The sequence below is a fragment of the Streptomyces sp. DSM 106670 genome, assembly GCF_055792845.1.
On the sequence record NZ_CM147704.1, the window covers coordinates 3,525,304 to 3,582,974 of the forward strand.

A 57,671-nucleotide genomic window follows, 5' to 3' on the forward strand; every position below is an offset into this window, starting at 1 on the left:
CGGACGCCGACGGGCTGCCCGACCCCGAGGACACCGCGGGCGTACGCCAGTTCCTCGCCCGCGTCGAAGCGCCCCGCAGCCGGAAGACCCGCGAGCGGGAGTACGACCCGCTGACCGCCGCCGAGGAACGCTGGCTCCACGAGCGACTGGCGGGCCCCGTGGACCTGGCCGCCGCCGACCGCTTCGCCGCCCCGCTGGAACACCGGCGGGCACTGACCCCGGACGAGGCGGCACGGCTGCTGTCCGCCTGGCGGGAGACGTACGCCGGACGGCTCACGGCCTGGCGCGGCTGGCGTTCCGTGCTCCCCGCGCTGCTGCGCCAGGAGCACCCGGAGGCCTGGGAGGTGGCCGCCGAGCTGGGCCCGGACGCGGCGTACGACCTGGCCGCGCACCCGTCCCCGCGCTCACTGGAGCTGCTCCGTGCGTGGGCGCTGACCGGTGACGAAGGTGCCGTACGCGGCTGGTTCCGCGCCCACCACGCCCTGCGCGAACCGGACCCGGTGCGCGCCGCCGCCGCGCTCTCCGAGGAGCTCACGGCCCACACCGCGCCCGAGACCGCGCAGACGAGCCTCCTCCACGCGCTGCGGGAAGCCGTCACGGACGAACACAGCACCCCCCGCCCGCCCACCTCCGACGCTTTCTTCCCGCTCCTCCTCGCCACCACCGTCCGGTTCGCCACGGACGACCGGCTGCCGCGCCCGCTGCGGGTCGCCGCCGCGAAGGCCGCCGCCGACACGACCGGCCGGGTGCGCGAGGCGGCCGGCCGCCTCACCGACGCCGCCGAGGCGGCCGATGCGCTGGCCGCCGTGGAGCGGTACGAGTCCGTCCGCGACGACCTCCTCGCCGGCACCGGCCCCGACCTCACCGGCTACGAGGGCGGCCTCGGCGACCTCTACCACCGCTACCGCACCCTCACCCCGTCCGACGTCCGGTGGCTCCGCGACCGGCTCGCCGACCCGTCCACCGAAGTCCAGGGCATCGCGTTCTGCCTGGAGTTGCTGTACACCCACGGCGAGGCGACCGAAACGGAACTGCTCGCCCTCCTCCCCCGCTGGAAGAAGGAGCTGACCAAGCAGTACCGCACCACGTACACCGAGTGGCGCCACCCGCTGGTCACCCTGACCTGCCTCGCCCAGGACCTGGGCCACCCGGCCGCCGAAGCGCTGGCGGCCTGGTGGGCGAAGCCCAAGCCGCTCTGGAAGGGCCCGGTCCGGCTGCTCACCCACCTCGGCGCGCCCGACGAGGCGAAGGCCGCCGAGCTGTGGGAGTTCATCGTCTCCGGCGGACACGACACCGGGCATCTGATGACCTGGGTGCTGCTCCGCGCCCGTCTCGACGGCGTCCACCCGCTGCATGTCGCGGAGCAGCTGATCGCCGAGCCGGGTGTCCGCGCGCGTGCCCTGGAGCGCGTTCTGATCGGCGTCGCCGACCCCGCCCAGCCGCTGTGGCACTACAAGATCGACCCGCGCAGCCACAGCTGGTGGCACCGCGCCCAGGAGGTGGCCGACCACCCCGCACTCTCCGCCGAGGCCCGCGCGATCGGGCTGAAGGCGGCCCGCGAGCACTACGTCACGCGCCACCCGGACCAGGTGCGCCCGGCTCTCACGGAAGGCGAGGTGAACGCGGCACGCGCCTGGCTGGCGGCCCGCGCCGACCGGACCGCCGCCGGCTGAGCCCTCGTACTCATGCGGGCGGCGGCCCCACGCGGTTCACTCGGGAACATGAGCGACGACAGGCCCGGGACCGCCCCCGCACCCTCCCCCGACGAGACGCCCGACCCCCACGCCTGGATCGCCCCGCTGATCTCCTCGGTGATCACCGTGCCGCTGGGGCTGCTCGCCCTGCTCTACGGGGCGCTCTCGCCCATGGAGTGCGACTCCTGCAACGGCGAGGTGGCCGAGCGCTTCCACGACAGCTGGATGGTCGGCTGGACCGTCCTGTGGATCGGCCTGCTCATCGCCCTGGCCGTGCTGATCGCGAGCTGGGCCGTACCGCACCAACTCCGCTTCGCCGCCCGCCGCGTGGGCCTGGCACTCGCCGCACCCGCCACCGTGGGGGTCACTTTCGTAGCATTCATGGCACTGGTCGACTGGCCCTGACAGAAAGTGTCCACCCCCATGAACGACACGAACGTCCCGACCACGACGGAAGCTGCCTCCGCGACGGAAGCGGCGGAAGTCGCCGAACGCCTGATAGCCGAGTTCCGCGCGCTGCCGCCGGGCAGCGACCGCAAGCGCGAGATCATCACCGAGCTGGACGCCAACGCCCAGGCGCTGCCGTTCCTCGTCTCGGTCGTCGCGGACCCGGGCGAATACGACCTCGCCCGCGTCGAGAGCGCCACCGTCCTGCGCCTGTGGCCCCCGGCCGACCCCGTCCTGCGCCACGAAGCGGGCCGCGCCCTGCTCACCGCCCTGCGCGACCCGGAGGAGGACCTGGTCCGCCAGTACGCGGCGATGTCGCTGGCGCCCTACACCGACGACCCGATCGTCGCCACGGTCCTCGACACCACCGCACGGGCCGACGAGGACCCGCTCGTCCGGGACAGCGCCCGCTTCTCCATCAAGGAGGCCCACCGGCTCCAGGAGACCGGAGCGGGTGGGCCGTGATCACGCGGGGTCTCAGCCCCTGTCGTGTCCGAACCACTGGGCGACCTCGGTCGCCCAGTAGGTGAGGATCATCTGCGCCCCGGCCCGCCGGATCCCGGTCAGGCTCTCCAGGATCGCCTTGTCGCGGTCGATCCAGCCCTTCTCGGCGGCGGCCTCGATCATCGCGTACTCACCGCTGATCTGGTACGCCGCGACCGGCACGTCCACGGACTCCGCGACCTTGGCGAGGATGTCCAGATACGGTCCGGCGGGCTTCACCATCACCATGTCCGCGCCCTCCGCCAGGTCCAGCGCCAGCTCCCGCAGCGACTCGCGGGCGTTGGCCGGGTCCTGCTGGTAGGTCTTGCGGTCGCCGGTGAGCGAGGAGCCGACGGCCTCGCGGAAGGGGCCGTAGAAGGCGGAGGAGTACTTCACGGTGTAGGCGAGGATCGACACGTCCTCGTGGCCGGTCTGGTCCAGGGCGTCCCGGATCACGCCGACCTGACCGTCCATCATCCCGCTGGGGCCCACCACATGGGCCCCGGCGTCCGCCTGGACCTGGGCCATCTCCGCGTACCGCTCCAGCGTCGCGTCGTTGTCCACCCGGCCGTCCGCCGTCAGGACACCGCAGTGGCCGTGGTCGGTGAACTCGTCCAGGCACAGGTCCGACATCACGACGAGGTCGTCGCCGACCTCCTCGCGGACCGCGCGCAGGGCGACCTGGAGGATGCCGTCCGGGTCGGTGCCCACCGTGCCCCGGGCGTCCTTCTTCGCGTCCTCCGGCACCCCGAACAGCATGATCCCCGAGACCCCGGCCGAGACCGCCTCGACGGCCGCCTTCCGCAGGGTGTCCAGGGTGTGCTGGTGCACGCCGGGCATGGCCGAGATGGCGACCGGGGCGTCGATGCCCTCGCGGACGAACGCGGGGAGGATCAGGTTCGCGGGGTCGAGCCGTGTCTCGGCGACCATCCGCCGCATCGCCGGGGTCGTCCGCAGCCGCCGGGGGCGGGAGCCGGGGAAGTTTCCGTACGCAGTCATCCTTCGACGATAGACCCGTACGCCGCAGGGTCTTACCGACACCTGCGCCGGGAAAGGCGGCGGGCCCGGCCGCCGAGGCGACCGGGCCCACTCACCCTCGTAACTGCTACGTCGTCGTCCGACGCCGGCGCGCGCCCGGGCGCCGCTCGCTCGGCCGGGTCACCGGGTCGCCGGCCTCCTTCGCCGCGTCCCGGCGCTGCGCGCCGAAGGCGGCGAGCGCCTCGGCGAGCTTGTGCACCGACGGCTCCGGAGACAGCACGTCCACCCGCAGACCGTGCTCCTCGGCGGTCTTCGCGGTGGCCGGGCCGATACACGCGATCACGGTCACGTTGTGCGGCTTGCCCGCGATGCCGACCAGGTTCCGGACGGTCGAGGACGAGGTGAACAGGACCGCGTCGAAGCCGCCGCCCTTGATCGCCTCGCGGGTGTCGGCCGGCGGCGGCGAGGCGCGGACCGTGCGGTACGCGGTGACGTCGTCGACCTCCCAGCCCAGCTCGATCAGCCCGGCCACCAGGGTCTCGGTGGCGATGTCGGCGCGCGGCAGGAACACCCGGTCGATCGGGTCGAAGACCGGGTCGTAGGGCGGCCAGTCCTCCAGCAGCCCGGCGGCGGACTGCTCGCCGGAGGGCACCAGATCCGGCTTGACGCCGAAGTCGATCAGCGCGGCGGCGGTCTGCTCGCCGACCGCGGCGACCTTGATCCCGGCGAAGGCCCGGGCGTCGAGCCCGTACTCCTCGAACTTCTCCCGGACCGCCTTGACGGCGTTCACGCTGGTGAAGGCGATCCACTCGTAGCGTCCGGTGACCAGGCCCTTGACCGCGCGCTCCATCTGCTGGGGCGTACGCGGCGGTTCGACGGCGATCGTCGGGACCTCGTGCGGCACCGCGCCGTAGGAACGCAGCTGGTCGGAGAGCGACGCGGCCTGCTCCTTCGTGCGCGGGACGAGCACCCTCCAGCCGAACAGCGGCTTGGACTCGAACCACGCGAGCTGGTCGCGCTGGGCGGCGGAGCTGCGCTCTCCGACCACGGCTATGACCGGCCGGTGGCCCTCGGGCGAGGGCAGCACCTTGGCCTGCTTGAGGGTCTGGGCGATCGTCCCGAGGGTCGCCGTCCAGGTGCGCTGGCGGGTGGTGGTGCCCGCGATCGTCACGGTGAGCGGGGTGTCGGGCTTGCGGCCCGCCGAGACCAGCTCACCGGCGGCGGCCGCGACCGCGTCCAGCGTGGTGGAGACGACGGCGGTCGCGTCGCTCGCGCCGACCTCGCCCCAGCACCGGTCGGAGGCCGTACGGGCGTCGACGAAGCGGACGTCCGCGCCCTGCGCGTCACGCAGCGGCACCCCGGCGTACGCGGGCACGCCGACGGCGTTCGCGATGCCCGGGACGACCTCGAAGGGCACCCCGGCGGCGGCGCAGGCGAGCATTTCCGCCCCCGCGTCCCCGTCCAGGCCCGGGTCGCCCGCGACAGCACGGACCACCCGCCTGCCGCCCTTCGCGGCCTCCATGACAAGATTGGCCGCATCCCTGAGAACGGGTACACCGGCGGCTGTTGACGAGACGTCAACAACCGTCAGCTCAGGCGTGCTCACGCCTGCTCGCGCATGGCTGCGAACGACGTCGAGCACCTCGGGCTCGGCGACAAGGACGTCCGCGCTCGCGAGCGCCTCGACGGCGCGCAGGGTCAGCAGTCCCGGGTCGCCGGGACCGGCGCCGAGGAAGGTGACCTGGCCTTGGGCGGACAGGGCAGGAAAGTCGGATGCGGCGGGGCCGGTGGGGCTCAAAGTGCTCGCTCCCCCATAAGACCGGCCGCACCCTTGGCGAGCATCTCGGCCGCGAGTTCGCGACCGAGGGCCGCCGCGTCGTCGTGCGACGTGGGGACGGGACCGGTGGTGGACAGCTGTACGAGCGAGGAACCGTCGGTGGTACCGACGACTCCGCGCAGGCGCAGTTCGTTGACAACCTGTCCGTCGACCAAGAGGTCGGCCAGCGCACCCACAGGTGCGGAGCAGCCGGCCTCCAGGGCGGCGAGCAGGGCACGCTCGGCGGTCACGGCGACCCGGGTGTACGGGTCGTCGAGCTCGGCGAGCGCGGCGGCGAGGTCCGCGCTGGACGCGGCGCACTCGATCGCCAGTGCTCCCTGGCCGGGAGCGGGCAGGACGGTGTCGACCGGCAGGAAGTCGGTCACCTCACCGCTCCGGCCGAGACGGCTGAGCCCGGCGGCGGCGAGAACCACCGCGTCGAGCTCCCCGTCACGCACGAACCCGATCCGCGTGTCGACGTTGCCCCGGATGGGGACGGTCTCGATCCGCAGGCCGTGGGAACGGGCGTACGCGTTGAGCTGCGCCATGCGGCGCGGCGAACCGGTGCCGATGCGGGCGCCGTCGGGCAGCTGCTCGAAGGTCAGCCCGTCCCGGGCGACCAGCGCGTCGCGCGGGTCCTCGCGCTGCGGCACGGCCGCCAGCACGAGGTCGTCGGGCTGGCTGGTCGGCAGGTCCTTGAGCGAGTGGACGGCGAAGTCCACCTCGCCGCGTGCCAGCGCCTCGCGCAGGGCCGCGACGAACACGCCGGTGCCGCCGATCTGCGCCAGGTGTTCGCGGGAGGTGTCGCCGTACGTGGTGATCTCGACGAGCTCGACGGCGCGCCCGGTCACCTCGCGAACCGCCTCTGCGACGAGTCCGGACTGGGCCATGGCGAGCTTGGAGCGCCGGGTGCCCAGCCGGAGCGGCGCGGCGCCTCGCGCGTCCGGCGATGAGTTGTCGGTCATGACCGCCCTCTATTCGGGTCGTTCAGGTCGGCCCGGGAGACGGCGGCCACCGTCTGCGGGTCGAGGTCGAAGAGTTCGCGCAGCGCGTCCGCGTACCCGGCGCCGCCGGGCTCGCTGGCGAGCTGCTTGACCCGCACGGTGGGCGCGTGCAGGAGTTTGTCGACGACGCGGCGCACGGTCTGGGTGATCTCGGCGCGCTGTTTCTCGTCCAGGTCGGGAAGGCGGCCGTCCAGCCGGGCGATCTCGCCGGCGACCACGTCGGCGGCCATGGTGCGCAGGGCGACCACGGTCGGGGCGACGTGCGCGGCGCGCTGGGCGGCGCCGAAGGCGGCCACCTCGTCGGACACGATGGTGCGGACCCGGTCCACATCGGCGGCCATCGGGGCGTCGGCGGACGCCTCCGCGAGCGACTCGATGTCGACGAGGCGCACACCGTCGATGCGGTGGGCCGCGCCGTCGATGTCGCGCGGCATGGCGAGGTCGAGCAGGGCGAGCCGGACCGGTCCGGTGGACTGGGCGGGCACGGTGACCCGGCGCAGCGCGGTCGCCGGACCGGCGTGCGCGGCGGAGGTGGCGGAACCGTTCTCCACCCAGGCGGCGTGCTGGTCGACGTCGGCCGGGGCCGGGGTGACGGTGGCCGCGGGCTTCTCGGGCGCGGCGTCCAGGGTCACGCCCAGGGCGTCGGCGAGGGCGTCGGCGGTGAGCACGAGGCCGGTGGAACCGGTGCAGGAGACGACGATGTCGGCACGTGTCAGTTCGTCGCCGACCGCGGACATCTCGACCGCGTGCGCGCGCACCTCCGTGTCGTCGCCCTGCTGGAGGATCTCCACCAGGCGGTCCGCGCGGGAGCGGGTCCGGTTGGCGACGACGACCTCGGCGCAGCCGGTGCGGGCGAGGGTCGCGGCGGCCAGCGAGGACATCGATCCGGCGCCGATGACCAGGGCGCGCTTGCCGCGGGCCCAGCACTCGGGGTCGGCGCCGGCGGCGAGCTGCTGGAGCCCGAAGGTGACGAGCGACTGCCCGGCCCGGTCGATGCCGGTCTCGCTGTGGGCGCGCTTGCCGACCCGCAGGGCCTGCTGGAAGAGGTCGTTCAGCAGCCGTCCGGCGGTGTGCAGCTCCTGGCCGCGCGCGAGCGCGTCCTTGATCTGGCCGAGGATCTGGCCCTCGCCGACGACCATCGAGTCCAGCCCGCAGGCCACCGAGAAGAGGTGGTGGACGGCCCGGTCCTCGTAGTGCACATAGAGATACGGAGTGAGCTCCTCCAGACCGACGCCGCTGTGCTGGGCGAGCAGGGTGGAGAGCTCGGCGACGCCCGCGTGGAACTTGTCCACGTCGGCGTACAGCTCGATGCGGTTGCAGGTGGCCAGCACGGCGGCCTCGGTCGCGGGTTCCGCGGCGAGGGTGTCCTGGAGCAGCTTGGCCTGGGTCTCGGCAGCGAGCGAGGCCCGTTCCAGCACGGAGACGGGGGCGCTGCGGTGGCTCAGTCCGACGACGAGGAGGCTCATGCGGGCATCACGGCGGGCATGTCCCCGTCGGGTCCCTTCCGGCTGGCGGGCGTGGCACGCATCGGGGGCGCGCCCTCGTCCTCGGCGGCGGAGTCCTCGCCGGCCTTGCGCTGCTCGTGGAACGCGAGGATCTGGAGCTCGATGGAGAGGTCGACCTTGCGTACGTCGACGCCCTCGGGCACCGACAGCACGGTCGGCGCGAAGTTCAGGATGGAGGTCACACCGGCGGCGACGAGCCGGTCGCAGACCTGCTGGGCCGCGCCGGGCGGGGTGGTGATCACGCCGATGGACACACCGTTGTCGCTGATGATCCGGTCCAGGTCGTCCGTGTGCTGGACGGCGATCCCGGCCACCGGCGTACCGGCCATGGCGGGGTCCGCGTCGATCAGCGCCGCGACCCGGAAGCCGCGGGAGGCGAAGCCGCCGTAGTTGGCGAGGGCCGCGCCGAGGTTACCGATACCGACGATCGCGACCGGCCAGTCCTGGGTGAGCCCGAGCTCACGCGAGATCTGGTAGACGAGATACTCGACGTCGTATCCGACACCGCGGGTGCCGTAGGACCCCAGGTAGCTGAAGTCCTTGCGCAGCTTCGCCGAGTTGACGCCGGCCGCCGTGGCCAGCTCCTCGGAGGAGACCGTGGGGACCGATCGCTCGGAGAGCGCGGTCAGGGCGCGCAGATACAACGGAAGTCGGGCGACGGTGGCCTCGGGAATTCCTCGGCTACGGGTCGCCGGTCGGTGTGTTCGGCCAGTTGCCACGGTGCTCCTGCGGGATGAGCGGGGCTGCAGGCGGCCGTATGTCCCAAGACCGCCCCGTCGAATGCAGGCTATGTCTTTGTGAACGCGTGCACAAAGATGGTGTCCGTTTTGTCTGGTCAAAGTGACCGGGGTCACGCACATTTCCCGCGCGATCCCGGAACCGGGGACCGCATCGGCCCGTTGCAGCCTCGAAGGGGGCAAAGCGGTACACACTCCTCACAGCCAAGCCCCCGAGGCCACTCAAAACGCCCGCAATGTTAACCGGGTTTCGCGTCCGCACCCAGCGCCTTGCGCAGCCTCGCCGGGTCCACACGCCAGAACGTGTGCTGTTCGTCATCGATCAGCACCACCGGAATCTGCTCCCAGTACTCCTTGTACAGCTCCTCGTCCTCGGTGATGTCCTTCTCCACCCACGACGCACCGGTCTCCGCGCAGACCGCGCTCACCACCGCCCGCGCGTCCTCGCACAGATGACATCCGGGCTTCCCGACCAGCGTGACCACCCGCTCGGCGGGCTTCTTCTTCGTACGGCGCAGCAGAGGGCTCATGCCTTCATTCTGCGCCTGCCGACCACCGCCCCGGGCCGCCCGGAATCGCCCGATTCACCATTCCGACCCGAAGCGTTCACGCCCCCGCATCGCGGCAGGTCGGGCAGGTACGGACGGACTGGCTATGCTCACCGCATGGCCGCTCTTGGATGGCTCACACCCCGTAGGCGTTCCGCTACCGCACGGAGCGTCCTGGCAGGCGAGGCCGCCGCCGAGGCCGCACGCAAGACCTCGGCCGCCGACGACGACTCCGCCCTCCTGACCGGAACCTCCGAAGAAGCTCCCGAGGAGCCCGCGTTCCCCGTCGCCGGGGACGACCGCGCCGCCGCCTTCTTCGACCTCGACAACACCGTGATGCAGGGCGCCGCGATCTTCCACTTCGGCCGCGGCCTCTACAAGCGGAAGTTCTTCGAACGCCGCGAACTCACCCGGTTCGCCTGGCAGCAGGCCTGGTTCCGGCTGGCCGGCGTCGAGGACCCCGAACACATGCAGGACGCCCGCGACAGCGCCCTGTCCATCGTCAAGGGCCACCGCGTCTCCGAGCTGATGTCCATCGGCGAGGAGATCTACGACGAGTACATGGCCGACCGCATCTGGCCCGGCACCCGCGCCCTGGCCCAGGCCCACCTGGACGCCGGACAGAAGGTCTGGCTGGTCACCGCCGCACCCGTGGAGACCGCCACCATCATCGCCCGCCGCCTCGGCCTGACCGGCGCGCTCGGCACCGTCGCCGAATCGGTCGACGGCGTCTACACCGGCCGGCTGGTCGGCGAACCCCTGCACGGCCCCGCCAAGGCCGAGGCCGTCCGCGCCCTGGCCGCCGCAGAAGGGCTGGACCTGGACCGCTGCGCCGCCTACAGCGACTCGCACAACGACATCCCGATGCTCTCGCTGGTCGGCCACCCGTACGCGATCAACCCGGACACCAAGCTCCGCAAGTACGCCCGCGCCCGCGACTGGCGGCTGCGCGACTACCGCACCGGCCGCAAGGCGGCCAAGGTCGGCATCCCGGCCGCCGCCGGGGTCGGCGCGCTCGCGGGCGGCACGGCCGCCGCCGTCGCCCTGCACCGCCGCCGCCGCTGACCCGCCCCCGTCTTCCGTACGCCCCACACCCCGCGCACTCCGCGCCCCGTGCCCGCCCGTCCGGTCACGGGGCGCAGCCACGCCCGGGCCCGGGCGCCCGATCGTGAGCCGCTCCGGCACTCCGGCCGACGCCCGCTCCGGCCTGCCGGATCGCCGTCGCGCGGCCACAACCCGTCGCCCCCGCAGACAGATCACGAAGTAATCCGATCAATAAACGGTCACCAAGTGCTACTTGATACGTCACTTAGCGATAACAGAAGCGACGGAACCGGTGATTTAGACAACTGGGTGTAGCGCTGCCTGCACGAAGCGTTATTCTCCTCAGACGCATCACGGAGACCGTCACTCGCTACCACGGGTGATGTTTTTCGAACTGCTCGTGATGGAAGCTCTGCCTCTGGGAGTCCCGTGTACCCACACGTCGGGGTTGACGCCTCGGGCCTGGCTACGCTGCGTGCATCGGTCATTGACCGCTTGCGCGGCTTCGTCCCCACCGCGTACGCCGTCCCCGCTTTTGCCACCCCTGCACCTGCCGGCCCTTGCTACGCCCTGGCCGAACGCAGTGCGGCGGTCGGAAGACGCGGCACCCGCGCCGCCTCGACCACCTCGACCGTCCGCCGTCCCACCGCCGACAGCGACAGCGCGCGCATGATGGATCTCGTCGAGCGCGCACAGGCCGGTGAGGCGGACGCCTTCGGCCGCCTGTACGACCAGTACAGCGACACCGTGTACCGGTACATCTACTACCGCGTGGGCGGCAAGGCGACCGCGGAGGACCTCACCAGTGAGACCTTCCTCCGCGCGCTGCGCCGTATCTCCACGTTCACCTGGCAGGGCCGCGACTTCGGCGCCTGGCTGGTCACCATCGCTCGCAATCTGGTCGCAGACCACTTCAAATCCAGTCGCTTCCGACTGGAAGTGACCACCGGCGAAATGCTCGACGCCAACGAGGTGGCGCGCAGCCCCGAGGACTCCGTCCTGGAGTCCCTCTCCAACGCCGCCCTGCTCCAGGCCGTGCGGCGGCTCAACCCCCAGCAGCAGGAGTGCGTCACCCTGCGGTTCCTCCAAGGCCTCTCGGTCGCCGAGACCGCCCGGGTGATGGGCAAGAACGAGGGCGCGATCAAGACCCTCCAGTACCGAGCCGTACGGACGCTCGCCCGGCTCCTGCCGGACGACGCCCGCTGACCGGACCGCTGCGTGACCGTCCCGTCACGCACTGGTCCGATCATCTTTCGTGCGTAACCCAAGTGCCGCGCGCCTCGTTGTGCCGGTTGCAGGCCCCCTGTCGTCACCCCCTGTCCGTCTCCGCTCACTCCATCGAGTGGAAACGCTCAAGGTGTGCAACTTCCGGACCGCCAGGGGAGTCGACCGTCATGACGAGAGGAGGTGCCGCCAGTGATCGCAAACGTTTCGGCACACCGGCGGGCGAACGCCTTCGCCCAGGCCCTGGAGGAGCAGACCCCCCAGGGTGCGGCGGCCGTACAGCCCGCGGAGCCGGCCGACCAGGCCGACCGCGGACCGCTGTTGGCCCTGGCGAACGGCCTCGGTGAGCTACCGAAGCCGCAGTTGGACCCCGAGGTCAAAGTGGTGCAGCGAGCGCAGCTCGTCGCGGCCATGGAGGCCATGTTCGCCGAGGGCGGCGCGTCCACGGGCCCTACGGTGCCCGTGCAACGGGGCAAGGGGGCCCACCGGGCCTCACCACTGCGGAAATTGCGCCCCCGCTCCCGCTGGGCGAAGGGTCTCACTGCCGGCGGGCTCACCGTCGGCGTGGCCGCGGGAGCCTTCGGCGGAGTGGCCGCCGCCAGCTCCGACGCCCTCCCCGGTGATTCGCTGTACGGGCTGAAGCGCGGGATGGAGGACATCAGCCTCGGCATGGCCAAGGGCGACGCCGACCGCGGCGAGGTCTATCTCGACCAGGCCTCCACCCGGCTCAGCGAGGCCCGCAGACTCATGGAGCGCGGCCGCTCCGGCGCACTCGACCACGAATCCCTCGGCGCCGTCAGACGCGCGCTCAACGGCATGTCCCACGACGCCTCCGAGGGCCACCGCCTGCTCCGCGCCGCCTATCAGCGCGACGGAGCGATCGGCCCCATCCAGACCCTGGACACCTTCTCCCGCTCGCACCGCGACACCTGGAGCAGCCTCCGCGACCGGCTGCCCGTCCAGCTCACCGACGTCCGCGACGAGGTCAGCTCGGTCTTCGACGCCATAGAGGAAGAGGTCGCACCGCTCCAGTCGCTCCTGCCCCGCCCCCCGGGCGAGGACAAGAACACCGGACGCGCCGACACCACCACCCCGGACACCGGTTCGCCCCGGACCGACGCCCCCGCATCCCCGGCCGCCCCCGAGCAGCCCGGAGACCGCACCGACGACAACAGCACCACCCCCAAGCCCTCCGGCTCCCCGGGCTCCGCCGACACCACCCCGGACGACGGGCTGCTCGGCGGCGGCACGGACGGTCTGCTGGACGACCTCCCGACGGACGGCCTCACCAAGCCCTCCCCCGAGAGCAAGCCCAGCGCACCGGCCGCCCCGGACGTCACCCTGCCCCCGCTCCTCCCCGGGCTCCTCCCGGGCCTCGGCATCGACGGCGAGAACCTCAGGCCGTAGCTCGGCAGCACACGGGTAAGGGGCCGGTACGCGATGGTGTACCGGCCCCTTACCCGTGCAACTGATCGAAGCGGGCCGGGCGAACGGTCGGATCAGAAGAAGACCGACCGCCGCTGCACCAGCAGCTTGTACAGCGTGTGCTGGATCTGCTCGCGCACCTGGTCCGTCAGGTTGAACATCAGCATCGGGTCCTCCGCCGCCTCCGGCGGATACCCGTCCGTCGGAATCGGCTCACCGAACTGGATCGTCCACTTCGTCGGCAGCGGCAGCGCGCCCAGCGGACCCAGCCACGGGAACGTCGGCGTGATCGGGAAGTACGGGAAGCCCAGCAGCCGGGCCAGCGTCTTCGCGTTGCCGATCATCGGGTAGATCTCCTCCGCGCCCACGATCGAGCACGGCACGATCGGCGCACCCGCGCGCAGCGCCGTCGACACGAACCCGCCCCGGCCGAAGCGCTGAAGCTTGTAGCGCTCGCCGAACGGCTTGCCGATGCCCTTGAAGCCCTCCGGCATCACCCCGACGATCTCGCCCATCTCCAGCAGCCGCTGTGCGTCCTCCGCACAGGCCAGCGTGTGACCGGCCTTGCGCGCCAGCTCGTTGACGACCGGGAGATGGAAGACCAGATCGGCGGCGAGCAGCCGCAGATGCCGCTCGGCCGGATGGTTGTCGTGCACCGCGACCTGGAGCATCAGCCCGTCCAGCGGCAGCGTCCCGGAGTGGTTGGCCACGATGAGCGCCCCGCCGTCCGACGGGATGTTCTCGATGCCCTTCACCTCGACCCGGAAATACTTGTCGGCCAGCGGGCGCAGCGCCGACATCAGGACCTGGTCGGTGAGCTCCTTGTCGTACCCGAACTCGTCGACGTCGTAGTCACCGGTGACCCGCCGCCGCAGGAACGCGAGCCCGCCCGCGATCCGCCGCTCCCAGCCGCCGCCCGCGGAACCCTCCGCGTCCACCGCATCGCCGCTGGGCTCCCGCACCACCTGCTCCGCCGCCACGGGCGGCTCGGGCATCTGCGCCCCCGGCAGGGCGCTCACCGGAGCCGCCGAGCCGTCACCGCGACCGCCGCCGGGGCCGCCCGCCCCGGTCCGGCGCCGCGCCGGACGCGATGTGCCACCGGACCGCGAACGGTCGTCGTCGAACGGAATGACCTTGGCGTCCGCCATCGTCGGTGCGCTCCTCTACCTGGCGCCGTGAGTCGTCTGTACCGCACCGGACCCGCGCTCCCGCGGCCCGGCGCCTCCCGGAAGCGGCAGCGCCGCCAGCCGGTCCACCACCCCGCCCACCGTCGCCGGCGGCAGCAGCCCCGGCCCCCGGCTCCGCGCGAACTCCGCGAACGTCTCCGCCGTGGTGAACTTCGGCCGGAAACCGAGGGTCTCGCGCATCTGCACGGTCGAGACCACCCTGCCATGGGTGAGCAGCCGGATCTGTTCCGGCGAGAAGTCGGTCATGCCGATCGTACGGAGCGCCGAGCCGACCCAGGTGACGGCGGGCAGCAGCACCGGCACGGTCGGCCTGCCCAGCCGCCGCGAGCACTGCGACAGCAGCAGCACCCCGTCACCGGCGATGTTGAACGTGCCGCTGTTCAGCGTCCCGCGCCGGGGCTCGTTCGCCGCGATCCCCAGGACGTCGATCACATCGTCCTCGTGCACGAACTGGAGCCGGGGGTCGTAGCCGAAGACGGTCGGCAGGACGGGCAGCGACAGATAGTCGGCGAGCGGCGAGTCCGGGTGCGGCCCCAGGATGTTGGCGAACCGCAGCACGCACACCGCCACGTCCGGCCGGCGGCGGGCGAAGCCCCGTACGTACCCCTCGACCTCCACCGCGTCCTTCGCGAAGCCGCCGCTGGGCAGCGACTTGGGCGGGGTGGTCTCGGTGAACACGGCGGGGTCGCGGGGCGCCGACCCGTACACGCTCGTACTGGACTTCACCACGAGCCGTCGTACCGTCGGCGACTTCTGGCAGGCGCCGAGCAGCTGCATGGTGCCGATGACGTTGGTCTCCTTGATCGCCGTCCGGCCGCCGGCGCCGAGCGCCTTGCCGGAGACGTCCAGATGGACCACCGTGTCGACGGCGTACTCGGCCAGGATCCGCGCTATGGCCGACTGCCGGATGTCGGCGCGGACGAACTCCGCGTCGCCCAGCTGATGCGCGGGCGCGACCGCGTCGACGGCGATCACCCGGTCCACCCCGGGCTCGCGCTGCACGCGCCGGACGAAGCGGCCTCCCAGCTGCCGGGCCACTCCGGTGACGAGCACGACCTTTCCCAAGACCCGGCTCCCCTGCTTCCCGCGGTAACTTCCCTGGCCGTCACCGTAGCGGGTGGACGCCGCCCTGTGATGACCCCAGGCCCCGAAACGCACCGCAGCCCTCCCGCCGGTAGGGCGGAAGGGCTGCGGATCTCACGAACTGCGTTCGCTTACTTCTTGTTGCGACGCTGAACGCGCGTGCGCTTGAGCAGCTTGCGGTGCTTCTTCTTGGCCATCCGCTTGCGCCGCTTCTTGATAACAGAGCCCACGACTACCCTCGCTTACTTCATCTTCACTGGTGCGGGGCGTCTGGGCCCACACGACCTACGTCGGCCTAGCCTACCCGCCACCGTCCGAGGGACGTAATCCGCAGGCAACCCCAGGCTGATCCCAGGCTGACGTCAGGCTGATTCCACCCCCACGAAGGACTCGCGGAGATACGCGTGAACCGCTTGCTCCGGCACCCGGAAGGACCTGCCCACCCGGATCGCCGGCAGATGACCGCTGTGCACCAAGCGGTACACGGTCATCTTCGACACTCGCATGACCGAGGCGACTTCCGCCACGGTCAGAAACTTGACCTCGTTGAGAGGCCTCTCGCTGCCAGCAGCCATGACCCACCTGTACCTTCCGCACCGGACGCGCACCGGCTTCCCCTCCGGTGACTCTTCGTCGTTGTGCGCTCACTCACCAGATTAGGGGCGGGTGGTGCGAGTGGGGAAGAGGAGGGGCGGCCGGCGGCCTACTGTGACAGACGGGCCCGATTGAGCACATAGCGCGTCAACGGCCGGTAAAACGGGGCCCGTACGCCGTCGTCGAGCGGAACCACGACGGACACCCGGCCCTCCGCCTCCCCCACGAACAGCGCCGGATCGTCCGTGTCCGCCGGCCCGATCGCCTCGATCCCCAGCTGACCTGCGCCGCAGACCCAGCCGTGATCCCCGATCACCAGCTCGGGCAGCACCCCGAGCCGCTCCGCCGCGTCCTGGAGCGCGAGCCGCACCGGAAGCGGCGAATGCGTGTGCGCGCCGGTCTCACCACCCGTGGGCCGCCCCCCTGGTTCGCGCACCAGCGCGACACCCCGTACGTAGTCGAGGTTGTACGTACGTACGCCAAACCGGGTCGTTATGTCGACACATCTCCCCTGCGCGGGGGTGAGAACAGGACAGCCCGCCGCCGACAGAGCGTCTGCCAGCCCGGCGTAGAAACCGAGCAGCCGGTGCGGATGACCGGTCCCCAGCAGCACCGGAGCCCGCCGCTCGGCCACCAGCGCCAACCGCTCGGCGAACGCGTCCAGCGCGGCCACCGTCCGGTCCGGGTCGATCGCGTCGGGCCCGCTCACATGCGCGGGATCCGCCGAGACCCCGCACCGGTCCGCCATCAGCCGCAGCAGCTCGCCCTCACCCCAGGCCCGCTCGGGCGCGAGCCCCAGCATCACCCGCGGATCCCGGGCGGCGAACAGCCGGTAGCTGCGCAGACTGTTCTCGCGCGGCGTGGCCACGGGCCCGGCCAGCCGGGCCGCCAGCAGATGGGCGCGTAACGCCCCGGTGCTCAACACCCCTGGGATGCTGCCGTATCGCGGAGCCCCGGCGGACCGGATTCCCGTTACGCCCCACCGTTGGCGTAACGCACGGCACAATGCCCGCGCACGCCCCGGCCGCACCTCAGGTCAGCAGCCCCCGCAGCGGGAACGCCGCCCGCCGGGACGCCAGCACCGCCTGGTCCAGCCGGTCGGCCGGATCGTAACCGTCCTCCCACGCCTTCCAGGACGGCGTACGCCCGTCGGTCATCCGGCCCGGCCCCAACTGCCGCGTACGGGCGTAGACGAGATCCCGCCAGGACGGCGGCACCACCGACTCCGGGTCGACGGGCGCGTGCGCCGCGATCCCGACGAGATGCGTCCACGACCGGGGCACCACGTCCACCACCGCGTATCCGCCGCCGCCGAGCGCCACCCAGCGCCCGTCGGCGTGGTCGTGCGCCAGCCGGTGACAGGACTCCATGACCGCCCGCTGCGCGTCCAGCGACACCGCGAGATGGGCGAGCGGGTCCTCGAAGTGGGTGTCGGCCCCGTGCTGGGTGACGAGCACCTGGGGCCGGAAGTCGGCCAGCAGCTCGGGCACCACCGCGTGGAACGCCCGCAGCCACCCCTCGTCCCCGGTCCCGGCCGGCAGCGCCACGTTCACCGCGGCCCCTTCGCCCGCCCCGGCCCCGGTCTCCTCCGGCCACCCGGTCTGCGGGAACAGCGTCCGCGGATGCTCGTGCAACGAGATCGTCAGCACGCGCGGGTCCTCCCAGAACGCGGCCTGCACCCCGTCGCCGTGGTGCACGTCCACATCGACGTACGCGACCCGCTCCGCGCCCAGCTCCAGCAGCCGGGCGATGGCGAGCGCCGGATCGTTGTAGACGCAGAACCCGGCGGCCGAACCGGGCATGGCGTGATGCAGCCCCCCGGTGAAGTTCACCGCGTGCTCGCTCTCGCCCCGCCACACGGCTTCGGCGGCGCCCACCGACAGCCCGGCGATCAGCGCGGACGCCTCGTGCATCCCGGCGAACGCCGGATCGTCCACGGTCCCGAGCCCGTAGTTCTGGTCGGCGGCCCGCGGATTCAGCGAGGCGGCCCGCACCGCCGCCACATAGTCCTCGCGGTGCACGAGCCGCAGGGTGGAGTCCCCGGCGGACTTCGCCGACCGCAGATCCACCGCCCCGTCGAGCCCGAACGCCCGCACGAGCCCCATCGTCAGGTCCAGCCGGACCGGATCCATGGGGTGGGTGTCCCCGAAGTCGTATCCCGTAACTGCGTCATCCCACATCAGCTGTGCGCGCCCGCTCATGCCCGCCACCGTATCGGGCGGGGTCCGGCCCGAACGCGCGGGCATACACGAGCGTCACCAGCACCAGACCCATCGGTACGAGCATGGCTCCCCGATAGCTCCACGCATCGCCCAGAGCGCCCACGAGCGGCGAACCGATCAGGAACCCCACATAGTTGAAGATATTCAGCCGGGCCACGGCCGCGTCGCTGTTCTCCGGGAACATCCGCCCGGCCGCCGCGAAGGTCTGCGGCACGATCACGCACAGCCCGAACCCGAGCATCGTGAACCCGAGCATCCCCACCCAGGCCCCCGGCGCCAGCGCCACCACCGCGAACCCGCCGGCCGCCAGCAGACTCCCGCCCCGCACCACGGCGACCGCCCCGAACCGCCGCACCCCGAGGTCCCCGACGGCCCGCCCCAGCAGGGTCGTCACCATGTAGACGTTGTACGGAACGGTCGCGAGCTGCTCGGAGCTGCCCAGCACGTCCTGGAGGTACTTGGCACTCCAGTTGGAGACGGTCGAGTCCCCGATGTACGCGAAGGTCATGACGAGGCACAACGGCAACAGCAGCTTGAACGACAGCCCCCCGCCAGCACCTCCACCACCGGAGCGCGCTTCCTCCTCCGGCGCCTTCCCCTCCGTGTACCACCGGCTCCCGGCCAGCGCGGCAGGCAACAGCACCACCACGACGGGCAGATAGGACACGAACAACGAGAGGTCCCACCGCGCCCCGACCCACGCCAGCGACGCCCCCGCGATCCCGCCGAGGCTGTACGCGGCGTGGAACCCGAGCATGATGCTGCGCCCGTACGCCCGTTGGAGGCTGACGCCCAGCATGTTCATGGAGGCGTCCAGCGCCCCGACGGCCAGCCCGAAAACGCCGAGCGCGACGGCGACGTGCCACATCTCCCGCCCGGCGCCCACCCCGAGCAGGGCGAGCAGGACGAGGGGCTGGGCCCACCGCAGGACGACACCGGGCCGCACCCGCGCAACCACCTTCTCGGTGGCCACACTGCCGGCCCCCGCCAGGATCGGGACAGCGGCGAGGAAGACGGGCAGCAGCCCGTCGGATATCCCGTACTGGTCCTGAATGGCGGGGATACGCGTCACCAGAAGGGCGAAGGCCACCCCTTGGACGCCGAAGCTCAACCCCAGGGAGGCCCTGCCGTACCGCAAGCCCGCTTCTGTCATGGCCGCGAGCGTAGAGCCAGGCGCTACCCGTGGGTAGACGGATCAGCCGAGCAGTTTCAGGCCAGCAGCTCGGGAAGCTGCGCCATGTCCGAGAAGTGCCCGGTCACTCCGGTGAGCCGGTCGGCGGGCATCATCGACGTGAACCCGTACACGTCCATCCCGGCCGCCCGCGCCGCCTCGACCCCGAGCGGACTGTCCTCGATGACGACGCACCGCTCCGGCGCGACGCCCATCCGCTCGGCGGCGTACAGAAACAGATCCGGCGCCGGCTTGCCCCGCCCGACATCCTCCGAGCTGAAGATCCACTCTTCCTCGAACCACTGGTCGATCCCCGTCTTGCGGTGTCCGACCCGGATCCGCTCGTGGCCCCCGGAGGAGGCGACGCAGTAGTCCACCCCGTCCGCGACGAGCTTCCCGAGCAGTTCCTCGGCCCCGTCCACCGCCACCAGCTCCTGCTGGAAAGCGGCGAACGTACGGGCGTTGAGCGTGGAGTCGAAGTCCTCGGGCAGCTTCTGCCCGGTCCTCTCCTCGACGAGATCGTGCACACGGTGCACGGCGGACCCCATGTAGTCGCGGAGCGACTCGTCGTACGTGGTGGGGTGACCGAGTTCGGTCAGGTAGCCGGAGAGGACGGTGTTGGCGAGCGGCTCACTGTCGACGAGCACACCATCGTTGTCGAAGATGACCAGTTCGTAGCGCATGGTTCGACCCTAGACGTTCAGAACGCAGAAAAGCCCCGTGCCACAAGGCACGGGGCTTTCCCGGAAAAATTGTTCGGCGGCGTCCTACTCTCCCACAGGGTCCCCCCTGCAGTACCATCGGCGCTGAAAGGCTTAGCTTCCGGGTTCGGAATGTAACCGGGCGTTTCCCTAACGCAATGACCACCGAAACACTATGAAATTAACCAACACCGGACATAAACACGGCTGTTCGTTATTTCAGAACTAACACAGTGGACGCGAGCAACTGAGGACAAGCCCTCGGCCTATTAGTACCAGTCAGCTCCACCCGTTACCGGGCTTCCACATCTGGCCTATCAACCCAGTCGTCTACTGGGAGCCTTAACCCCTCAAGAGGGTGGGAATACTCATCTCGAAGCAGGCTTCCCGCTTAGATGCTTTCAGCGGTTATCCTTTCCGAACGTAGCCAACCAGCCATGCCCTTGGCAGGACAACTGGCACACCAGAGGTTCGTCCGTCCCGGTCCTCTCGTACTAGGGACAGCCCTTCTCAATATTCCTACGCGCACAGCGGATAGGGACCGAACTGTCTCACGACGTTCTAAACCCAGCTCGCGTACCGCTTTAATGGGCGAACAGCCCAACCCTTGGGACCGACTCCAGCCCCAGGATGCGACGAGCCGACATCGAGGTGCCAAACCATCCCGTCGATATGGACTCTTGGGGAAGATCAGCCTGTTATCCCCGGGGTACCTTTTATCCGTTGAGCGACAGCGCTTCCACAAGCCACTGCCGGATCACTAGTCCCGACTTTCGTCCCTGCTCGACCCGTCGGTCTCACAGTCAAGCTCCCTTGTGCACTTACACTCAACACCTGATTACCAACCAGGCTGAGGGAACCTTTGGGCGCCTCCGTTACTCTTTAGGAGGCAACCGCCCCAGTTAAACTACCCATCAGACACTGTCCCTGATCCGGATCACGGACCCAGGTTAGACATCCAGCACGACCAGAGTGGTATTTCAACGACGACTCCACAACCACTGGCGTGGCCGCTTCAAAGTCTCCCACCTATCCTACACAAGCCGAACCGAACACCAATATCAAACTATAGTAAAGGTCCCGGGGTCTTTCCGTCCTGCTGCGCGAAACGAGCATCTTTACTCGTAGTGCAATTTCACCGGGCCTATGGTTGAGACAGTCGAGAAGTCGTTACGCCATTCGTGCAGGTCGGAACTTACCCGACAAGGAATTTCGCTACCTTAGGATGGTTATAGTTACCACCGCCGTTTACTGGCGCTTAAGTTCTCAGCTTCGCCAACCCGAAAGTCAGCTAACCGGTCCCCTTAACGTTCCAGCACCGGGCAGGCGTCAGTCCGTATACATCGCCTTACGGCTTCGCACGGACCTGTGTTTTTAGTAAACAGTCGCTTCTCGCTGGTCTCTGCGGCCACCCCCAGCTCAAGCAGCAAGTGCTATCACCAGTGATGGCCCCCCTTCTCCCGAAGTTACGGGGGCATTTTGCCGAGTTCCTTAACCATAGTTCACCCGAACGCCTCGGTATTCTCTACCTGACCACCTGAGTCGGTTTAGGGTACGGGCCGCCATGAAACTCGCTAGAGGCTTTTCTCGACAGCATAGGATCATCCACTTCACCACAATCGGCTCGGCATCAGGTCTCAGACTATGTGCACGACGGATTTACCTACCGTGCGTCCTACACCCTTACCCCGGGACAACCACCGCCCGGGCTGGACTACCTTCCTGCGTCACCCCATCGCTTACCTACTACAAGTCTGGTTCATCGGCTCCACCACTACCCTCAACTCCGAAGAGATCGGGCCGGCTTCACGGACTTAGCATCGCCTGATTCAGTACTGGGCGTTTCAAAGCGGGTACCGGAATATCAACCGGTTGTCCATCGACTACGCCTGTCGGCCTCGCCTTAGGTCCCGACTTACCCTGGGCAGATCAGCTTGACCCAGGAACCCTTAGTCAATCGGCGCACACGTTTCTCACGTGTGTATCGCTACTCATGCCTGCATTCTCACTCGTGAACCGTCCACAACTCGCTTCCGCGGCTGCTTCACCCGGCACACGACGCTCCCCTACCCATCCGTACTCCCGTTGGGGATATGTGTACGAATGACACGACTTCGGCGGTACGCTTGAGCCCCGCTACATTGTCGGCGCGGAATCACTTGACCAGTGAGCTATTACGCACTCTTTCAAGGGTGGCTGCTTCTAAGCCAACCTCCTGGTTGTCTCTGCGACTCCACATCCTTTCCCACTTAGCGTACGCTTAGGGGCCTTAGTCGATGCTCTGGGCTGTTTCCCTCTCGACCATGGAGCTTATCCCCCACAGTCTCACTGCCGCGCTCTCACTTACCGGCATTCGGAGTTTGGCTAAGGTCAGTAACCCGGTAGGGCCCATCGCCTATCCAGTGCTCTACCTCCGGCAAGAAACACACGACGCTGCACCTAAATGCATTTCGGGGAGAACCAGCTATCACGGAGTTTGATTGGCCTTTCACCCCTAACCACAGGTCATCCCCCAGGTTTTCAACCCTGGTGGGTTCGGTCCTCCACGAAGTCTTACCTCCGCTTCAACCTGCCCATGGCTAGATCACTCCGCTTCGGGTCTAGAGCGTGCAACTCAAACGCCCTATTCGGACTCGCTTTCGCTACGGCTTCCCCACACGGGTTAACCTCGCTACACACCGCTAACTCGCAGGCTCATTCTTCAAAAGGCACGCAGTCACGACTGACAGCACAAGTGCTGCCAGCGACGCTCCCACGGCTTGTAGGCACACGGTTTCAGGTACTATTTCACTCCGCTCCCGCGGTACTTTTCACCATTCCCTCACGGTACTATCCGCTATCGGTCACCAGGGAATATTTAGGCTTAGCGGGTGGTCCCGCCAGATTCACACGGGATTTCTCGGGCCCCGTGCTACTTGGGTGTCTCTCAAACGAGCCGTTAATGTTTCAGCTACGGGGGTCTTACCCTCTACGCCGGACCTTTCGCATGTCCTTCGCCTACATCAACGGTTTCTGACTCGTCTCACAGCCGGCAGACTATGAAAGAGAGATCCCACAACCCCGCATGCGCAACCCCTGCCGGGTATCACACGCATACGGTTTGGCCTCATCCAGTTTCGCTCGCCACTACTCCCGGAATCACGGTTGTTTTCTCTTCCTGAGGGTACTGAGATGTTTCACTTCCCCTCGTTCCCTCCACACTGCCTATGTGTTCAGCAGCGGGTGACAGCCCATGACGACTGCCGGGTTTCCCCATTCGGAAACCCCCGGATCAAAGCTTGGTTGACAGCTCCCCGGGGACTATCGTGGCCTCCCACGTCCTTCATCGGTTCCTGGTGCCAAGGCATCCACCGTGCGCCCTTAAAAACTTGGCCACAGATGCTCGCGTCCACTGTGCAGTTCTCAAACAACGACCAGCCACCCATCACCCCACCCACAACAGGCGAGTTCACTGGGACCGGATCAGAAGGACAGCCACAATCGGCCGCACCCTCAGATACCCAACAACGTGCCCGACACGATCAACCCGTTCCCGTTTTCCACGCCGAAGCAGTACTAACGAAACCGTGCTCACCGTGCCGAATAGTCAACGTTCCACCCATGAGCAACCAGCACCGAACATTCGCCGGTGTACTGGCCTCTGACCAAACCGAAGCCTGGTAAGAAGTGCTCCTTAGAAAGGAGGTGATCCAGCCGCACCTTCCGGTACGGCTACCTTGTTACGACTTCGTCCCAATCGCCAGTCCCACCTTCGACAGCTCCCTCCCACAAGGGGTTGGGCCACCGGCTTCGGGTGTTACCGACTTTCGTGACGTGACGGGCGGTGTGTACAAGGCCCGGGAACGTATTCACCGCAGCAATGCTGATCTGCGATTACTAGCAACTCCGACTTCATGGGGTCGAGTTGCAGACCCCAATCCGAACTGAGACCGGCTTTTTGAGATTCGCTCCGCCTCGCGGCATCGCAGCTCATTGTACCGGCCATTGTAGCACGTGTGCAGCCCAAGACATAAGGGGCATGATGACTTGACGTCGTCCCCACCTTCCTCCGAGTTGACCCCGGCAGTCTCCTGTGAGTCCCCATCACCCCGAAGGGCATGCTGGCAACACAGAACAAGGGTTGCGCTCGTTGCGGGACTTAACCCAACATCTCACGACACGAGCTGACGACAGCCATGCACCACCTGTATACCGACCACAAGGGGGGCACCATCTCTGATGCTTTCCGGTATATGTCAAGCCTTGGTAAGGTTCTTCGCGTTGCGTCGAATTAAGCCACATGCTCCGCTGCTTGTGCGGGCCCCCGTCAATTCCTTTGAGTTTTAGCCTTGCGGCCGTACTCCCCAGGCGGGGAACTTAATGCGTTAGCTGCGGCACCGACGACGTGGAATGTCGCCAACACCTAGTTCCCAACGTTTACGGCGTGGACTACCAGGGTATCTAATCCTGTTCGCTCCCCACGCTTTCGCTCCTCAGCGTCAGTAATGGCCCAGAGATCCGCCTTCGCCACCGGTGTTCCTCCTGATATCTGCGCATTTCACCGCTACACCAGGAATTCCGATCTCCCCTACCACACTCTAGCTAGCCCGTATCGAATGCAGACCCGGGGTTAAGCCCCGGGCTTTCACATCCGACGTGACAAGCCGCCTACGAGCTCTTTACGCCCAATAATTCCGGACAACGCTTGCGCCCTACGTATTACCGCGGCTGCTGGCACGTAGTTAGCCGGCGCTTCTTCTGCAGGTACCGTCACTTTCGCTTCTTCCCTGCTGAAAGAGGTTTACAACCCGAAGGCCGTCATCCCTCACGCGGCGTCGCTGCATCAGGCTTTCGCCCATTGTGCAATATTCCCCACTGCTGCCTCCCGTAGGAGTCTGGGCCGTGTCTCAGTCCCAGTGTGGCCGGTCGCCCTCTCAGGCCGGCTACCCGTCGTCGCCTTGGTAGGCCATTACCCCACCAACAAGCTGATAGGCCGCGGGCTCATCCTTCACCGCCGGAGCTTTTAACCCCATCCCATGCGGGACAGAGTGTTATCCGGTATTAGACCCCGTTTCCAGGGCTTGTCCCAGAGTGAAGGGCAGATTGCCCACGTGTTACTCACCCGTTCGCCACTAATCCACCCCGAAAGGCTTCATCGTTCGACTTGCATGTGTTAAGCACGCCGCCAGCGTTCGTCCTGAGCCAGGATCAAACTCTCCGTGAATGTTTACCCGTAATCGGGTGCACACATCACGAGAGCGGAACAACCGGTCGGAATAAGACCCGTTGTTCACAGCGTCCTCGCTGTGTTATTGCCTACCGCCACCCACAAGGAGCGGAACGGCAGGACTTTCAAAGGAACCACCAACCTGCCGAAGCAGGCCGGGGTATCAACATATCTGGCGTTGACTTTTGGCACGCTGTTGAGTTCTCAAGGAACGGACGCTTCCTTCGGTCCCGTTTCACCGGGGCCCTCCGGGCGCTTCCCTTCGTTCTTGCGTTTCCGACTCTATCAGACTCTTTCGTGTCCGATTCCCGGTCGAAGCGGGGTGCTTTCGAGGTTCTTCGCTTTCGCGTTTTCCCTTTCCGGCGAGTCCGACTCTATCAGATCCTTTCGGGCCTGATTCCCAGTCAGCGGGGCTTGTCTTCCCGGCTGTTGGGCCGTTCCGACGAGTGAGACTTTAGCGGAATCCTGCCCCCCGACGCTAATCGGGGTGCGTTCCTTCGAACGCGGATTCCTCATTTCGCGAGAGCGCACGAAAAAGCATGCGACACGAGGTCGCGTGTTCTGTCGTGGTTACTGCGGAATGGCTGTCCGGGGACCGACCGGGGTCGGCGCTCACGTCGGACAACTCGGAGCACACTACGGATCTGCCGGGGGCGTGTCAACCCCCGGCGGGAGCCGTGGGTCAGCCGTTGCCGGAGGCCAGTGCGCGGCTGCGGTCGCGGGCCGCTTCCAGGGCGGCGATGAGGGCCGCGCGTACTCCGTGGTTCTCCAGTTCGCGGATGGCGCTGATGGTCGTGCCGGCCGGGCTGGTGACGGCCTCGCGGAGCTTGACCGGGTGTTCGCCGCTGTCGCGGAGCATGACGGCGGCGCCGATCGCGGCCTGGACGATGAGGTCGTGGGCCTGGGCCCGGGGCAGGCCGAGCAGGATGCCCGCGTCGGTCATGGCCTCGACCAGGAAGTAGAAGTAGGCGGGGCCGGAGCCGGAGAGGGCGGTCGCCGCGTCCTGCTGGGACTCCGGTACGCGCAGGGTCTTGCCGACGCCGCCGAAGATCTCCTCGGCGGCGGCGAGGTGCGTACCGGTGGCGTGGCTGCCGGCCGAGATGACGGACATGCCCTCGTCGACGAGGACCGGGGTGTTGGGCATGACCCGCACGACCGGGGTGTCCGGGGTGAGCCGGTCCTCGATGAACGCGGTGGTGATGCCGGCCGCGGCGCTGATGACCAGACGGTCGGCGGTGACGTGCGGTGCGAGTTCGTCCAGGAGCTTGCCCATGTCCTGCGGCTTGACCGCGAGGATGAGGATGTCGGCGTTCTTGGCCGCCTCCGCGTTGGTGACGGACTCGACCCCGTACCGCGTGTGCAGTTCCTGGGCCCGGTCGCTGCGGCGGGTGGTCACCAGGAGGTCGGCCGGTCGCCAGCCCGCCCGGATCATCCCGCTGAGCAGGGCCTCGCCGATCTTGCCGGTGCCGAGGACTGCGACTGTCTGGGTCATGCGTTCACCCTCCGGGCGGTGCTGGGCTGTGCTCTTCCCGTCATCCTCGCATCGGGGTTCTCACGGCGTACGGCGGCGGAGGGTGATCGCGCCGAGGCAGAGGACCAGCAGGGCGCTTCCCGCGACGATCGCGATGTCGCGGACGAAGTCGCCGGTGATGTCGGTGTGGTGGAGGACCTGGTTCATGCCGTCGACGGCGTACGACATGGGCAGGACGTTCGAGATCGCCTCCAGGACGGGGTGCATCGCCTCGCGCGGGGTGAACAGGCCGCACAGCAGGAGCTGGGGGAAGATCACCGCCGGCATGAACTGGACCGCCTGGAACTCGGACGCGGCGAACGCGGAGACGAACAGGCCGAGCGCGGTGCCGAGCAGGGCGTCGAGCAGCGCGACCAGGAGCAGCAGCCAGGGTGAGCCGATGACGTCCAGGCCCAGCAGCCAGATGGAGGCGGCCGTCGCGAGCGCCGACTGGACGACCGCGGCGGCGCCGAAGGCCAGGGCGTAGCCGGCGATCAGGTCGCCCTTGCCGAGCGGGAGGGCGAGGAGGCGTTCCAGGGTGCCCGATGTGCGTTCGCGCAGGGTGGCGATCGAGGTCACCAGGAACATCGTGATCAGCGGGAAGATCCCGAGGAGCGAGGCCCCGATGGAGTCGAAGGTGTCGGGGCTGCCGTCGAAGACGTAACGGAGCAGGGTGATCAGCAGGACCGGGACGATCACCAGGAGCGCGATCGTGCGGGGGTCGTGGACCAGCTGGCGCAGGACGCGGCCCGCGGTGGCGGTCGTACGGGACGGGGTGAGCGGGCGGGCCGGGGCGGCTTCGCCCGTGGGGCGGGCCGGGGCGGTGGGAGCGGTGGCCGTCATCGGGACGCCTCCTCGGTGATGGGCGCGGCTTCGTCGACCAGGCGGAGGAACGCCTCCTCGACCGTGGCCGTGCCGGTGCTGCGGCGCAGGGCGTCGGGGGTGTCCTCGGCGAGGATGCGGCCGTCCCGCATCAGGAGGAGGCGGTGGCAGCGTTCGGCCTCGTCCATGACGTGGGAGGAGATGAGGAGGGCGGTGCCCCGGTCGGCGGCCAGGCGGTGGAAGAGGTCCCAGAGGTCGCGGCGGAGTACGGGGTCGAGCCCGACGGTCGGTTCGTCCAGGACCAGCAGGTCCGGGGTGCCGAGGAGGGCGACGGCCAGCGAGACGCGGCTGCGCTGGCCGCCGGAGAGCGCGCCCGCGAGGGCGTCGGCGTGGGTGGTCAGGTCGACGTCGCCGATGGCGCGGGTGACGGCGTCTCTTCGGGCGTCCCGGTGGGCGCGGCCGGGGTGCAGGACGGCGGCGAAGTAGTCGAGGTTCTGCCGGACGGTGAGGTCGGTGTAGACGGAGGGCGCCTGGGTGACGTAGCCGATGCGGGGGCGCAGGGCCGGGTCGCCCGCGGGGTGGCCCAGGACGTCGAGGGTGCCGGTGACCTTGTCCTGGGTGCCGACCACCGCCCGCATGAGGGTGGTCTTGCCGCAGCCGGAGGGGCCGAGGAGGCCGGTGATGCTGCCGGGGCGGACGGTGAAGTCGAGGGCGCGCAGGACGGTGCGGGCGCCTCGGACGACGGTGAGGGCGTGGGCCTTGATCGCCGGGGGTGGTGGCGGGTCCGGCGTCGGGTCCGGGGGGCCTTGGGGGGTGGTCGGCGCCGCCCCTCGCTCGTAATTCATCATGCGATGAATTCTTCGCCCGATGCCGCCGTTCGTCAAGAGGTGAGAAGAGGCGAAGAGGTGAGAAGAGGCGAAGAGGGCGGGCACACGACTGAGCCCGCCGACGGTGTCGGCGGGCTCGGAGTGCTGTGTGGAGCGAGGTGTCCGTGGGGCGGGCGGGTGCTCAGGTGCGCTTGGAGCGCTTGCGGCCGGATGTCTTGCGGGCCGCCGGGTTGCCGGTACGGGTCGAGCGCCGCTTCTCGAACTGGGTGCGGGCCTTCTCGTACTCGGTACGGCGCAGCTTCTCGCCCGGGGCCTCGGTGAGCGAGCGGACGAAGTAGGCGAGCAGCGAGCCGATGAACCCGATCGACTTCAGGCCGCGCAGGGCGTCCTCACGGGCCGGGTCCTTCGGGCGGGCGCCGAAGCCCTCCCAGGTCTTGCGGAACGCGATGGCACTGCAGATGGAGAACATCGCGATCACCAGTATCCCAACGAGGCTCCCGACCTCCGCGATCTCCAGCCCCTGGTAGGCGAAGCGCAGGATGAAGCAGGCGGCCACGGCGGCGGCCAGCGAGCCGACGGCGACGCCGGCGCGGCGGAGCCCGTAACCGCCGTCGTGGTCGACCCACGTCGTGCCGAAGAAACGGATCGGCTCGGGCTGCGGGCCCGGAGCCGTGGGGGCGCCGCCGGAGGGGGTTCCTCCGGCGGGCGGGGTGCCGGGGGCTGCGCTGTTCTCGCTCACGGGGTCGATTATCCGCCATGCCCCGTCGCCCCCGGCCCCGCTGCGCCGGGACCGGTCAGTCGCAGCGCGGTGCGATGTAGCCGTCGCGGCCGGTGTAGACGTACGCGTCCGAGACGAACTGGCCGTTGGCGATGTTGTCCCAGAGGTTCGACGTGCCGTACGGGCCGGTGACCCGCTCCCCCGGCTTCTGGCAGTAGATCGGGATCTTCTGTCCGTACGGCAGGGTCCGGACGATGCGGTAGCTGGTGCCCGGTCCGGTGCGGACGTTGACCCGGTAGCCCGGGGCGATCGGGTAGCGGGTGCCGCTCGCGGTGGTCTCCACCTCCGGCGCGGCCGCCGCCCCCTCCGCCGTGTCCTGGATGGGCACCGCGGTGGGTTCTGCGGTGTGCTCCGCGGTGTGCTCTTCAACGCCCATGTGGGCCTCCCCCGTTGAGAAACGCGTACGCCGTGCGCGTACGACGCGCAGGCTAGCAAGCCCCGTGCCTCTCGCACGCACCATCGACTAGGCTCCGTGCGTCGCATGCGCACGAACACACGGGGGTGGGCGATGCCGCCGCTGCGAGAGCCCGGAGCGCATCCGGAAGCGGAGTTTCCGCAGTACGCCGGCACCTACCGTCTTGAGGCCTGTCTCGGCTCGGGCGGCATGGGGGTCGTGCATCTGGCGCGCTCGGCCTCGGGGATGCAGCTCGCGGTGAAGGTGGTGCATGCGCCGTACGCGGCGGATCCCGAGTTCAGGGCGCGGTTCCGGCAGGAGGTGGCGGCCGCGCGGCGGGTCAGCGGGGCGTTCACCGCGCCGGTCGTCGACGCCGATCCGGAGGCCGGGCGGCCCTGGATGGCCACCCTCTACATCCCCGGGCCCACGCTCGCCGAGCAGGTGAAGCGGAACGGCCCGATGGCCCCCGCCGAGCTGCGCAGGCTGACCGCCGGTCTGGCCGAGGCGCTGCGGGACATCCATCGGGCGGGCGTGATCCACCGCGATCTGAAGCCGAGCAACGTCCTGCTGACCGACGGCGGCCCCAAGGTCATCGACTTCGGGATCTCCCGGCCGTACGACAGCGATCTGCGCACCGAGACGGGCAAGCTGATCGGCTCGCCGCCCTACATGGCTCCCGAGCAGTTCCAGCGGCCGCGCGAGGTCGGGCCGCCGGTCGACGTGTTCGCGCTGGGCGCCGTGATCGTCCACGCGGCGACGGGCCGGGGGCCGTTCGACTCGGACAGCCCGTACATCGTGGCGTACCAGGTGGTGCACGACCAGCCGGACCTCGGCGGGGTGCCGGAGGATCTCGCGCCGCTGGTCGCCCGGTGCCTGGCGAAGGACCCGGCCGACCGGCCGACGCCGGGCGAGGTGATGGAGGCGCTGCTGCCCCCGTCGTACGAGGCGGCCGCGTTCGTACCGGCGCAGCGGCGGCGGGCGGTGGTCGCGGCGGCGGTGCCGGCGGCGGAGCGGGACGGTTCGGAGGAGGACACGCATGTGCGCGCCGCGCCCGCGGTCCGGCGCCGGTGGCTGCCGCGCTCCCGGCTGGTCGTGGCGGCGGCGCTGCTTCTGCTGGTGGCGGGGGCGGGCGCGGGGGCGTACGCCGTGTGGGGCGGGGGCGAGGCGGGCGCGGGGCGCGCTGCGCCGGGGCGCGTCGGTGCCGAGGGCGGCGAGGGCGCCGGGGATGCCGGGGTCTTCGCTCCTTGGCGTACGGAGTTGCGGACGGCCGGGAGCGCCACGCCCGTCTGCTCCACCGCCGGGCCGGGTGGCGCGCTGTACTGCTCGGTGGCCGGGACCGGCACGGCCAGGATCGATCCGGCGGACGGGCGCGTGGTGTGGTCGGCCCGCTCGTCCTCGTCCGGGTCCGCCCACGCTCCGATCGTCTCGGGCGGGGTCGTGCTGGCCACCGGGCCGGACGGGAAGCTGCGCGCGTACGACCCGGTGAAGGGCACCGCCGTCCGGGACACCGCGCTGTCCGCGAGCCCCGGTGGCACGTTCCCGGCGGGCGACACGCTGCTGGCCGTGGCGGACGACGGCACGGTGACGGCGCTGGACGGTGCGAGCGGGGCGGTTCGCTGGAAGGGGCCGCTGGCGCGGCACACGCGGCCCGACTTCGCCCTGTACGACGCTGCGTCCGGGCTCGCCTACGCCTTCGAGAACGCGCCCTCCGGCACGTCGACCCTGGTCACCGCGGTGGACGTGGTGAGCGGCCGGGTGTCCTGGCAGCGGCGGCTGGACGGGGTGCTGACGCCGGTCGGCACGGCCGGCGCCGGGGAGCTGGTGCTGACGGCGATGGACGAGAACTCGGACACCGCCGAGCTGGTGCGGTACGCCCCCGGGAGCGGTGCGTCCGCCCGGGTCACGCTGCCGTTCACGCTGGACGGACCGCAGGTGGTGATGGCCGGGGACGTCGCGTATCTGCTGGCGCGGGGCGGGTCGCTGCTGGCCGTCGACACGGGGGCGGGCGGCGGGGCGGAGGCGGAGCTGTGGCGGCTGGAGACGGGGGTCGGGCGGGCTTCCGCGCCGGTGCTCGGGGAAGGCGGGCACCTGTACTTCTCGGCCGCGGACGGGCGGCTGCTGGCCGTCGACACGGGGCGGGGTGCGTTGGTGGGGCAGACCCGGGCGCGGCTGAGCGGCGGGAAGCTGGCGTACGCGTCCGACCTGCCCGCCCCGGTGGCGGCGGGGCGGACGGTCGTGGGGTCGGCGCCGGACGGGTCGGTGTTCGCGGTGGACGGGGCGGATCCGGGGGGTTGGTGAGGACCGGTCCACCCCCGGGGCTCCGCCCCGGACCCCGCTCCTCAATCGCCGGAGGGGCTGAAAAAGGGTCGCCCGGAGCCGCTGGGTGAGTCGGCGGAGGGGCTGAAAATAGGTCGCCCGGAGCCGCTCGCTGGGTGAGTCGGCGTCAGCCGAGCTTCGAGACGTCCCTGACCGCGCCGCGGTCCGCGCTCGTCGCCATCGCCGCGTAGGCGCGCAGCGCCGCCGACACCTTGCGGTCGCGGTTCTTCGGCGCGTACACGCCGTTCAGCGCCGCCCGGCGGGTGGCCAGTTCGGCGTCGTCGACGAGCAGTTCGATGGAGCGGTTCGGGATGTCGATCCGGATCCGGTCGCCGTCCTCGACGAGCGCGATGGTGCCGCCGGAGGCCGCCTCGGGCGAGGCGTGGCCGATGGAGAGGCCCGACGTACCGCCGGAGAAGCGGCCGTCGGTGACCAGCGCGCAGACCTTGCCCAGGCCCCGGCCCTTGAGGAACGAGGTGGGGTAGAGCATCTCCTGCATGCCGGGGCCGCCGCGCGGGCCCTCGTAACGGATGACGACGACGTCGCCCGGCTCGATCTCCTTGCGGAGGATCTTGTCGACGGCCTCGTCCTGCGACTCGCAGACGACGGCCGGGCCCTCGAAGGTCCAGATCGACTCGTCGACGCCGGCCGTCTTCACGACGCAGCCGTCCACGGCGAGGTTGCCCTTGAGGACGGCGAGGCCGCCGTCCTTGGAGTACGCGTGCTCGACGTCGCGGATGCAGCCGCCCGCCGCGTCCAGGTCGAGGGTGTCCCACCGCTCGGACTGCGAGAAGGCGGTCGCGGAGCGGACGCAGCCGGGGGCGGCGTGCCACAGCTCGACGGCCTCGGGGGACGGGGAGCCGCCGCGCACGTCCCAGTTCTTCAGCCACTCGGCGAGGGTGTCGGAGTGCACCGAGTGCACGTCCTCGTTGAGCAGGCCGCCGCGGTGGAGTTCGCCGAGGAGGGCGGGGATGCCGCCGGCGCGGTGGACGTCCTCCATGTAGTACGTACCGCCGGGGGCGACGTTGGGGGCGACCTTGGAGAGGCACGGGACCCGGCGCGAGACCTCGTTGATGTCGTCGAGGTTGTACGCCAGCTGCGCCTCCTCGGCGGCGGCCAGCAGGTGCAGGATCGTGTTGGTCGAGCCGCCCATGGCGATGTCCAGCGCCATCGCGTTGTCGAACGCGGCGCGGGTGCCGATGGAGCGCGGCAGGACCGTCTCGTCGTCCTGCTCGTAGTAGCGCCTGGTGATGTCGACGATCGTGCGGCCGGCGTCCTCGTACAGCGCCTTGCGGGCGGTGTGGGTGGCGAGGACGGAGCCGTTGCCGGGGAGGGAGAGGCCGAGGACCTCGGTCAGGCAGTTCATCGAGTTGGCGGTGAACATGCCGGAACAGCTGCCGCAGGTGGGGCAGGCGTTCTCCTCGATACGGAGGATGTCCTCGTCGGAGACGGACTCGTCGACCGCGTCGCTGATCGCGTTGACCAGGTCGAGTTTGCGGACCGTGCCGTCGACGAGGGTGGCTTTGCCGGCCTCCATCGGGCCGCCGGAGACGAAGACGGTCGGGATGTTGAGGCGCATGGCGGCCATCAGCATGCCCGGGGTGATCTTGTCGCAGTTGGAGATGCAGATCAGCGCGTCCGCGCAGTGCGCCTCGACCATGTACTCCACGGAGTCGGCGATCAGGTCGCGGGAGGGCAGGCTGTAGAGCATGCCGCCGTGGCCCATCGCGATGCCGTCGTCCACGGCGATCGTGTTGAACTCGCGCGGGACCGCGCCCGCCGCCAGGATCGCATCGGAGACGATCCGGCCGACCGGGGCGAGGTGGGTGTGGCCGGGGACGAACTCGGTGAACGAGTTGGCGACGGCGATGATCGGCTTGCCGATGTCCGCGCTCGCTACGCCCGACGCGCGCATAAGGGCGCGCGCGCCCGCCATGTTGCGTCCGTGGGTGACCGTGCGGGACCTCAGCTGGGGCATCGTCGCTCGCTCCTTCGGCAGGGGGACTGCCTCCGACAGTGAAAGAAAAGACTGCCTTCGAGCGTACGCCCCGGATCCAAGATCTGGACAGGCTGTCCGGAATACGGGACGTGGTGGTCGGTGGGTGGTCAGCCCTCCGCCCGGCTTCAGCCCTCGCCCAAGTATCGCTGGAGCGTGGGGGCGACCATCGCGACGATGTTCTCCGGGTCGGCGGAGGCGAGCGGCTCGGCGCGGACCACGTACCGCAGCATCGCGATGCCGAGCATGTGCGAGGCGGCCAGCTCGGCGCGGAAGGTCGGGTCCGGTACGTCCAGCTCGGCCGCGATCCGCTCCAGCAGCCGCCGCAGCACGAAGTCGCGCAGGACGTTCGCCGCCGCCTCGTGGGTGACCGCGGAACGCAGGATCGCCAGGAGGGGCGTACGGGTGCCGGGGTCCTCCCACACGGAGAGGAAGAAGCGCGCCAGCCGCTCCCCCAGGTGCTCCGGCGGGCCGCCGAGCACGGTGGGGATGACCAGGGCGGGTTCGAAGGTGACCTCGATGGCGGCGGCGAAGACCTCGTCCTTCGTACCGAAGTAGTGGTGGACGAGGGCCGCGTCGACCCCGGCGGCCTTGGCGATGCCCCGGATCGACGTCTTGTCGTAGCCGCGCTCGGCGAACTCCGTACGGGCCGCCTCCAGGATGCGCGTACGGGCGTCGGGGCCTTCGGACGCGGCCCGGCGGGAGGGGCGGCCCCGGCGGCGCGGGGCGGGTGCGTCCTCGGTCACGGGCGGCGGATCCCGGAGGTCGGGTCGGCCGCGGCGGTCGTGGCGGCCGGGTCGTCGGCGCCGGCGGTCGCGGAGGCCAGGTGGAGGCGGGTGAAGGCCAGCGCCTCCGCGAGATCGGCCTCGCGTTCGGCGGAGGACATCGCGCGACGGGTGTTGACCTCGATGACGACATGGCCGTCGAAGCCCGTACGGGCGAGGCGCTCCAGCAGTTCCGCGCACGGCTGGTCGCCCCGGCCGGGCACCAGGTGCTCGTCCTTGGCCGAGCCCTTGCCGTCGGCGAGGTGGACGTGGGCCAGCCGGTCGCCCATCCGGTCCACCATGGCGAGCGCCTCGGTGCGGGCGGTCGCGGTGTGCGAGAGGTCGACCGTGAAGTGCCGGTAGTCGTCGTTGGTGACGTCCCAGTCGGGGGCGTACGCGAGCATCTCGCGGTCCCGGTAGCGCCAGGGGTACATGTTCTCGACGGCGAACCGGACGTCCGTCTCGCCGGCCATCCGCCAGATCCCGGTCACGAAGTCACGGGCGTAGTTGCGCTGCCACCGGAACGGCGGATGCACCACGACGGTGGACGCCCCGAGCTTCTCGGCGGCGGCCTTCGCCCGCTGGAGCTTGACCCACGGGTCGGTGGACCAGACCCGCTGGGTGATCAGGAGGCAGGGGGCGTGCACCGCGAGTATCGGCACCTGGTGGTAGTCGGAGAGCCGGCGCAGGGCCTCGATGTCCTGGCTGACGGGGTCGGTCCAGACCATGACCTCGACGCCGTCGTACCCCAGGCGCGCGGCGATCTCGAAGGCCGTCGCGGTGGACTCGGGGTAGACCGAGGCCGTTGACAGGGCGACCTTCGCATCGGGGATGCGCACCACTGGTTCTGCCACCTGGACAGCGTACGGGCACCGGTGCGCCGCGCCGAGGGCTCCTGGCGGAAAGTGATCAGGGCCATGGGATCCGGAGGTGTGTCACCCGGGCAGCGCGGCCCGTTCCGCCGGGAGGTGGTCCAGGCGGCGCAGGATGACGCCCTCGCGCAGCGCCCACGGACAGATCTCCAGCTCCTCGACGCCGAACAGGTCCATCGCACCCTCGGCCACCAGCGCCCCGGCGAGCAGCTGGGCCGCCCGGCCCTCGGAGACTCCGGGGAGCCGGCCGCGCTCCTCGACGGTCATCGCCGCCAGTTTGGGCACCCAGTCCTCCAGCGCCTTGCGGCTCAGCGAGCGCTGGACGTACAGGCCCTCGGTGGAACGGGCGGCCCCGGCGATCCTGGCGAGCTGCTTGAAGGTCTTGGAGGTGGCGACGACGTGGTCGGGCCGGCCGGCCCGGGCGAACTCGCCGACCGTCCGCGCGATGCTGGCCCGTACATGCCGGCGCAACGCCCTGACCTGCTCGGGGCCAGCCGGGTCGTCCGGCAGCCAGGCGCCGGTGAGGCGGCCCGCGCCGAGCGGGAGGGAGACGGCGGTGTCGGGCTCCTCGTCGATGCCGAAGGCGATCTCCAGGGAGCCGCCGCCGATGTCCAGGACCAGCAGCTTGCCCGCCGACCAGCCGAACCAGCGGCGGGCGGCCAGGAAGGTCAGCCGGGCCTCCTCCTCACCGCTGAGTACGGCGAGGTCGACGCCGGTCTCCAGCCGTACGCGCTCCAGCACCACGTCCGCGTTGGTCGCCTCGCGCACCGCGGAGGTGGCGAAGGCGAGGACGTCCTCGCACCCCTTGTCCTCGGCCGCCTGGACCGCGTCGGCGATCGTCGCCACGAGCCGGTCCACGCCGAGCGGGCCGATCGCGCCGGTCTCGTCGAGGAGTTCGGCGAGCCGGAGCTCGGCCTTGTGCGAGTGCGCGGGCAGCGGGCGGGCGCCGGGGTGGGCGTCGACCACCAGCAGATGAACCGTGTTCGATCCCACGTCGAGGACTCCGAGTCTCATACGGGAACGCTACTGCGCCATGGGACTTACGCTGTCCGCGTGCCAAAGACGAAAAAGGCTAAGCAGGACAAAGCCACGAAGAAGCCGAAGTCGAACAAGCAGGCGTCACAGCCGGAGGCGAGCGGACCGGACCCGTCCGACGAGAAGGGCCTCGACTTCGCGCGGGCCTGGGTGGAGTTTCCCGACCCGGCGGACGACGAGCAGATCTTCCGCTGCGATCTGACCTGGCTGACCTCCCGGTGGACCTGCATCTTCGGCAGCGGCTGCCAGGGCATCCAGGCGGGCCGCGCGGACGACGGCTGCTGCACGCTGGGCGCGCACTTCTCCGACGAGGACGACGAGAAACGCGTCGCCGAGAACGTGGCGCGGCTCACGCCCGAGCTGTGGCAGTTCCACGACGTCGGTACGGAGACGGGCTGGGTCGGCGTCGACGAGGACGGCGAACGCCAGACGCGCCGCTGGGAGGGCTCCTGCATCTTCCAGAACCGGCCGGGGTTCGCCGCCGGGGCGGGCTGCTCGCTGCACATCTTGGCGCTGCGGGAGGGCAAGGAGCCCCTGGAGACCAAGCCGGACGTGTGCTGGCAACTGCCGGTGCGCAGGACGTACGACTGGATCGACCGGCCCGACGACACCCGGGTGCTCCAGGTGACGATCGGGGAGTACGACCGCCGGGGCTGGGGTCCGGGCGGCCACGATCTGCACTGGTGGTGCACCTCGGCCACCTCGGCGCACGGGGCCGGTGAACCGGTGTACGTGTCCTACCGCCCGGAGTTGATCGAGCTGATGGGCAAGGAGGGGTACGACCGGCTGGTCGAGCTGTGCGAGGAGCGGCTGTCCTCGCTGCTGCCGATGGCCCCGCACCCGGCGGACCCGCTTCCGGCGCCGAAGAAGAAGCGCTGAGGCGTACGTCCGGCGGCGGGGCGTGAGGGCCCCGCCGCGCTCCGTCAGCCCGTGGGGCCCGGGTCCGACGGGCCGGGGTCGGTCGGGGCCGGGTCCGTGGGGCCCGGGTCCGTCGGGTCGGTGGGGTCCGGGGTCGGTTCGGGCGGGTCCGTGGGGTCCGGCGGGTCGGTCGGGTCCGGCGGGTCCGTGGGGTCGGTCGGGCCGGGGTCGGTGGGCCCGGGATCGGTGGGGTCGGGGCCCGGATCGGTCGGGCCCGGGTCGGTGGGACCGGGGTCCGTGGTGCCCGGGTCCGTCGGGCGGGGCGAGTCCGTGCCGGGGCGCGTGGGGCGCGGGCCGCCCGTCGTCGGGGAGGTGACGCCCTTGCCCTCGATGAGCACGGCGGAGCCCGAGGGGGTCAGCGCGATCCGGGCCCGCCACGGCCCGCCCGGCTGCGCGTCCCGGATCACCGAGACCGCGATCGTGGTGGACTGCCCGGGCGCGAGCGTGCCGGACGTACGGCTGAGCCGCAGCCACGGGGCGTCGGTCGCCGCCGACCAGCTGACCGGTTCCCGGCCGGGGTTGGTCAGCGTGATCGTGGTGACGGCCCCGGAGGTCCGGGCCGTCACCGCCAGCCGGGCGTCGCCCTGCTGTGCGCCGCCGGTGCTGACGACCTCGGCGGTGACGTCCGGGACGCGGGCGCCGAAGCGGTCGCCGGGGCTGCCGTGGCCGGTGTTCTCGTACGGGTCGCCGCTCATCCCGCCGGCGCCGTCCACCTCCGTGGCGGTGACCGAGGTGCCGTCGTGGCCCTCGCCGGTCTGCGGCGCGCCCCGGTACGCGGCCCACAGGGCGATGACGGGGGCGGCGACCACCGTCGCGACGACCGTGGTGGTCACGACCCGGGCGCGCAGCCGGTCGCGGCGGGCGGCCTGGTCCTTGGGGTCGAGCGGGAATCCGGTCCGGTCGAAGCGCGGGCCCGCGGCGCGGGAGCGCTGGGCCTGGGCCATCGCGACGTACACGGAGGGGCGGGGGGCCTCCACGAGGGGCAGGGCGGCGACCGGGGCCAGGGCCGCGCCGGGCCAGGGGCCCGCGGCGTCGGCCCGCTCGGCGGCGCGGCGGCAGCGGGGGCAGTCGTCGACGTGCCGGACGAGCTCGCGGCGCAGGGCGGCGGAGAGCAGCACCTGGTGGTCGCCGGTGAGCCGGGCGACGGTGGGGCAGTTGCCCGCCTCGACGACGGCGAGGGCGGCGCGGGTGCGTTCCACCTCGCAGGCCGCGGCGGCCAGCAGCTCTCGGGCGGTGGCGGGCTCAAGACCGAGGACGGCGGCGACGGCGCGCGGGGTGAGCCGGTGGCGTACAGCCAGTTCGAGCGCTTCGCGCTGCTCCGGGGTGGTGCCCGCGGCCTCGGGCCAGGCGAGCGTGGCGAGCTCCCGGCGGCGGGCTTCGGCGGCCGGTGACTCGGCGGGGGCGGGGGTGGCGGCGTCCTCGGGGGTGGCGGGGGTCCGCGCGGAGGTGGCGGGCGGGGCGTGCTCCGGCGTGCGCCGGGCGGAACGCGCCCCCTTCCCGGTCCCGGGTGCCGTGGGCGTACCGGTCTCGGAGGCCTTGGCCGTACGGGGCGGCTTGACCGTTCCGGAGGGCTGGCGGTGGGCCTGGCGGCCGCGCTTGCGCTCGGTGAGGGTGCGCAGACAGGTCCACCGGGCCAGCGCGTACAGCCAGGATTTACGTTCCTCCTCGGCCGTGGGGCCCCGGGCGTCCTGCCGGTCCGCGATCGACAGGACGGCGCCGAGCGCCTCGGTGGCCGCGTCGTGGTCGCAGAGCACGGAGAGGCAGTAGGTGAACAGTCCGTCGAGATACGGCTCGTAACGTGCGGGCGGTCGCTGTGCCGGAGCGTGGGGGGCTCGGCGGTGCGCCCGGTGTGCGCCGGTGGTGTGCGTGGGGGTCTCCAGCCTGCTGCTCGTCACCCGGCGACCGTAGGCAAAGGAGCGCATGCCTCAAGTGCCCCTTGAGCACATTTAATCCTTACGGGTGAATGTATCCCTCGAAAGAGTCGTGAAAGAGGACAGAGATCATGGATTCGGGAGGGAGCGCCCAGGAGCACTCGGGAGTGCTTCCGTGCGCCCTGCGTGCGGACGGACAGCGCGCACCGACGACCGTGGCTCCGACCGTGCGGGCGGCGTTGTCGTACCCCACCTATACGGTGACGCCATGGCTGCCCGTACGAAATCCGCGAAGGACCGGCCGTCCTACCGCTGCACGGAATGCGGCTGGACCACCGCCAAATGGCTCGGCCGTTGCCCGGAGTGCCAGGCGTGGGGGACGGTCGAGGAGTTCGGCGGCGCGCCCGCCGTGCGCACCACCGCGGCGGGCCGGGTCTCCACGGCGGCCCTGCCGATCGGCCAGGTCGACAGCCGGCAGGCCACCGCCCGCTCGACCGGCGTCGGTGAGCTGGACCGGGTGCTCGGCGGCGGGCTCGTGCCGGGCGCGGTCGTGCTGCTGGCGGGCGAGCCGGGCGTCGGCAAGTCGACGCTGCTGCTGGACGTGGCGGCCAAGGCGGCGAGCGAGGACCACCGCACGCTCTATGTGACCGCCGAGGAGTCCGCGAGCCAGGTCCGGATGCGGGCCGACCGGATCAAGGCGATCAACGACCACCTCTACCTCGCGGCGGAGACCGATCTCTCCGCGGTGCTCGGCCATCTGGACGCGGTGAAGCCCTCGCTGCTCGTCCTGGACTCGGTGCAGACGGTCGCCTCGCCCGAGATCGACGGCGCGCCCGGCGGGATGGCCCAGGTCCGGGAGGTCGCCGGGGCGCTGATCCGGGCGTCCAAGGAGCGCGGGATGGCCACGCTGCTGGTCGGCCACGTCACGAAGGACGGCGCGATCGCCGGGCCCCGGCTGCTGGAGCACCTGGTCGACGTGGTGCTCTCCTTCGAGGGCGACCGGCACGCCCGGCTGCGGCTGGTGCGCGGCGTCAAGAATCGTTACGGGGCGACCGACGAGGTCGGCTGCTTCGAGCTGCACGACGAGGGCATCACCGGTCTCGCCGACCCCTCGGGCCTCTTCCTGACCCGCCGCGACGTGGCGGTGCCGGGCACCTGCCTCACCGTGACCCTGGAGGGCAAGCGGCCGCTGGTAGCCGAGGTGCAGGCGCTCACCGTCGACTCGCAGATCCCCTCGCCCCGGCGCACCACCTCCGGTCTGGAGACCTCCCGGGTGTCGATGATGCTCGCCGTGCTGGAGCAGCGCGGCCGGATCAGCGCGCTCGGCAAGCGGGACATCTACAGCGCGACGGTGGGCGGTGTGAAGCTCACCGAGCCCGCCGCCGACCTGGCGATCGCGCTCGCGCTGGCCAGTGCCGCCAGCGACACCCCGCTCCCGAAGAACCTGGTCGCGATCGGTGAGGTGGGGCTCGCGGGCGAGGTCAGGAGGGTCACCGGGGTCCAGCGGAGACTGGCCGAGGCCCACCGTCTGGGCTTCACCCACGCGCTCGTTCCGACCGATCCGGGGAAGGTCCCGGCCGGTATGAAGGTCACGGAAGTCGCCGACATGGGCGATGCTCTGCGGGTCCTCCCGCGCCGGTCTCGTCAAGAGGCGCCGCAGCCTCGTCAGGAAGACAACGCGCGCCGGTAGACTTTGCCCTGGTCTCGCCCGCCCGTGGACACGGCATGGGGGACGCAAGGGCACCGCAAACCTGTGACCGGAGGAGTGCAGTGGCAGCCAACGACCGGGCGACGACGCCCGGAAAGTCCGGCCAAGGCACCGGTAACGAGGCGCTGATGCGCGCCTCGTTGAGCGCGGTCGCGCCCGGAATGGCCCTGCGGGACGGCCTGGAGCGCATTCTCCGCGGCAATACCGGTGGCCTGATCGTGCTGGGCATGGACAAGACCGTCGAGTCGATGTGTACCGGCGGATTCGTGCTGGACGTGGAGTTCACGGCGACGCGCCTGCGCGAGCTGTGCAAGCTCGACGGGGCGCTGATCCTGGACAAGGACATGACCAAGATCCTGCGGGCCGGGGTGCAGCTGGTCCCGGACGCCTCGATCCACACGGAGGAGACGGGCACCCGTCACCGTACGGCGGACCGGGTCTCCAAGGCGTGCGGCTTCCCCGTCGTCTCGGTCTCCCAGTCGATGCGGCTGATCGCGCTGTACGTGGACGGGGAACGGCGGGTCCTGGAGGAGTCCTCCGCGATCCTGTCCCGGGCCAACCAGGCGCTCGCCACGCTGGAGCGGTACAAGCTCCGCCTCGACGAGGTGGCGGGCACGCTGTCCGCGCTGGAGATCGAGGACCTGGTCACCGTCCGGGACGTGACGGCGGTGGCGCAGCGGCTTGAGATGGTGCGGCGGATCGCGACGGAGATCGCGGAGTACGTGGTCGAGCTCGGCACCGACGGGCGGCTCCTCTCGCTCCAGCTGGACGAGCTGATCGCGGGGGTGGAGCCGGAGCGGGAGCTGGTGGTCCGGGATTACGTCCCCGAGCCGACGGCGAAACGGTCGCGCACGGTGGCCGAGGCGCTGACCGAGCTGGACTCCCTGAGCCACACGGAGCTGCTGGAGCTGCCGGTGGTGGCGCGGGCACTGGGCTACAGCGGCTCGCCGGAGACGCTGGACTCCGCGGTGTCGCCGCGGGGATTCCGGCTGCTGGCGAAGGTGCCGCGGCTGCCGGGGGCGATCATCGAGCGGCTGGTGGAGCATTTCGGTGGCCTCCAGAAGCTGCTGGCGGCCAGCGTGGACGATCTCCAGACGGTGGACGGGGTGGGCGAGGCCCGGGCCCGGAGTGTCCGCGAGGGGCTGTCGCGGCTGGCGGAGTCGTCGATCCTGGAACGCTACGTCTGACCCTTCAAGCCCGTCCGGCGTTTGAGGACGGAACCCCGGGCCACGGCAGAGCTTGCCCATACGGGCTGGCCCGAACCCGTAGGCGCTTCGCTCGTCCACGTCGACGGTTCCGTCCTCAAACGCCGGACGGGCTGGGGTGGGCGGCGGGCGGGCTGGGTAGCGGGTCAGTCCTTGGCGAGGACGAAGGAGGCTCGTTGGACCGGCTCGCCGGGGGCCTTCGCCTCCAGGAGGTACGTTCCCGGCCCCGCCTTCCCCGCCGGCGGCGTCGCACACCCGGGCGCCGACAACGTACGGTTCCAGTCCACCGTGTGGATCACCGTCGCCCCCGCCGGCACCTTCAGGAACAGCGGACCGGCCGCGGCGGGACAGTCCTTCGAGGACCAGATCGGGTCGTCGTCCTCGCCCCCCGCCTCGGTGACCGTGAGCACCGCGTTCTTCGGCCCGAAGTCGGCCTTGCACGTGGTCGACGAGGTGTTCTTCGCGATCAGTTCGAACTTCGGCCGGTCGTCGGGCCCGTAACTGACCTTCGTCCGCAGGCTCAACTGCACCGCGGCCGGCTTGCAGTCGGGGAGCGAGGAGCCGGCCGGAACCTGCTGGCCCGCCGTGCCGCCGCCGCCCGAACCGGCCGTACCCGTACCCGACGAGCCGCCTGCACCCGTATCCGTACCGCCGGTTGACGAGCCGTCGGACGAACCGCCGTCGCCCGAGCCGCCCGAACCGCCCGAGGACTCACCCGGACCGCCGGAGCCGTCCTCATCGCCCGACTCGTCGCGCCCGCCCGGCTGTTGGCTGATCGCGGGGCCGGAGCTCGAAGGACCGGGGTCGATCGACTTGGCCGGGCCGGAGCCGCCGGACTTGCCGTCGTCCCGGCTGCCCCCGCCGCCGCCTCCGGACGTCACCGCCCAGGCGATCAGCACGGCGAGCAGCGCAACCAGAAGTCCCGCTACCGCCCTTCGTCGCCAGTAGATGCTGGAGGGAAGCGGACCGACCGGATTGCGCATAGATCCCACGGTCCGAACTCTACGAGAGTTCTGGGCCGTCTCCGGCCCCACCCGCCGCTCCGGTCACAAGTTTTGCCGATCATCATCACGGGAACCGGCCCACGAGACGGTCACAGGGGACAGAACGGGTGGCGTTGCCACCTCCTGGACCGCCGCACAGGGCGACACCCCCGCGCCCGTGACGCCCACCCCGTCTTCCGTGCCAGGATCGTCAGTGCCATGACTGCCATGACTTCCACTTCACCCCAGACGCCCCCCGCCGCCGCCTCCCTCCACACCCCCGTCATCGGGTGGTTCGAGCAGCATGCCCGCGATCTGCCCTGGCGCCGCCCCGAAGCGGGCGCCTGGGGCGTGATGGTCAGCGAGTTCATGCTGCAGCAGACCCCGGTGAGCCGGGTCCTCCCGGTGTACGAACAGTGGCTCGCCCGCTGGCCCCGCCCCGCCGACCTGGCCGCCGAGGCGCCCGGGGAGGCGGTCCGCGCCTGGGGCCGGCTCGGCTACCCGCGCCGTGCGCTGCGCCTGCACGGGGCCGCGCAGGCGATAACGGAACGGCACGGCGGCGATGTGCCGAGCGAGCACGCCCAGCTGCTGGCGCTGCCCGGGATCGGCGAGTACACGGCGGCGGCCGTGGCCTCGTTCGCGTACGGGCAACGGCACGCGGTGCTCGACACGAACGTCCGCCGGGTGTTCGCCCGCGCCGCGTCCGGCGTCCAGTACCCGCCGAACGCGACCACGGCCGCCGAGCGCAAGCTCGCGCGGGCGCTGCTGCCCGAGGAGGACGAGCGGGCGGCGCGCTGGGCGGCGGCCACGATGGAGCTGGGCGCGCTCGTGTGCACCGCGCGCAACGAGGACTGCGACCGCTGCCCGATCGCCTCGCGGTGTGCCTGGCGGCTGGCCGGGAAGCCCGCGCACCAGGGGCCGCCGCGCAAGGGCCAGACGTACGCCGGTACCGACCGCCAGGTGCGCGGGCGGCTGCTGGCGGTGTTGCGGGACGCGCTGAACCCGGTGCCGCAGGCCGCGCTGGACGCGGTGTGGCAGGAGCCGGTGCAGCGCGCCCGGGCGCTGGACGGGCTGGTGGCGGACGGGCTCGTCGAGCCGCTGGCCGACGGCCGGTACCGGCTGCCGCTGACCTGACCCGACCTGACCTGACCGACGTTCCCGGGGCCCGCCCCACCCCGCTGTTACACAACCGATGGGCAGCCGTGCACCGGCCTACGGCTGCTCCGCACATCGCCGTGACAACGCCTCCGTAGCGTCTCCGACAGCAGTGACCACGGGGAAACATCGGGGACGGAGGCGGTTGTCATGGCGCAGGGCGAGGTGCTCGCGTTCGAGGACTACGTACGCACACGGCAGGAGGCGCTGCTGCGCAGCGCGCGCCGTCTGGTTCCCGACCCCGTGGACGCCCAGGACCTGCTGCAGACCGCCCTGGTCCGCACCTACGGCCGCTGGGACGGCATCGCCGACAAGTCGCTGGCCGACGCCTATCTGCGCCGCGTCATGATCAACACCCGTACGGAGTGGTGGCGGGCGCGCAAACTCGAAGAGGTGCCGACCGAGCAGCTGCCCGACGCGAGCGTCGAGGACGGCAGCGAGCAGCGCGCCGACCGCGCCCTCCTGATGGACATTCTGGGCATTCTGGCTCCCAAGCAGCGCAGCGTCGTCGTGCTGCGACACTGGGAGCAGATGAGCACGGAGGAGACGGCCGCGGCGCTCGGCATGTCGGCCGGTACGGTCAAGAGCACGCTGCACCGGGCGCTGGCGCGACTGCGCCAGGAGCTGGAGAGCCGCGAGCTGGACAGCCGCGAGGCGGTCGCCCGGGAGACCGGGAGCCACCGGAGCGCGGCGCCGGTCGCCTCCGCCCGTGTCCCCGCCCAGCGGTCGCCGGTCACGTCGGTGCGGGGGGCGAGGGCACACACATCGGCGCAGCGGAACGGGCGTCACGACGAGCGGGGGATGGAGCGGTGCGCGGCCTGAGCGGCAGCAGCAGCGGCGGGGACGGATTCGGGCACGGCTTCGGGGGCGGTTCCCCGGCAGGCCCCGGCGGCCCGGACGACGGCGACAACCCGGGCAGACCGGGCCGGAGCCGGGGCTTCCGGGCCGGTATGGCGGCGAGTGGCACGGCCTTGGCCGGACTCGCCGCCTTCGGGCTGTTCTGCGTCGGCTGCTCCACGGGCGGCACCGGCACCCGGGACGAGGGCCCCGCCGGCAGTCAGCCGGTCGCCCAGATCACTCCGCAGGCCAGCCCTTCCGGCACGACCCCACCCGTCCGGCGGGTCGACGCCGTACGGCTCCTCCAGGGCGACCCCAAGGTGGGCGAGCAGGTCCGGGAGGGGCTCAGGCCCTGCGCGGGCAAGGCCTATCCGGTCGACACCTCCTACGGGTCGCTGACCGGCGGCCCGTCCGCCGACGTGGTCGTCAACGTGATGAGCTGCGCCGACTCGGTGAGCGTCGGGACGTACGTCTACCGGGCGGACGACGAGGGCTCGTACAAGAACGTCTTCTCGGCCGAGGTCCCCGCCGTCTACGGCACGATCGACCGGGGCGACCTGGTGGTGACGACCCAGGTCTACGGGTCGAAGGATCCGCTGTCGTCCCCCTCCGGCTCGGAGGTGGTCACCTACCGTTGGGCGAGCGACCGCTTCACCGAGCACGACCGGGTCCACAACGACTTCAGCCGTGCCGTCGAGGGCGCGGACGGTGATCTGCCCGTGCAGTCGGAGCCGGTGGATCCGGTGGAACCGGAACCGGTTCCCTCGGACGGACCGGTGAAGCCGGACAGGAACTGACACACGGCGGCACCGACCCCGGGCAGGAACGAAGCCGCGCCGGGGGAACCGGGCAGGAACGGAAAGCGAGAAGCAGCCCCATGGCCGAGACCCACGTCCTCTTCGTCGAGGACGACGACGTCATCCGCGAGGCCACCCAGCTCGCCCTGGAGCGGGTCGGCTTCACGGTCACCGCGATGCCCGACGGGCTCTCCGGTCTGGAGGCGTTCCGCGCCGACCGGCCGGACATCGCCCTGCTCGACGTCATGGTGCCGGGACTGGACGGGGTGAGCCTGTGCCGCCGCATCCGGGACGAGTCGACCGTACCGGTGATCATGCTCTCCGCCCGGGCCGACTCGATCGACGTGGTGCTCGGCCTGGAGGCCGGGGCCGACGACTACGTCACCAAGCCCTTCGACGGCGCGGTCCTGGTCGCCCGCATCCGGGCGGTGCTGCGCCGCTTCGGCCACGCGGCCGGACCGGACGGCCCGGGCCAGGGCGGTACGGAGGAGGGCGCCGAGGCGCTCGGCGGGGTGCTGGTCTTCGGCGATCTGGAGGTCGACACCGACGGTATGGAGGTGCGGCGCGCCGGTGAGCAGGTGGCGCTGACGCCCACCGAGATGCGGCTGCTGCTGGAGTTCTCGTCGGCGCCGGGCACCGTGCTGTCCCGCGACAAGCTCCTGGAGCGGGTCTGGGACTACGGCTGGGGCGGTGACACCCGGGTCGTGGACGTCCACGTCCAGCGGCTGCGCACCAAGATCGGCCAGGACCGGATCGACACGGTCCGCGGCTTCGGCTACAAGCTGCGCGGCTGAGGCGCAGATGAAGCGACTGGCCCTGCGGACCGGTGTCCGCTGGAAGATCAGCATCGCCATCGCGGCGGTCGGCGCGCTCATCGCGGTGGCGCTGAGCCTCGTGGTGCACAACGCGGCCCGCGTCTCGATGATCGAGAACGCCCGCGAGGTGCAGCTGGAGCGGCTGCTGGGCGCCCAGCGCTTCTACGAGGCGACGAGCATGCAGCGGGGCGGGCCGAAGTTCGGGGCGAAGCTGAACGACCCGTCGATCCCGCGGAGCCTGCGCGACGAGGTCCGCAAGAACCGCCGGGCCACCCATGTGACGCAGGGTTCCGACGGGGTTCCCGAGGTCTGGGCGGCGGTGCCGCTGGCCAACGGCGACGTGCTTTCGCTGCACACCCGGTTCGCGGACCGCTCCGCCACGATCATGGACGACCTGGACCGGGCCCTGATCATCGGCTCGGTCTCGGTGGTCTTCGGCGGCTGCGCGCTCGGGGTGCTCATCGGCGGCCAGCTCTCCCGGCGGCTGCGCAAGGCGGCGGCCGCGGCGGGCCGGGTCGCCCAGGGGCAGACGGACGTACGGGTCAGGGAGGCGGTCGGCGGCGTCGTGCGCGACGAGACCGACGAGCTGGCGCGGGCGGTCGACGCGCTGACCGACGCGCTGAACGAGCGGATCGAGGCGGAGCGCCGGGTCACCGCGGACATCGCCCATGAGCTGCGTACCCCGGTGACCGGGCTGCTCACGGCGGCCGAGCTGCTGCCGCCGGGCCGCCCCACCGAGCTGGTACGGGACCGGGCCCAGGCGATGCGCACGCTGGTCGAGGACGTACTGGAGGTGGCCCGCCTGGACAGTGCGTCGGAGCGGGCGGAGCTCCAGGAGCTGCCGCTCGGCGAGTTCGTCAGCCGCCGGATCGGGCTGCTGAACCCCGATGTGACCGTACGGGTGATCCATGAGTCGTGGGTCTCCACCGATCCGCGCCGGCTGGAGCGCATCCTCGGCAATCTGCTCGGGAACGCCGCCAAGCACGGCTCCACCCCGGTGGAGGTCACGGTCGAGGGCCGGGTGGTACGGGTCCGCGATCACGGTCCGGGGTTCCCTGAGGAGCTGCTGCGGGACGGGCCGAGCCGGTTCCGTACGGGCTCCATGGACCGGGCCGGGCACGGGCACGGGCTCGGGCTGACGATCGCGGCGGGCCAGGCGCGGGTGCTGGGGGCCCGGCTGACCTTCCGCAACGCGGCTCCCTCGGGTGCGGCGGAGGGCACGGGCGGGGCGATCGCGGTGCTGTGGCTGCCGGAGCACGCGCCGACGGTGACGGGGAGCTTCCCGGTGCTGCGGATGGCGGACCAGCGGCAGCCGTCGGACTGAGCGGCGCCGTGCCCCCGCGGCGGAACGCCGACGGCGACCCCGAGGAGTGAGCCGTGAGGCTGTCCTCGACGTCGCCGTCGGACGGGTGACCCGGGCGCACGCCCCGGGTACCGGGGTGTAACGGGTCCACTGACACTTTTCGGTTGTGCTGCGCGGCCGGCCGGTCGCCGGCTGACGCCGGGCGGGGCCGCGCGGTTACGCCGGCCGGATCAGATGGAGACGTGCACCGAGCGGAGGAACGCGGCCGGGTTCAGCGCCGAGCCGTAGTTCGGGGTGGTGCGGATCTCGAAGTGCAGGTGCGGGCCGCTGGAGTTTCCGGTGTTGCCGGACAGGGCGATCTTCTGGCCCGTCTTCACGTGCTGGCCGATCTTCACGTTGACCTTCGACAGGTGCGCGTACTGCGAGTACTTGCCGTTGGAGTGCTTGATCACGACGGCGTTGCCGTACGCGGGGCCGTCGCCGGCGCCGTTCGGGCCGGCCTTCACGACGGTGCCGGTGTGGGCGGCCGTGACCGTGGTGCCGATCGGCACGGCGAAGTCCTGGCCGGAGTGCTTGGCGGCCCAGCGGGCGCCACCGGTGCCGTAGCTGGCGGTCAGCGTGTACTTCTTGACCGGGGTCTTCCAGGAGGCGGCGTTCTTCTTCGCGGCCTTCTTCTTGTCCTCGGCCTTCTTCTTCGCGTCGGAGGCCTTCTTCGCGGCCGCCTTCTTGGCCGCGTCGGCGGCCTTGCCCTGCGCGGTCGCCTGGGCGGCGACGGAGTTGGCGGTGGTGTTCGCGGCAAGGGGAGCCGCAGCGGCCTCGGTGCCGCTGGAGGCGAACGCCGTTCCGGCACCCAGCACCACGGACGCCCCCAGGCCGGCGGCCAGGACGGCGCCACGGACGCGGAAGGCGGACGGGCGGATGGTGTGCTGGTTCGTTGCGCGCTTCATACGAGGAAGTCCTCCGAAGGTGAGTGGACCCGGCGTGCTGTCCGGGCTTGCTCCACCTTGGTAACCCGCACCCCCGCCGGGGCTCAAACCCCCCATCTACGAAGAAAAGCCGTAGAGGGGGCCGGGGGAATTCGCCGCGGTTGTCCCCTTACGGGGAGGCGGCGCGGGCCACGAAATCCTTCGCGCGAAAGACGTTTAACGCCTGTTCCGTGGGCTCTTTTCCGGACATGGCACCGCGAAACGGTCGTATCGCCCAAAACCTCGAAAGGGCCTGCCGACGCCGGGCCGAAGGTCCCGCGGCGGATCATGGCGCCTTCTACGGCCCCGGGTAGTAGGCCTGTTTCGGGCTGTGCGCCTTGTCACCGCCGGTGGGACCTAAGTCCTTCCGATTCGGGACCTTCGGCCCGCTACTTCACTACGCTGACGGGAAAGCGGCACCGCACCCCGGGGGACCCCATGACGGCCGAGAACACCCACGCGCTGGACGGCATCGAGCTCGCCGATGCCGTCGCGTCCATCCGCAACCAGCTCATCGACGCGGCGACCCGGGCCACGGACCACCCCGTCTCCTTCGCGGTCGGCGACATCCAGATGGAGTTCACCCTCGAACTGCGCCGGGAGGCCAGGGCGGGCGGCAAGGTGAAGGCCTGGGTGGTCGAGGCGGGCGCGGACGCCGCCCGCACCACGGGCCGCACGCACAAGGTGGCCTTCACCCTGACCCCGCGCAACGCGGCGACGGGCGAGGCGTGGGAGATCGGGACGGAGGACGACGGGTCGACGGCGGGGTTCGGTGACGGGGCCTCCCGTACATGAGCCTGCCCGTCGTCCACCCCGCCGACCGTACGGTGGTCGTCTCCGCGATCCAGCAGGGCAGTGGCGTCCTGCTCACCGACCGGCTGGTCCTGACCTGCGCCCATGTGGTCAAGTCCGGATCCGTCCTGATCGCCCACCCGGGCGTCTCCGACCGTGTACGGGCGACCGTCGCCTGGATCGACTACCGCCTGGACGTGGCCCTGCTGGAGGCCGTCGAGCCGGTGCGGCCGGTCCCGCCCGTACGGCTCGGCGTGGTCGACACCCGCCAGGCCATACCCGACTGCGAGATCACCGGCTTCCCGCGCGTCCAGCGCTACGGCCGCGACCAGCGCCTGGAGGCCGACCAGTACACGGCGACGGTCCTGCCCCTGGCGGGCCGGGTCCGCGACCTGCTGGTCTGCGATCTCGACGGCCCGCCCGCGGCCCGCCCGGACGACGAGCCGGCCGCCCTGTCCGGGCTCTCCGGCGGCCCGGTCTTCATGGGGGACGTGCTGCTGGGCGTCGCCCGGCAGGTGCCGCAGCAGCGCGACGGCCGCCGGGTCGAGTGCGTCCCGCTCGCCCCGGTCCTGGCGGCGAACCCCTTCCGCCTCGTCTGCCGGCGGGCCGGGGTCGACCTGCGCGAGGAACGCGTCCACGGCAGCTTCCCGCGCGACCTGCGGTACGAGGCGGAGTACGCGCAGGCGCTCGGCGTCGCCTACCGCCGAACCAAGATCTTCGGCCTGGACGAGCTGAGCCGCCACGACCGGGAATGGGACCTGGACACCGCCTACCTCAGCCTGGAGGCCCAGGCCCAGGACCGGGCCGCCCCGGGCCCGCCCCTCCCCCGGCGCATCGACGACCTCCTCGCCGACCGCCCCCGGGTGCTGCTCCGGGGCGACGCAGGCGCGGGCAAGACGACGCTGCTGTGGTGGCTGGCCGCCCATGCCTCGGCCCGCACCCTGAGCGACGCGCTGGCCCCGCTGAACGGCCTGATCCCCTTCATGGTGCCGCTGCGCACCCTGAGGGCTCGTGGGGGTACGTTCCCGGGCCCGGCCGAACTGTCGGGTGCGGCGGGACTGGTGGTCGACACGGCCCCGGAGGGCTGGGCGGGCCGGGTCCTGGAGTCGGGCCGGGCGTTGCTGCTGGTGGACGGCCTGGACGAGGTGCCGCCGGAGGAACGCGAGCAGGCGCACACCTGGCTCTCGCAGCTGCTGGCCCGCTATCCGGAGACCCGGTGCGTCGTGACCGTACGGCCGCTCGCCGTCGAGACGGACTGGCTGCGCTCCGAGGACTTCGCGGAGTTACGCCTCCTGCCGATGCGGAACGAGGACATCCAGGCGTTCGTGGCCTCCTGGCACCGGGCGGCCCGGCTGTCGGAGGAGGACGACGCCGAGCGGCTGGACGAGCTGGCACGCGATCTGTCCCGCCAGTTCGACCAGAACGACACGCTCCGTGACCTGGCCCGTACGCCGCTGCTCTGCGCGGTGATCTGCGCCCTGCACCGCCGCCGTGACGGCTTCCTCCCGGAGACCCGCTGGAAGCTGTACCGCTCGGCTCTGGAGATGCTGCTGGGCCACCGCGACCACCGCCGCCGGATCGGGGACCCCGAGGGCGTCGAGCTGGATGTCGAGGAACACACGCAGCTGCTCCAGCGCATCGCGGTGTGGCTGGTCCGCGAGGGGCAGTCGGAGTTCACCCGGGACCAGGCACTGCGCCAGATCGGCCGCGCCCTGGCGGGGATGGAACGGGTCAGGGCCCAGGGGCCGCCCGAGCAGATCCTCACCCATCTCCTCAACCGCAGCGGACTGCTCCAGGAGCACGGGGACGACACCTACCAGTTCATCCACCGGACCTTCCAGGACTACCTGGCCGCGAAGGAGTTCGTCGAGGACGAGCACCTGGGCGAACTGCTGCGGCACGTGGACGAGGAGGCCTGGGAGGACGTGATCCTGCTGGCGGCCGGTCACTGCGGACGACGCGAACTGGCCGTGCTCGTAGGCGGGTTGCTGGACGTGGGGCTGCGGCACGAGGAGGGCACGCTCGACCGCATGGGCGTCCACCTGATGGCTGCCCTGTGTGCGCAGCACGCGGCGTGGCTGGAGCGGACCGTACAGGACCGGGTCCGGCAGTCCGTGGCCGCGCTGTTCCCGCCGACGGACGAGATCCGGGCCGGCCTCCTGGCCTGGATGGGGGAAGCCGCGCTGGAGTTCCTGCCGGAGGCCGGAAGCCTGCCCCGCGACGCGCCGTCGGTGCGCTTCACGGTCAAGCTGCTGGGCCTGATCGGCGGCCGGGCCGCCGTCCCGCACGCCCGCGCGTGGGCCCGGGAGTATCCGGAACTGGGCCTGGAGTTCGCCGCCCACTGGGACAGCTTCCCGCTGGAGGCGTACGTGTCCGAGGTGCTGGAGTCCTGTTCGCTCGCGGGGGGCTTCGTGGCGGTCTCCCGCAGGCACATCAGGTATCTGCCGCGCCTGACGGACATCGACCAGCTCGTGCTACGGGACAGCCTGTCGGAGGCGGAATTGGTGACGGCCGTGGCGGGACACCGGCTCACCGGGCTCGCGTTCGCCGACAACGACCTGCTCACCGGCCTCGGCAGGCTGGCTTCCGCCGTGCCGGACCTGGATTTCCTTCATTTCACGAGATGCTCCGCCATCGAGGACTTCGCGCCTCTCGCGGACCTCCCCGGGCTGGAGAGCTTCAGCCTCCGCCTCTGCGGGACGGCCCGGCTCGACGAACTGCCGGCCCTTCCCCGCGTCCTCTTCCTGGGTCTGGAAGAGGACCGCCCGGTGACGCTGCGCGGGCTGGCGTCCTGGAAGCAGCTCACCTCGCTCGCCGTCTCCCGGCTCGCCTCGTTCGCCGATGCCGCCGCGGAGCTGCGGGACCACGGGGGCATCCTGGTGCTCAGGCTCGCCGACCCCCCGTCGGCGGCCGACTGTGCGGCCCTGGCCCCGCTCCCCTCGGTCGAACGCCTCGTGCTCGACACCCATGGGGACACGGAGGATCTGCTGCTCCTGCAGCGGCTTTTCCCTTCGCTCCGGACGCTTGAGCTGAAATCCGGAGCCGGGTGCCCGGCGGGCGGCCTCGAAGCGCTGCACCGCAACTGGCCGGAGCTTGAGGTCACCGTGACCGCCGACGGAAAAGGGGCTGCCCCGGACCGGCCGTGAAGCCGATTCCGGGGCAGCCCCTCAGTGGTGCGCTACGTGCGCGTCACGCGTCCTTCGTGAGGTTCGGGCCGGCGCCGCCTGCCGCCTGCTCGATCGGGGGGACGTCGGGCAGAGCCGACTTCTCCTCGCCCCGGAAGGTGAACGTCTTGTCGTCACCCTCGCCCTCGGTGCCCACGACCACGATGTGACCGGGACGCAGCTCACCGAAGAGGATCTTCTCGGAGAGGATGTCCTCGATCTGCCGCTGGATCGTCCGGCGCAGCGGCCGGGCGCCCATCACGGGGTCGTAGCCCTTCTTGGCGAGGAGCGTCTTGGCCTCGGCGCTGAGCTCGATGCCCATGTCGCGGTCCTTGAGACGCTCGTCGACCTTGGCGAGCATGAGGTCGACGATCTGGATGATGTCTTCCTCGGTCAGCTGGTGGAAGACCACCGTGTCGTCGACACGGTTGAGGAATTCCGGCCGGAAGTGCTGCTTGAGCTCTTCGTTGACCTTGACCTTCATGCGCTCGTAGTTCGTCTTGACGTCGCCCTGGGCGGCGAAGCCCAGGTTGAAGCCCTTCGAGATGTCCCGGGTCCCGAGGTTGGTCGTCATGATGATGACCGTGTTCTTGAAGTCCACGACCCGACCCTGGGAGTCGGTCAGGCGACCGTCCTCCAGAATCTGGAGCAGGGAATTGAAGATATCGGGGTGGGCCTTCTCGACCTCGTCGAAGAGGACGACGGAGAACGGCTTGCGGCGCACCTTCTCGGTGAGCTGGCCGCCCTCCTCGTAGCCCACGTAACCGGGGGGCGAACCGAAGAGGCGGGAAACCGTGTGCTTCTCGCTGAACTCCGACATGTCGAGGGAGATCAGCGCGTCCTCGTCGCCGAAGAGGAATTCGGCGAGCGTCTTGGAGAGCTCGGTCTTACCGACACCGGACGGGCCGGCGAAGATGAACGAGCCACCCGGGCGCTTCGGGTCCTTCAGGCCGGCTCGCGTACGGCGGATCGCCTGCGAAAGGGCCTTGATGGCGTCCTTCTGCCCGATGACGCGCTTGTGGAGCTCGTCCTCCATGCGCAGCAGACGGGAGGACTCCTCCTCCGTCAGCTTGAAGACCGGGATTCCGGTGGCCGTGGCCAGGACTTCGGCGATGAGCTCGCCGTCGACCTCGGCGACGACGTCCATGTCGCCGGCCTTCCATTCCTTCTCCCGCTTGGCCTTCGCCGCCAGCAGCTGCTTCTCCTTGTCGCGGAGCGAGGCTGCCTTCTCGAAGTCCTGGGAGTCGATGGCCGACTCCTTGTCCCGGCGGACACCGGCGATCTTCTCGTCGAACTCGCGGAGGTCCGGCGGCGCGGTCATCCGGCGGATGCGCATCCGGGAACCGGCCTCGTCGATCAGGTCGATCGCCTTGTCCGGCAGGAAGCGGTCCGAGATGTACCGGTCGGCCAGGGTCGCGGCCTGGACGAGGGCCTCGTCCGTGATGGAGACCCGGTGGTGGGCCTCGTAACGGTCGCGCAGCCCCTTGAGGATCTCGATGGTGTGCGGCAGCGACGGCTCCGCGACCTGGATGGGCTGGAAGCGGCGCTCAAGAGCGGCGTCCTTCTCCAGGTGCTTGCGGTACTCGTCGAGCGTGGTGGCGCCGATGGTCTGGAGCTCACCGCGCGCCAGCATGGGCTTCAGGATCGAAGCCGCGTCGATGGCGCCTTCCGCGGCACCCGCACCGACCAGCGTGTGGAGCTCGTCGATGAACAGGATGATGTCGCCGCGGGTGCGGATCTCCTTGAGGACCTTCTTCAGGCGCTCCTCGAAGTCACCCCGGTACCGCGAACCGGCGACCAGGGCGCCGAGGTCCAGGGTGTAGAGGTGCTTGTCCTTGAGGGTCTCGGGCACCTCGCCCTTGACGATCGCCTGGGCCAGGCCCTCGACGACCGCCGTCTTGCCGACGCCGGGCTCGCCGATGAGGACCGGGTTGTTCTTGGTCCGGCGGGACAGCACCTGCATGACCCGCTCGATCTCCTTCTCGCGCCCGATGACCGGGTCGAGCTTGGATTCACGAGCGGCCTGGGTGAGATTCCGGCCGAACTGGTCGAGCACCAGGGACGTGGAGGGCGTGCCCTCGGCGGGACCGCCTGCGGTGGCCGCCTCCTTGCCGCCCGAGTACCCGGAAAGCAGCTGGATGACCTGCTGCCGGACCCGGTTCAGGTCGGCGCCCAGCTTCACGAGGACCTGGGCCGCGACGCCCTCGCCCTCGCGGATCAGGCCGAGCAGGATGTGCTCGGTGCCGATGTAGTTGTGGCCCAGCTGAAGGGCCTCGCGGAGCGACAGCTCCAGGACCTTCTTGGCTCGCGGGGTGAAGGGGATGTGCCCGGAAGGAGCCTGCTGCCCCTGCCCGATGATCTCCTCCACCTGCTGGCGGACCGCCTCGAGCGAAATCCCGAGGCTCTCCAGGGCCTTAGCGGCGACACCCTCACCCTCGTGGATCAGGCCCAGGAGGATGTGCTCGGTGCCGATGTAGTTGTGGTTGAGCATCCGGGCTTCTTCCTGAGCCAGGACGACAACCCGCCGCGCGCGGTCGGTGAACCTCTCGAACATCGTTAATCGCTCCTCAGAGCGGTCGGTCAGTGAGGGGTCGGTCCCCTCCCAGTCCTTCCGCATGCTAGTCCCGCAGGACGGGACAGCTCATTCCAACTGCCGACATCCGTCCGGATCACCCCGCGCCGGGCGGGGATTCTTACTGCCGAACAGCTGACAACTGCTCCAACCCGATGGTGCGAGACGATGTTCCCGCAGGCCAGGCAGATACCCCTTTCGCCAGTACGCCGATGGCGAACGTGAGACGCCTCGGCCAGCGTGTCGCCCCTTCCCACTAGGAAAGTCTTACCCGCAATCACTGACAGTCCATGCGGCGCGCCCCGGTTCCCTCCGCTACGGGCGAACATCCTTGCGCTGCTGAATGCTCTCGCGCGCCCCCGCGGGCGGTACACAGGGTGATGCGGCGCGGACCATGCGTAACTCCGGAGGCGGTTCGGCGGTTCATCGGACATGACCCCCACCGTCCCGCAGCCCCGATCGTCACCCGATGCCGCTCCGGGTTCCGCCGACGCCGCTCTCGCCCGGCGGTACGCGCGGGAGCTGGGCTGGGCGACCGAGGGGCGCGCTCCGCTGCGGCTGCTCACCGGGGTGCGCTTCGATGTGCTGGAGCTGCCCGCCGAGGCCGGTCACGCCGTGCTGCGGCGCGGGGTGCGCACCGGTCCCGTGCTGCTGTCCGGTGCGCGGATGGGGCTGCTGGTCGCCGCGGGCGGCGCCGATGAGCTGCCGGGGCTGCTCGACTGGCTGGAGTGGGGTCCGGTCCCGCTGGACCTGACCGCCGTGGGTGCGGGGGGCCGCGTCGCGGCCCCGCCCCTCCCTGGTTCCCCCGGGGACTCGCCGGGGGCCGCGCTCTGGCTGCGGCCCCCAGAGCCGAGGCATGCGCCCGAGCCGGGGCTGCCGGCCCTCACGGGCTTCGGGAGCAGCGGTGGGGATGCCCCCGATCTCGTACGCCTGGTGGACGCCGCGGCCACGGAATGCCATCGGGTCCGGTTGTCGCACGCCCGTTCCGGGGTGCTGACAAGGGGTGGAGCGGATCAGCCGTTGGCCTTCTCGTAAGCCTCACGGATCTCGGCGGGAACGCGGCCGCGGTCATTCACATTGTGGCCGTTCTCCCGGGCCCACCGGCGGATTTCCGCGGTGTCCTTGTTACCGCCGGACACGGCGCGGCCCTTGCCACGGCCCGTGGCGGCACGGCCACCGGTGCGACGTCCACCCTTGGTGTAGGGCTCGAGAAGGCCGCGAAGCTTGTCCGCGTTGGCCGTGGTGAGGTCGATCTCGTACGTCTTGCCGTCAAGAGCGAACGTGACGGTCTCGTCGGCCTCGACGCCGTCGAGGTCATCGACAAGAAGGACCTGAACCTTCTGTGCCACGGGATATCCTTTCATCGAAAATGGAGTACGCGGAAAGGAAACCGCTTTTCCCCCGAAAACACAAACCCCCGGGAGAGGTTCAGCAGCCCGAGAAGACGGGAAACGTGCGCGATTCGGACATAGGGTTGCAGGTCCTTCTGCAGATCACAGGTGCAGAAGCATCCGGCTGTTGCCCAAGGTGTTCGGCTTCACTCGTTCGAGACCGAGGAACTCCGCGACACCCTCGTCGTAGGAACGCAGCAGCTCACTGTAGACATCGGTGTCTACGGGCGTCTCTCCGATCTCGACGAACCCGTGCTTCGCGAAGAAGTCCACTTCGAAGGTGAGACAGAAAACCCTGCGGACACCGAGCCATCGCGCGGTCTGCAAGAGCTTGTCCAGTACGTGATGCCCCACCCCCGCACCCTTGATGCGGGGGTCGACGGCAAGGGTCCGCACTTCTGCCAGGTCTTCCCACATGACATGAAGTGCGCCGCAGCCGATGACCGTCGCGTCCTCGTCGCGTTCCGCGACCCAGAACTCCTGGATGTCCTCGTAAAGGGTGACGGTCGCTTTGTCGAGCAGGATGCCTCCGGACACGTACCCGTCGAGGAGTCGTCGCACCGAACCGACATCACTCGTCCTGGCCCGTCGGACGGTGATGGCGGGCTTATTTACCGACGGGTCGGTATGGAGTTCGGTTTCCGGATCGCTTTGCGGCTGCTCTGAGGACATGCCCCGACGCTATCGCCCGCTCTCCGGCGTCGCGTCATCGGCCGGGGCGTCATCTCCGGCGGCGTCGGCGGTCGGTTCCGCGGGGTTGCCCGGGGCACTTTCGGCGGGGTTGGGGGAAACCATCCGAACGGCATCCTGGA

General features: G+C 70.5%; 48 protein-coding genes and 3 rRNA genes (2 of these 51 only partly in view). 18 read left to right on the top strand and 33 right to left on the bottom strand.

All coding sequences use genetic code 11. From position 1 onward, the window contains the following. The 3 genes in view from ACSMXR_RS15525 to ACSMXR_RS15535 are tightly spaced (at most 48 nt apart) and all read left to right on the top strand, a layout consistent with a single transcriptional unit that may run on beyond the window. On the top strand, window positions 1-1,673 hold the 3' portion of the coding sequence (locus ACSMXR_RS15525; protein WP_473172140.1) for a hypothetical protein. The gene continues 367 nt to the left of window position 1, outside the view; 1,673 of the gene's 2,040 nt are visible here — the last part of the coding sequence; its start codon lies beyond the left edge, outside the window; it ends in the stop codon at window positions 1,671-1,673. Between the two features lie 48 nt (window positions 1,674-1,721). Then, window positions 1,722-2,099, top strand: coding sequence for a hypothetical protein (locus tag ACSMXR_RS15530; protein WP_381852007.1), 378 nt, complete (start codon window positions 1,722-1,724; stop codon window positions 2,097-2,099). A gap of 18 nt (window positions 2,100-2,117) precedes the next feature. Next, window positions 2,118-2,606: a hypothetical protein gene (locus ACSMXR_RS15535; RefSeq protein ID WP_164621841.1), complete on the top strand. Its 489-nt coding sequence runs from the start codon at window positions 2,118-2,120 to the stop codon at window positions 2,604-2,606. A gap of 12 nt (window positions 2,607-2,618) precedes the next feature. Here ACSMXR_RS15535 and hemB read toward each other — a convergent pair whose 3' ends face one another. From hemB to ACSMXR_RS15565, 6 genes are all read right to left on the bottom strand, one after another. Next, the gene (hemB, locus tag ACSMXR_RS15540) at window positions 2,619-3,623 is read right to left on the bottom strand and encodes a porphobilinogen synthase (RefSeq protein WP_473172141.1); all 1,005 of its coding nucleotides are present in this window, start codon (window positions 3,621-3,623) and stop codon (window positions 2,619-2,621) included. A 106-nt stretch (window positions 3,624-3,729) separates the two neighbouring features. Next, a complete protein-coding gene (locus tag ACSMXR_RS15545) occupies window positions 3,730-5,400 on the bottom strand; it encodes a bifunctional uroporphyrinogen-III C-methyltransferase/uroporphyrinogen-III synthase (RefSeq protein WP_103507737.1) in 1,671 nt (556 codons plus the stop codon). Beyond that, window positions 5,397-6,383: a hydroxymethylbilane synthase gene (gene hemC, locus ACSMXR_RS15550; RefSeq protein ID WP_137234235.1), complete on the bottom strand. Its 987-nt coding sequence runs from the start codon at window positions 6,381-6,383 to the stop codon at window positions 5,397-5,399. Before hemC ends, ACSMXR_RS15545 begins: the two co-directional genes overlap by 4 nt. Beyond that, window positions 6,380-7,888: a glutamyl-tRNA reductase gene (locus ACSMXR_RS15555; RefSeq protein ID WP_137234236.1), complete on the bottom strand. Its 1,509-nt coding sequence runs from the start codon at window positions 7,886-7,888 to the stop codon at window positions 6,380-6,382. Before ACSMXR_RS15555 ends, hemC begins: the two co-directional genes overlap by 4 nt. Next, window positions 7,885-8,646: a redox-sensing transcriptional repressor Rex gene (locus ACSMXR_RS15560; protein WP_003968336.1), complete on the bottom strand. Its 762-nt coding sequence runs from the start codon at window positions 8,644-8,646 to the stop codon at window positions 7,885-7,887. Before ACSMXR_RS15560 ends, ACSMXR_RS15555 begins: the two co-directional genes overlap by 4 nt. Window positions 8,647-8,903: 257 nt before the next feature. Then, complete coding sequence (locus ACSMXR_RS15565; RefSeq protein ID WP_030088041.1) at window positions 8,904-9,194, bottom strand: glutaredoxin family protein; 291 nt, start codon at window positions 9,192-9,194, stop codon at window positions 8,904-8,906. 135 nt (window positions 9,195-9,329) lie between these two features. On the opposite strand from ACSMXR_RS15565, the gene ACSMXR_RS15570 reads away from it, so the two are divergent. The 3 genes from ACSMXR_RS15570 (at window position 9,330) to ACSMXR_RS15580 (ending at window position 12,887) form a co-directional block, all read left to right on the top strand. Further along, window positions 9,330-10,277, top strand: coding sequence for an HAD family hydrolase (locus tag ACSMXR_RS15570; RefSeq protein WP_030088039.1), 948 nt, complete (start codon window positions 9,330-9,332; stop codon window positions 10,275-10,277). 408 nt (window positions 10,278-10,685) lie between these two features. Then, window positions 10,686-11,462, top strand: a complete 777-nt coding sequence (locus ACSMXR_RS15575; protein ID WP_003968333.1) for an ECF subfamily RNA polymerase sigma factor, BldN family — start codon at window positions 10,686-10,688, stop codon at window positions 11,460-11,462. A 210-nt stretch (window positions 11,463-11,672) separates the two neighbouring features. Beyond that, window positions 11,673-12,887 (top strand): DUF5667 domain-containing protein, encoded by a 1,215-nt coding sequence (locus ACSMXR_RS15580; RefSeq protein WP_364889561.1) that lies wholly within the window; start codon window positions 11,673-11,675, stop codon window positions 12,885-12,887. 92 nt (window positions 12,888-12,979) lie between these two features. Here ACSMXR_RS15580 and ACSMXR_RS15585 read toward each other — a convergent pair whose 3' ends face one another. From ACSMXR_RS15585 to ACSMXR_RS15660, 16 genes are all read right to left on the bottom strand, one after another. After that, window positions 12,980-14,053: a lysophospholipid acyltransferase family protein gene (locus ACSMXR_RS15585; protein ID WP_473172142.1), complete on the bottom strand. Its 1,074-nt coding sequence runs from the start codon at window positions 14,051-14,053 to the stop codon at window positions 12,980-12,982. Window positions 14,054-14,068: 15 nt separating this feature from the next. Then, the gene (locus tag ACSMXR_RS15590; RefSeq protein WP_103509243.1) at window positions 14,069-15,157 is read right to left on the bottom strand and encodes an NAD-dependent epimerase/dehydratase family protein; all 1,089 of its coding nucleotides are present in this window, start codon (window positions 15,155-15,157) and stop codon (window positions 14,069-14,071) included. Window positions 15,158-15,306: 149 nt separating this feature from the next. Beyond that, on the bottom strand, window positions 15,307-15,405 hold the full coding sequence (locus tag ACSMXR_RS15595) for a 30S ribosomal protein bS22 (RefSeq protein ID WP_003948845.1): 99 nt from the start codon (window positions 15,403-15,405) through the stop codon (window positions 15,307-15,309). A 132-nt stretch (window positions 15,406-15,537) separates the two neighbouring features. Further along, window positions 15,538-15,750, bottom strand: a complete 213-nt coding sequence (locus tag ACSMXR_RS15600) for a helix-turn-helix domain-containing protein (protein ID WP_003968329.1) — start codon at window positions 15,748-15,750, stop codon at window positions 15,538-15,540. Between the two features lie 128 nt (window positions 15,751-15,878). Continuing rightward, the gene (locus ACSMXR_RS15605) at window positions 15,879-16,694 is read right to left on the bottom strand and encodes a phosphatase (RefSeq protein WP_137234240.1); all 816 of its coding nucleotides are present in this window, start codon (window positions 16,692-16,694) and stop codon (window positions 15,879-15,881) included. A gap of 106 nt (window positions 16,695-16,800) precedes the next feature. Then, window positions 16,801-17,970: an acetoin utilization protein AcuC gene (locus tag ACSMXR_RS15610; RefSeq protein ID WP_364889554.1), complete on the bottom strand. Its 1,170-nt coding sequence runs from the start codon at window positions 17,968-17,970 to the stop codon at window positions 16,801-16,803. After that, complete coding sequence (locus ACSMXR_RS15615; protein ID WP_381795275.1) at window positions 17,939-19,144, bottom strand: MFS transporter; 1,206 nt, start codon at window positions 19,142-19,144, stop codon at window positions 17,939-17,941. The genes ACSMXR_RS15610 and ACSMXR_RS15615 overlap by 32 nt, the downstream gene beginning before the upstream one ends. A gap of 56 nt (window positions 19,145-19,200) precedes the next feature. Continuing rightward, window positions 19,201-19,845 carry an HAD family hydrolase gene (locus ACSMXR_RS15620; protein WP_030088025.1) on the bottom strand — a complete coding sequence of 215 codons (645 nt, stop codon included), beginning with the start codon at window positions 19,843-19,845 and terminating at the stop codon, window positions 19,201-19,203. Between the two features lie 71 nt (window positions 19,846-19,916). Continuing rightward, window positions 19,917-20,033 (bottom strand): 5S ribosomal RNA (gene rrf / locus ACSMXR_RS15625). Between the two features lie 79 nt (window positions 20,034-20,112). Next, a 23S ribosomal RNA gene (locus tag ACSMXR_RS15630) occupies window positions 20,113-23,237 on the bottom strand. 303 nt (window positions 23,238-23,540) lie between these two features. Beyond that, window positions 23,541-25,066: ribosomal RNA gene (locus ACSMXR_RS15635) — 16S ribosomal RNA — on the bottom strand. Together the 16S, 23S and 5S rRNA genes form the textbook arrangement of a ribosomal RNA operon. A 685-nt stretch (window positions 25,067-25,751) precedes the next feature. Further along, window positions 25,752-26,561, bottom strand: a complete 810-nt coding sequence (gene proC, locus ACSMXR_RS15640; protein ID WP_030087833.1) for a pyrroline-5-carboxylate reductase — start codon at window positions 26,559-26,561, stop codon at window positions 25,752-25,754. A 60-nt stretch (window positions 26,562-26,621) separates the two neighbouring features. Then, window positions 26,622-27,422, bottom strand: coding sequence for an ABC transporter permease (locus tag ACSMXR_RS15645; RefSeq protein WP_473172143.1), 801 nt, complete (start codon window positions 27,420-27,422; stop codon window positions 26,622-26,624). Continuing rightward, entirely contained in the window at window positions 27,419-28,249 is an 831-nt protein-coding gene (locus tag ACSMXR_RS15650; protein WP_473172144.1) for an ABC transporter ATP-binding protein, read from the bottom strand. The genes ACSMXR_RS15645 and ACSMXR_RS15650 overlap by 4 nt, the downstream gene beginning before the upstream one ends. Window positions 28,250-28,409: 160 nt before the next feature. Then, window positions 28,410-28,967 (bottom strand): hypothetical protein, encoded by a 558-nt coding sequence (locus tag ACSMXR_RS15655; protein ID WP_473172145.1) that lies wholly within the window; start codon window positions 28,965-28,967, stop codon window positions 28,410-28,412. A gap of 55 nt (window positions 28,968-29,022) precedes the next feature. Next, window positions 29,023-29,382 (bottom strand): SH3 domain-containing protein, encoded by a 360-nt coding sequence (locus ACSMXR_RS15660; RefSeq protein WP_473172146.1) that lies wholly within the window; start codon window positions 29,380-29,382, stop codon window positions 29,023-29,025. A gap of 132 nt (window positions 29,383-29,514) precedes the next feature. On the opposite strand from ACSMXR_RS15660, the gene ACSMXR_RS15665 reads away from it, so the two are divergent. Then, window positions 29,515-31,698 carry a protein kinase domain-containing protein gene (locus ACSMXR_RS15665; protein ID WP_473172388.1) on the top strand — a complete coding sequence of 728 codons (2,184 nt, stop codon included), beginning with the start codon at window positions 29,515-29,517 and terminating at the stop codon, window positions 31,696-31,698. Window positions 31,699-31,843: 145 nt separating this feature from the next. On the opposite strand, the gene ilvD is transcribed toward ACSMXR_RS15665, so the two are convergent. From ilvD to ACSMXR_RS15685, 4 genes are all read right to left on the bottom strand, one after another. Then, window positions 31,844-33,694, bottom strand: coding sequence for a dihydroxy-acid dehydratase (gene ilvD, locus ACSMXR_RS15670; protein ID WP_473172147.1), 1,851 nt, complete (start codon window positions 33,692-33,694; stop codon window positions 31,844-31,846). Between the two features lie 146 nt (window positions 33,695-33,840). After that, entirely contained in the window at window positions 33,841-34,458 is a 618-nt protein-coding gene (locus tag ACSMXR_RS15675; RefSeq protein WP_473172148.1) for a TetR/AcrR family transcriptional regulator, read from the bottom strand. Further along, the gene (locus ACSMXR_RS15680; protein ID WP_103511589.1) at window positions 34,455-35,318 is read right to left on the bottom strand and encodes a sugar phosphate isomerase/epimerase family protein; all 864 of its coding nucleotides are present in this window, start codon (window positions 35,316-35,318) and stop codon (window positions 34,455-34,457) included. The genes ACSMXR_RS15675 and ACSMXR_RS15680 overlap by 4 nt, the downstream gene beginning before the upstream one ends. Window positions 35,319-35,411: 93 nt before the next feature. Further along, the gene (locus tag ACSMXR_RS15685) at window positions 35,412-36,362 is read right to left on the bottom strand and encodes a Ppx/GppA family phosphatase (protein ID WP_137234949.1); all 951 of its coding nucleotides are present in this window, start codon (window positions 36,360-36,362) and stop codon (window positions 35,412-35,414) included. A 39-nt stretch (window positions 36,363-36,401) separates the two neighbouring features. On the opposite strand from ACSMXR_RS15685, the gene ACSMXR_RS15690 reads away from it, so the two are divergent. Further along, a complete protein-coding gene (locus tag ACSMXR_RS15690; protein WP_137234950.1) occupies window positions 36,402-37,262 on the top strand; it encodes a DUF3109 family protein in 861 nt (286 codons plus the stop codon). Between the two features lie 44 nt (window positions 37,263-37,306). Here ACSMXR_RS15690 and ACSMXR_RS15695 read toward each other — a convergent pair whose 3' ends face one another. After that, entirely contained in the window at window positions 37,307-39,196 is a 1,890-nt protein-coding gene (locus ACSMXR_RS15695) for a BACON domain-containing protein (RefSeq protein ID WP_473172149.1), read from the bottom strand. Between the two features lie 244 nt (window positions 39,197-39,440). On the opposite strand from ACSMXR_RS15695, the gene radA reads away from it, so the two are divergent. Together radA and disA are read left to right on the top strand one after the other, a co-directional pair. Beyond that, window positions 39,441-40,862 (top strand): DNA repair protein RadA, encoded by a 1,422-nt coding sequence (gene radA, locus ACSMXR_RS15700; protein WP_381911301.1) that lies wholly within the window; start codon window positions 39,441-39,443, stop codon window positions 40,860-40,862. An 80-nt stretch (window positions 40,863-40,942) separates the two neighbouring features. Continuing rightward, window positions 40,943-42,067, top strand: a complete 1,125-nt coding sequence (gene disA / locus ACSMXR_RS15705) for a DNA integrity scanning diadenylate cyclase DisA (RefSeq protein WP_103508127.1) — start codon at window positions 40,943-40,945, stop codon at window positions 42,065-42,067. Between the two features lie 164 nt (window positions 42,068-42,231). On the opposite strand, the gene ACSMXR_RS15710 is transcribed toward disA, so the two are convergent. Continuing rightward, the gene (locus ACSMXR_RS15710; RefSeq protein WP_364887499.1) at window positions 42,232-42,984 is read right to left on the bottom strand and encodes a hypothetical protein; all 753 of its coding nucleotides are present in this window, start codon (window positions 42,982-42,984) and stop codon (window positions 42,232-42,234) included. A gap of 303 nt (window positions 42,985-43,287) precedes the next feature. On the opposite strand from ACSMXR_RS15710, the gene ACSMXR_RS15715 reads away from it, so the two are divergent. The 5 genes from ACSMXR_RS15715 to cseC all read left to right on the top strand — a co-directional run bounded on the left by ACSMXR_RS15715 (window position 43,288) and on the right by cseC (window position 47,996). Then, complete coding sequence (locus tag ACSMXR_RS15715) at window positions 43,288-44,202, top strand: HhH-GPD family protein (RefSeq protein WP_137234953.1); 915 nt, start codon at window positions 43,288-43,290, stop codon at window positions 44,200-44,202. A gap of 171 nt (window positions 44,203-44,373) precedes the next feature. Continuing rightward, the gene (locus tag ACSMXR_RS15720) at window positions 44,374-45,045 is read left to right on the top strand and encodes a SigE family RNA polymerase sigma factor (RefSeq protein WP_137234954.1); all 672 of its coding nucleotides are present in this window, start codon (window positions 44,374-44,376) and stop codon (window positions 45,043-45,045) included. Window positions 45,046-45,173: 128 nt separating this feature from the next. After that, complete coding sequence (locus ACSMXR_RS15725; protein ID WP_218526569.1) at window positions 45,174-45,857, top strand: hypothetical protein; 684 nt, start codon at window positions 45,174-45,176, stop codon at window positions 45,855-45,857. 80 nt (window positions 45,858-45,937) lie between these two features. Continuing rightward, a complete protein-coding gene (gene cseB / locus ACSMXR_RS15730; RefSeq protein ID WP_137234955.1) occupies window positions 45,938-46,651 on the top strand; it encodes a two-component system response regulator CseB in 714 nt (237 codons plus the stop codon). 7 nt (window positions 46,652-46,658) lie between these two features. Then, a complete protein-coding gene (gene cseC, locus ACSMXR_RS15735; RefSeq protein ID WP_137234956.1) occupies window positions 46,659-47,996 on the top strand; it encodes a two-component system sensor histidine kinase CseC in 1,338 nt (445 codons plus the stop codon). Between the two features lie 209 nt (window positions 47,997-48,205). Here cseC and ACSMXR_RS15740 read toward each other — a convergent pair whose 3' ends face one another. Beyond that, window positions 48,206-48,922 (bottom strand): M23 family metallopeptidase, encoded by a 717-nt coding sequence (locus ACSMXR_RS15740; protein WP_030087870.1) that lies wholly within the window; start codon window positions 48,920-48,922, stop codon window positions 48,206-48,208. A 456-nt stretch (window positions 48,923-49,378) separates the two neighbouring features. Between ACSMXR_RS15740 and ACSMXR_RS15745 the strand changes: the two genes are divergently transcribed. Both ACSMXR_RS15745 and ACSMXR_RS15750 read left to right on the top strand, forming a co-directional pair. After that, window positions 49,379-49,735, top strand: coding sequence for a trypco2 family protein (locus ACSMXR_RS15745; protein WP_218525935.1), 357 nt, complete (start codon window positions 49,379-49,381; stop codon window positions 49,733-49,735). Further along, entirely contained in the window at window positions 49,732-52,878 is a 3,147-nt protein-coding gene (locus ACSMXR_RS15750; RefSeq protein WP_473172150.1) for an NACHT domain-containing protein, read from the top strand. The genes ACSMXR_RS15745 and ACSMXR_RS15750 overlap by 4 nt, the downstream gene beginning before the upstream one ends. Before the next feature lie 43 nt (window positions 52,879-52,921). Here ACSMXR_RS15750 and ACSMXR_RS15755 read toward each other — a convergent pair whose 3' ends face one another. Continuing rightward, window positions 52,922-55,450 (bottom strand): ATP-dependent Clp protease ATP-binding subunit, encoded by a 2,529-nt coding sequence (locus ACSMXR_RS15755; RefSeq protein WP_030087877.1) that lies wholly within the window; start codon window positions 55,448-55,450, stop codon window positions 52,922-52,924. Between the two features lie 450 nt (window positions 55,451-55,900). On the opposite strand from ACSMXR_RS15755, the gene ACSMXR_RS15760 reads away from it, so the two are divergent. Further along, a complete protein-coding gene (locus ACSMXR_RS15760; protein ID WP_218525932.1) occupies window positions 55,901-56,503 on the top strand; it encodes an SCO3374 family protein in 603 nt (200 codons plus the stop codon). Here the strand turns inward: ACSMXR_RS15760 and ACSMXR_RS15765 are convergent. The 3 genes from ACSMXR_RS15765 to ACSMXR_RS15775 all read right to left on the bottom strand — a co-directional run. Continuing rightward, on the bottom strand, window positions 56,482-56,817 hold the full coding sequence (locus ACSMXR_RS15765) for a histone-like nucleoid-structuring protein Lsr2 (protein WP_018489329.1): 336 nt from the start codon (window positions 56,815-56,817) through the stop codon (window positions 56,482-56,484). The two genes, ACSMXR_RS15760 and ACSMXR_RS15765, sit on opposite strands and share 22 nt — an antisense overlap. Window positions 56,818-56,961: 144 nt before the next feature. Beyond that, window positions 56,962-57,531 carry an amino-acid N-acetyltransferase gene (locus tag ACSMXR_RS15770; protein WP_030625797.1) on the bottom strand — a complete coding sequence of 190 codons (570 nt, stop codon included), beginning with the start codon at window positions 57,529-57,531 and terminating at the stop codon, window positions 56,962-56,964. A gap of 9 nt (window positions 57,532-57,540) precedes the next feature. After that, window positions 57,541-57,671, bottom strand: partial view of a BlaI/MecI/CopY family transcriptional regulator gene (locus ACSMXR_RS15775; protein ID WP_137234960.1) — the end only. The gene runs 328 nt beyond the window's last position; only the last 131 of its 459 coding nucleotides appear in the window; the start codon falls outside the window, past its right edge; the stop codon is at window positions 57,541-57,543.

Coding starts and splice junctions, on each gene's coding strand:
- ACSMXR_RS15530 (WP_381852007.1), top strand. CDS start 1,722: ATGAGCGACGACAGGCCCGGGACCGCCCCCGCACCCTCCCCCGACGAG.
- ACSMXR_RS15535 (WP_164621841.1), top strand. CDS start 2,118: ATGAACGACACGAACGTCCCGACCACGACGGAAGCTGCCTCCGCGACG.
- hemB (WP_473172141.1), bottom strand. CDS start 3,623: ATGACTGCGTACGGAAACTTCCCCGGCTCCCGCCCCCGGCGGCTGCGG.
- hemC (WP_137234235.1), bottom strand. CDS start 6,383: ATGACCGACAACTCATCGCCGGACGCGCGAGGCGCCGCGCCGCTCCGG.
- ACSMXR_RS15555 (WP_137234236.1), bottom strand. CDS start 7,888: ATGAGCCTCCTCGTCGTCGGACTGAGCCACCGCAGCGCCCCCGTCTCC.
- ACSMXR_RS15565 (WP_030088041.1), bottom strand. CDS start 9,194: ATGAGCCCTCTGCTGCGCCGTACGAAGAAGAAGCCCGCCGAGCGGGTG.
- ACSMXR_RS15570 (WP_030088039.1), top strand. CDS start 9,330: ATGGCCGCTCTTGGATGGCTCACACCCCGTAGGCGTTCCGCTACCGCA.
- ACSMXR_RS15585 (WP_473172142.1), bottom strand. CDS start 14,053: ATGGCGGACGCCAAGGTCATTCCGTTCGACGACGACCGTTCGCGGTCC.
- ACSMXR_RS15600 (WP_003968329.1), bottom strand. CDS start 15,750: ATGGCTGCTGGCAGCGAGAGGCCTCTCAACGAGGTCAAGTTTCTGACC.
- ACSMXR_RS15610 (WP_364889554.1), bottom strand. CDS start 17,970: ATGAGCGGGCGCGCACAGCTGATGTGGGATGACGCAGTTACGGGATAC.
- ACSMXR_RS15615 (WP_381795275.1), bottom strand. CDS start 19,144: ATGACAGAAGCGGGCTTGCGGTACGGCAGGGCCTCCCTGGGGTTGAGC.
- ACSMXR_RS15620 (WP_030088025.1), bottom strand. CDS start 19,845: ATGCGCTACGAACTGGTCATCTTCGACAACGATGGTGTGCTCGTCGAC.
- proC (WP_030087833.1), bottom strand. CDS start 26,561: ATGACCCAGACAGTCGCAGTCCTCGGCACCGGCAAGATCGGCGAGGCC.
- ACSMXR_RS15645 (WP_473172143.1), bottom strand. CDS start 27,422: ATGACGGCCACCGCTCCCACCGCCCCGGCCCGCCCCACGGGCGAAGCC.
- ACSMXR_RS15650 (WP_473172144.1), bottom strand. CDS start 28,249: ATGATGAATTACGAGCGAGGGGCGGCGCCGACCACCCCCCAAGGCCCC.
- ACSMXR_RS15660 (WP_473172146.1), bottom strand. CDS start 29,382: ATGGGCGTTGAAGAGCACACCGCGGAGCACACCGCAGAACCCACCGCG.
- ACSMXR_RS15665 (WP_473172388.1), top strand. CDS start 29,515: ATGCCGCCGCTGCGAGAGCCCGGAGCGCATCCGGAAGCGGAGTTTCCG.
- ilvD (WP_473172147.1), bottom strand. CDS start 33,694: ATGCCCCAGCTGAGGTCCCGCACGGTCACCCACGGACGCAACATGGCG.
- ACSMXR_RS15685 (WP_137234949.1), bottom strand. CDS start 36,362: ATGAGACTCGGAGTCCTCGACGTGGGATCGAACACGGTTCATCTGCTG.
- radA (WP_381911301.1), top strand. CDS start 39,441: ATGGCTGCCCGTACGAAATCCGCGAAGGACCGGCCGTCCTACCGCTGC.
- ACSMXR_RS15715 (WP_137234953.1), top strand. CDS start 43,288: ATGACTGCCATGACTTCCACTTCACCCCAGACGCCCCCCGCCGCCGCC.
- ACSMXR_RS15720 (WP_137234954.1), top strand. CDS start 44,374: ATGGCGCAGGGCGAGGTGCTCGCGTTCGAGGACTACGTACGCACACGG.
- ACSMXR_RS15725 (WP_218526569.1), top strand. CDS start 45,174: ATGGCGGCGAGTGGCACGGCCTTGGCCGGACTCGCCGCCTTCGGGCTG.
- cseB (WP_137234955.1), top strand. CDS start 45,938: ATGGCCGAGACCCACGTCCTCTTCGTCGAGGACGACGACGTCATCCGC.
- cseC (WP_137234956.1), top strand. CDS start 46,659: ATGAAGCGACTGGCCCTGCGGACCGGTGTCCGCTGGAAGATCAGCATC.
- ACSMXR_RS15740 (WP_030087870.1), bottom strand. CDS start 48,922: ATGAAGCGCGCAACGAACCAGCACACCATCCGCCCGTCCGCCTTCCGC.
- ACSMXR_RS15745 (WP_218525935.1), top strand. CDS start 49,379: ATGACGGCCGAGAACACCCACGCGCTGGACGGCATCGAGCTCGCCGAT.
- ACSMXR_RS15750 (WP_473172150.1), top strand. CDS start 49,732: ATGAGCCTGCCCGTCGTCCACCCCGCCGACCGTACGGTGGTCGTCTCC.
- ACSMXR_RS15755 (WP_030087877.1), bottom strand. CDS start 55,450: ATGTTCGAGAGGTTCACCGACCGCGCGCGGCGGGTTGTCGTCCTGGCT.
- ACSMXR_RS15760 (WP_218525932.1), top strand. CDS start 55,901: ATGACCCCCACCGTCCCGCAGCCCCGATCGTCACCCGATGCCGCTCCG.
- ACSMXR_RS15770 (WP_030625797.1), bottom strand. CDS start 57,531: ATGTCCTCAGAGCAGCCGCAAAGCGATCCGGAAACCGAACTCCATACC.